The sequence below is a fragment of the Gulosibacter sediminis genome (assembly GCF_023370115.1).
Lineage (GTDB): Bacteria > Actinomycetota > Actinomycetes > Actinomycetales > Microbacteriaceae > Gulosibacter > Gulosibacter sediminis_A.
Genome location: NZ_CP097160.1, coordinates 1,722,555 through 1,780,225, shown reverse-complemented (window position 1 = coordinate 1,780,225; position 57,671 = coordinate 1,722,555). Strand labels below are relative to the sequence as shown.

Genomic DNA, 57,671 nt, shown 5'->3' with positions numbered 1-57,671 from the left:
CCGGCCGAGCTCGCGCGGGCGCTCGAGCAGTTCCGCTCCGGCGCTGCCCCCGTCTCGGTCGTCGTCGAGGCGCTGCGCGACACGCGGGTGCTGATTCCGCTCGTCGCCGAGCTTGGTGAGGCGGGCGTCAACGACGCCGGCCTCACCGTTGACAAGCACGCCGACCTCTCGATCGTCACCGTGCGGGCGCCCGACGGCCGCGGCATTGTGCCGATGTTTACCTCGGTCGCGGCGATGAAAACGTGGGACCCGGCCGCGCGCCCCGTGCCCGTAGGCTCGCGCCAGGCCGCGCTCGCGGTGGTCGACGAGGGCAGCGAGCTCATCATCCTCGACCCGGGCAGCGAAACCGAGACGGCCATTCGCCGACCGGCTGTCTGGGCGATCGCCCGCGACCTGCCGTACGAACTGCCGTGGCAGCACCAGCGCGTCATCGCCTTCGCGAACGAGGTGCTGCAGACGAACCCCGAACTCGCGAGCGTCGACCTCGTGCCGGGCGATCTCGATTCGCGGCTCACGGGGCCTGAGGTGCGCCTCGGCCTGTACTTCCACGCCGACGCCGACGCCGACACGGTGCAGCGGGTGCTCGCGCGGGTGCAACAGCGCGTGGCCGCGCAGCCCGAACTTGTCGAGCTCGTCGACACCCTCGAGATCGCGCCGCTGCGCGTAGAGGTGCATCCCGCGCCCGAAAAATCGATACCTTCGGGGGATGCACGGAGTCCGAAGGCAGGATTGTTCCGCCGCCTTCGCCGTCGGTAATCTCACCGAGTGACCCCGAACCCGACCCCGCCACAACTGCGCAGCAGCACCAACACTGAGGACCACGTGGAGCAGCCTGACGCCGCCATCGAAACCCCGGCCCACCCCGCAACGTTCGCCGGGCTGACGAGCGCGCAGGTCGAAGCGTCGCGTGCCGAACACGGCCGTAACGAGCTGCCGAGCACCTCGAGCCGCTCGCTCTGGGCGATCCTGCGCACGCACGTGTTCACGCTGTTTAACGGCATCGTCGTCGCGTCGTTCGCGCTGCTCGCGGTGCTCGGCCGGTGGCAGGATGCGGTGTTCGGCTTCTCGGCCGTTGCGAACTCGATCATCGGCATCTGGCAGGAGTATTCGGCGAAGCGCCAGCTCGACAACCTGCGCGTGCTCAACGCGCCGCACGCCCGCGCCATTCGCGACGGCGAACCTGCCGACCTCATGCGCGAGGACCTCGTCGTCGACGACCTCATCGTTGTGCGCGCGGGCGACCAGGTGCCGGCGGACGCCACCGTCATGACGAGCGCGGGCCTGCAACTCGACGAGTCGCTGCTCACGGGCGAAGAGGATGCGGTCGACAAGCGCCCCGGCGACGAGGTGCTTTCGGGCGCGATCGTCGTCGCCGGCTCGGGTACCGCCCGCGTCACGCGGGTCGGCGCGCACTCGTTCGCCGCGAAGCTCACCGCCGAGGCGAAGCGTTTCTCGCTCGTCAACTCCGAGATCCGCGCCGGCATCAACCGGGTGCTGCGGCTCGTCGCGATCCTGCTGCTGCCGGTGTTGCTCATCTCGATCAACGGCCAGGTGCAGGCGTTCGGCGGCTGGCAGCAGGCGTTCGAGTCGGGCGCGTGGCGCGACGCCGCGGTCGGTGCCGTCGCCGCCGCGATCGCGATGGTGCCGCTCGGCCTGCTGCTCATGACCTCGGTCGCGTTTGCGGCCGGCGCGCTCAAGCTCGGCAGCCGCAAGGTGCTCGTGCAGGAGCTGCACGCTGTCGAGGGGCTCGCGCGCGTCGACGTGCTCTGCTTCGACAAAACCGGCACGCTCACCGAGGGCGGCGTCGCATTCGATGCCGCGCATCCCGCGGCGGATGCACAGCCCGGCTGGCAGCACGCGCTCGCGACCATGGCGGCCGACGAGGGCGCGAACGACTCGGCCCGGAGCCTCGAGACCGAGTTCACGGCCGAGCTCGCGCTGCCGACCGTCGCCGAGATTCCCTTTACTTCGCAGCGCAAGTGGTCGGCGATCTCGCTCGCCGACGACGCGGCGGCCGGCACCTGGATCCTTGGCGCCCCCGACATCGTGCTGCGCCCTGAGGGCGACGCCGCGCTGCTCGCGCAGGTGGCCGAGCTCTCCGAGCGCGGCCAGCGCGTGCTCGCGCTGTGCTTCAGCGCCGGCGCCCTCGGCGACGACGAGGTGAGCGAGCAGACGCTCCGCGACGACCGCGTCGGCGTCGCCATCATCGCACTGCGCGAGCGGGTGCGTGAGGACGCAGCCGACACCGTGCGGTACTTCACCGAGGAGGGCGTCTCACTGCGCGTGATCTCGGGCGACGACCCGCGCACCGTCACGGCGGTCGCGCGCGGCGTCGGCCTCATCGGCGAGCACGAGTCGGGTATCGACGCCCGCACGCTGCCAGATGACCAGGAGCAGTTGGGGGAGCTCATGGAGACGCATCACGTGTTTGGCCGCGTCACGCCGACGCAAAAGCGGCAGATGGTACACGCGCTGCAGGCGCGCGGTCGCGTCGTCGCGATGACCGGCGACGGCGTGAACGACGTGCTCGCGCTCAAGGACGCCGACCTCGGCATCGCGATGGGCCACGGCTCGGGCGCCTCCCGCGCCGTCTCGCGCATGACGCTGCTCGACAACCAGTTCCAGGCAATGCCGAGCATCGTGCTCGAGGGGCGGCAGGCGATCGCGAACATCGAGCGCCTCGCGAAGCTCTACCTCTCGAAGACCTCGTGGGCCGTGCTCATCGCGCTCATCTTCGGCCTGCTTGCCTGGCCGTACCCGTTCGAGCCGCGGCAGATGGCGCTGCTCGATGGCATCTCGATCGGCTGGCCGGCCTTCGTGCTCGCGCTGCTGCCGAACTCGCGCCGCTACGTCTCGGGCTTCTTCCGGCGTGCCCTGCAATTCGCGGTGCCCTCGGGCATCGTCATCACGCTCTCGCTCATCGCGACCGCCCTGCTGCTGCAGCGGTTCCCACAGAGCCTCGAACAGCAGCAGACGGCGAGCGCGCTCGTGCTCGCGGTGACGAGCCTCTGGGTGCTCGGTCTCGTGTGCCGCCCGTTCCGCCCGCTGCTCGCCGCGGTGCTCCTCGGCAGCATCACGGTGCTCATCCTCTGCCTGTTCGTGCCGCTCACCGTGTGGTTCTTCGGCTTCGCGTGGCCCGACGCCCCCGTGCTCATCGGCATCGCGATCATCACCGTGCTCGGCTGCGTCGCGCTCGAGATCCACGGGCAGCTGCGCCTGCGCAGCGAGGCGCGCGAACTCGCGTAAGTTTCACTAATGCAAAGGCCCCGACGCGAATCGCAGTCGGGGCCTTGGTGTCGGCGTCTTAGGCGAAGACGGGGCCGGTGAGGTCTTCACCCGGGCCCTTGCCGATCGGGTCGGGCACCGGCGAGGCCTCGCGGAACGCGAGCTGGAGCGAGCGCAGGCCGTCGCGCAGCGGGCGCACGTGCTGGTCGCCGAGGAAGGCCATGGATGCGGTGAGCAGCCCCGCGAGCGCCTGGATGATCTTGCGCGCCTCGTCGAGGTCGATGGTCGGGTTTTCATCCTCGGCGAGGCCGAGGTTGACGGCGGCGGCGCTCATGAGGTGCACCGAGACGGTCGTGATGAGCTCGACCGCGGGCACGTCGGCGATGTCTCGAACCTGGCCATCCAGCTGCGCTTGCAAGTCCGCGTCGAGGGGCGTGCCCTCGGGGGTGACGGGCGAGGATGGCGTGGCTGAGTCGGTCACAGGGGGTTCCTTCCGCAGAAATCTGCTGATATGCTATTCGCTGGTGTCTGCCTAGCAGACTCTGAGACAAGAGGATTCGTCCCACCCGCGCATACCGCACAAGGTTACCGGGTTTACCACTGGCCCCGCTCGTGCCCATCGCGATGAGCACACCGCAGTTCGCTGCGTAGGGGAGTGGCCGCATGTGCGCGGTGTACGCCGGTGAGACGATCTGAAGTTTCACCCCACCCGTGAAGTCATTCACATGCGAGCAGAGGAGCCATCCATCAGCGAACCACGCACCAACGACCGGATTCGTGCCAACGAGGTCCGACTTGTCGGCCCCGGCGGCGAACAGGTCGGTGTCGTCAAGCTCGAGATCGCGCTGCGCCTTGCGCAGGAGGCCGATCTTGATCTTGTAGAGGTCTCTCCGAACAGCAACCCTCCCGTGGCCAAGATCATGGACTACGGCAAGTTCAAGTACGAGAACGCGCAGAAGGCGAAAGAAGCCCGACGCAACCAGGCGAACACGGTCCTCAAGGAGGTCCGTTTCCGCCTCAAGATCGACGACCACGACTACGAAACCAAGCTCAAGCGCGCCATTGGCTTCCTTGAGTCGGGTGACAAGGTTAAGGCTATGATCCAGTTCCGCGGCCGCGAGCAGTCGCGTCCGGAGCTCGGCGTCAAGCTGTTGCAGAAGTTCTCTGATGATGTCGCCGAGTTCGGCACGGCCGAAAACCGTCCCAAGCAGGACGGCCGGAACATGGTCATGATCGTCGCACCGGTCAAGAACAAGTCCGAAGCCAAGGCCGAGCAGAACGCTCGCCGCAATCAGCAGAAGCAGGCCGCTCGCGCCGCGAAGACCGCCGGGGAAGAGACGGGGTCGACCGACTCCGCCGACACCACGGCAACTGAAACCAAGGAGAACTGATGCCGAAGCAGAAGACCCACTCGGGGTCGAAGAAGCGCTTTAAGCTCACCGGAACCGGCAAGGTCCGTAAGCAGCAGGCTGGCATGCGCCACAACCTCGAGGTGAAGTCGGCCAAGCGCAAGGCTCGCCTCAACCGTGACCAGGTCCTCGCTCCGCAGGACGCGAAGGTCATCAAGAAGCTGCTGGGCAAGTAGCCCGCCCGTCCGTCTGAGATTTAGGAGAACACTGCAATGGCACGTGTGAAGCGGGCAGTAAACGCCCAGAAGAAGCGTCGTACCGTACTTGACCAGGCCTCGGGTTACCGCGGCCAGCGCTCGCGCCTTTACCGTAAGGCGAAGGAGCAGGTCATCCACTCGTTCGTCTACAACTACGACCACCGCAAGGACCGCAAGGGTGACTTCCGTCGCCTGTGGATCCAGCGCATCAACGCGGCGGCTCGTGCGAACGGCCTCACCTACAACCGGTTCATCCAGGGTCTGAACCTGGCCGGCATCGGTGTTGACCGTCGCATCCTCGCCGACCTCGCCGTCAACGAGCCCGCGACCTTCGCCGCGCTCGTCGAGGCAGCCAAGGCCGCCCTCCCGGCGAACACCTCGGCGCCGAAGAACGCCGCGTAGTCATTCGACTTCGCTGACGGGGCGGTCGACCTTCGTGGTCGGCCGCCCCGTTGTCATCCCCCTCACTTTCAGGAGCCCCGCATGATCGAGTCAGCCAAGAACCAGCGCGTCCGCGACGTCCGCAAGCTCGCGCAGAAGGCGCAGCGCACCGAACGCGGCGAGTTCGTGCTCGAAGGGCCGCAGGCGGTCCGCGAGGGGCTCCTGGCCCGCCCCGACCTCATCACCGAGCTCTTCGTGACGCCGACCGCGCTCGAGCGGCACGACGACATCGCCGCCCTCGCGCAGCGCACCGGCCACGAGGTCGTGTTCGTGAGCGAGGAGGCCGCCGATGCGATGAGCGACACCCGCACCCCGCAGGGCGTCGTCGCGGTCGCGAAGCAGTTCCCGACCGCGCTGAAGCGCATCTTCGAGGGCGAGCCGAAGCTCATCGCGATCCTCGAAGAGGTGCGCGACCCCGGCAACCTCGGCACGATCATCCGCGTTGCCGACTCTGCCGGCGCCGACGCGGTCATCCTCACCGGCCGCACTGTCGACCTCTACAACCCGAAGGTCGTGCGCTCGAGCACGGGCTCGATCTTCCACATCCCCATTGCCGTCGAGGCCGAGTTCGATGACGCGGTCGTGCGCGCGCGCCAGGCCGGGATGCGCGTGGTCGCGGCGGATGTGTCAGGGAACGACCTGCTCGCCGCGCGCGAGTCGCTCGCCGAGCCGACCGCGTGGGTGTTCGGCAACGAGGCGCGCGGGCTGACCGATGATCTGCTCGCGCAGGTCGACGACACGCTGGTCGTGCCAATCTACGGTCAGGCCGAATCGATGAATTTGGCCACGGCCGCGAGCGTCTGCCTCTATGAAAGTGCATTCGCGCAGCGGCTCGGCTGACAAATTGTGTCGATTACCGCGAAATCGATGACGCTTTCGCGGTAACAACTTTGTAACTGACCTCTCGGTTCCCACCCAGGTGTTGCTCAGACAAGTACTGTGGTCGCATGACGCCGGGGTCACCAACACACAGCAATGTCGAATCCCAGCCGCTCGTGCAAATGAACGGCGTGAATAAGTGGTTCGGTGAGAATCACGTCCTGAAAGACATCAACACGTCGGTGAATCGTGGCGAGGTGGTCGTCGTTATCGGCCCCTCGGGCTCGGGTAAATCGACGTTCTGTCGCACCATTAATCGCCTCGAGACAATACAAGAGGGCGAGATCCTCATCGATGGCGTCAAGCTGCCCGAAGAGGGCGCGGGGCTCGCGAAGCTGCGCAGCGACGTCGGCATGGTGTTCCAGTCGTTCAACCTGTTCGCGCATAAGAGCGTGCTCGAGAACGTGACGCTCGCGCAGATCAAGGTGCGCAAGACCTCGAAGGCCGAGGCCGAGAAGCGGGCGATGGAGCTGCTCACCCGCGTCGGCGTGCAGGACCACGCGCAGAAGATGCCCGCGCAGCTCTCGGGCGGCCAGCAGCAGCGCGTCGCGATCGCTCGCTCGCTCGCGATGAACCCGAAGCTGATCTTGCTCGACGAGCCGACGAGTGCGCTCGACCCCGAGATGATCAACGAGGTACTCGACGTCATGGTTTCGCTCGCCAAAGAAGGTATGACTATGGTGGTCGTCACGCACGAAATGGGCTTTGCGCGCAAGGCCGCCGATCGCGTGATCTTCATGGCCGATGGCGCAATTGTTGAAGAAGCCGCGCCGGAGCAATTCTTCACGGCACCGAAGTCCGATCGAGCGAAAGACTTTCTCTCCAAAATCCTGCGTTAACCATTGAGTTCAATAGCGAACGCACTGTAGCGCATTCTCAGACCCCGCCTCCAAACCTTTACCGAATCACGACACACAGACACGTGACCCAACAAAGGAGTAACAGTGAAGTTGAAGAAGGCATTTACGGCATTCGCCGGATTGGCGGCCGCCGCCCTCGTGCTCACCGGCTGCTCGGGCGGCGATAGCTCCGAGCCCGAGGTTGAGTCAGACGTCTCGTTTGAAGAGGGCACGACGATGGCCCAGCTCAACGCCGACCAGAGCATCACCATCGGTGTGAAGTTCGACCAGCCGCTGTTCGGCCTGCAGGGCCCCGACGGCACCCCCGAGGGCTTCGACATTGAAATCGGCAAGATCATCGCGGCGAAGCTCGGCATTCCGGCCGAGAACATCACCTGGACCGAAACGGTCTCGCAGAACCGCGAGCCGTTCATCCAGCAGGGTCAGGTCGACCTCGTCATCGCGACCTACACGATCAACGATGAGCGCAAGGAAGTCATCGACTTCGCCGGCCCGTACTACGTCGCCGGTCAGTCGTTCCTCGTGCCCGAGGGCAACCCGCTCGGCATCGACGGCAGCGACCCCGAGTCGATTGGCGACGCGACGGTGTGCACCGTGACGGGCTCGACCTCTGAGGACAACATCCGCGAGTACACCGACAACGTCGTGACGGTCGACAAGTACTCCGACTGCCTCGAGCCGATCCGCACCGGTGAGGCCGACGCGCTCACGACTGACAACGTGATCCTCGCGGGTCTCGTCGACCAGAATGAGGGCGAGTTCGAGGTCACCGAGGGCACGTTCACCGAGGAGCCCTATGGCATCGGCCTCGAGAAGGGCGACCAGGAGTTCCGCGACTTCATCAACGACACCCTCGAGGAGTCGTACAGCGACGGCGCATGGGAGGCTGCCTGGACCTCGACGGTCGGCGACATCCTCCCGACGCCGGAGCCCCCGGCCGTCGACCGCTACTAGGCGGACCACTACCGCTCGGTAGTTCCCAACTTGCGCGAGGCGGTGCCGAACACGGCACTGGCACCGCCTCGCGCATCCACTCTTCACCAACGCACGAACGGGACTCGATGGAAGCGATCATCTCGAACTTCGGCTACGTGCTCGAAGGCTTCGGCACCACGCTGTTGCTACTGATCTACGGTGGCCTCGGCGCCTCGATCATCGGCGTGGTTGTCGCCTTCATGCGGATCTCGCCGATTGGCGCGCTCCGCGTCACGGCGACCGCCTACACCGAGCTCGTGCGCAACACCCCGCTCACGTTGGTGTTCTTCCTCATCATCATCGTGCTGCCGGTGCTGCAACTCGGCGTGCCATCGTTTACCGGCGCGATCATCGCGCTGTCGGTCTACACCTCGCCATTCGTGGCCGAGGCGCTGCGCTCTGGCATCAACGGCGTTCCGCTCGGGCAGGCCGAGGCGGCCCGCTCGCTCGGCCTCAATTTCTCGCAGACGGTGTTCTCGATCATCATGCCGCAGGCACTGCGCATGGTCGTGCCGCCGCTCATCAACGTCTTTATCGCCCTGACGAAGAACTCCTCGGTCGCCTCGGGCTTCCGCGTGGTCGAACTCGTCGCGGTCTCGAAGGTGCTCGCGAACCAAAACGGTGACCAGGTGATTCCGCTGCTCATCGGCATCGCGCTCTTCTACCTCGTCATCACCATCCCACTCGGTCTCGTCGCCGGGTACATCGAGCGAAAGGTGGCGGTGCTGCGATGAGCGCCTCAGTTCTCTACGACGCCCCCGGCCCGAAGACCCGCCGAACCTCGAACATCATCTCGGCCATCGTCACGGCGGCGGTCGTGATCCTGCTCGGCTGGTTCATCTTCGCCCTCGGGCAACCGCGCACAACGGCGAACGGCGCCGAACTTGTCGGCCTGTGGGATGCCTCGCGTTGGGACATCTTCTTCGACCCCGACGACGCGGGCGAGCTGTGGGAGGGCCTGCTCTGGCGTGGCCTCGTGCTCGGCACCCTGCGCGCCGCCGGCCTCGCGGCCGTGCTCGCGCTCATCCTCGGCTTCCTCTTCGCACTCGGCCGCATGGCGAGGCACGCGTGGATCCGCATTCCCGTCACGATCGTGCTCGAGTTCTTCCGCGGAATGCCCGTGCTGCTGATGATGCTGTTCATCATGCTCGGCCTCTCGGTCGGGGCGTACCCCGCCGTCGTCGGCGCCCTCGCGATCTATAACGGCGCGATCATCGGTGAGGCCCTGCGCAGCGGTGTCGCGGCGCTGCCGCGCGGCCAGGCCGAAGCGTCGCTGTCGCTCGGCATGACGCGCATGCAGACGCGCTTCCTTATCGAGTTCCCGCAGGCGTTCCGACAGATGCTGCCGATCATCGTCGCGCAGCTCGTCGTGCTGCTCAAGGACACCTCGCTCGCCTACATCGTCGCGTACCCCGAACTGTTGCGCACCTCGACGACGATGAAGGATTACTACGGCTCGGGTAACTACTCGTTCTCATTCTTCTTCGTCACGCTCGTGATCTACCTCGCGGTGAACCTCACGCTGAGCTGGATTGCCCGCCGCCTCGCGCGCAACCGCTCGGGTCAGGCCGTCGGCGCGCGCCGACGCGGCAACAAGAGCCGCGGCGCCGCCCCGACGCCGCCTCCCGGCCAGATTGGCGTCGACACCTCGCTGCTCTCGATCGGGCAGCCCGATGGGATGACCGGGCGCAGCCGCCCCGACACCGGCAAGTAACCTGGCTGGCCGCTAGGATTGTCGGGTGAGTCAAGAACACCCGATTACTCCCGAAGCGGTCGGTGACGCCGAGCAGTCTGCGCTCGCCGCGATCGCCCAAGCAGCGGATGCGGCTGCGCTCAAGCAGGTGCGCGCCGAGCACCTCGGTGAGGCCTCCGCCCTCGCGAAGCTCAACGCTGCCATGCGCGATGTGCCGAACGACCAGAAGAAAGAGGCCGGCAAGCTTGTCGGTCAGGCCCGCGGCCGCGTGAACCAGGCGTTTGCGTCGCGCGAGGGCGAGCTCGCCGAGGCCGAGGCCGCGGCGCGACTCGAGGCCGAGCGCGTCGACGTCACCGCCTTCCACGCGCGCGAGCGCAACGGTGCCCGGCACCCGCTCACGATGCTCCGCGATCGCGTAAGCGAGATCTTCATGGGCATGGGCTGGGACGTCGTTGACGGCCCCGAGCTCGAGAGCGAGTGGTACAACTTCGACTCGCTCAACTTCGACGCTGACCACCCGGCCCGCGCGCTGCAGGACACCTTCTTCGTCGACCCGGTCGACCGCCACCTGCTCATGCGCACGCACACCTCGCCGCTGCAGATGCGCTCGATGCTCGAGCGCGGCGCGCCCCTGTACGTGCTCGCCCCGGGCCGCACCTACCGCACCGACGAGCTCGACGCGACGCACACCCCGGTGTTCACGCAGTTCGAGGGCATCGCGATCGACCGCGACCTCTCGATGGCACACCTGCGCGGCACGCTTGAGCACTTCGCGCGCCAGATGTTTGGCGACGAGGCGAAGATTCGCCTGCGCAACAACTATTTCCCCTTCACCGAGCCGAGCGCCGAGATGGACATCTGGCACCCGCTCGCGAAGGGCGGCCCGCGCTGGATCGAATGGGGCGGCTGCGGCATGGTGCACCCGAACGTGATCAAGGCGGCCGGGCTCGACCCCGAGGAGTTCCGTGGCTTCGCGTTCGGCATGGGCGTGGAGCGCACGCTGATGTTCCGCAATGAGCTCACCGATATGCACGACATCGTCGAGGGCGACGTCCGCTTCAGCGAACAGTTTGGAATGGTGATTTAGGGATGCGTATTCCCCTGTCTTGGCTGCGCGATTACGTCGACGTCGCGGCCGACGCGACGCCGCAGGATGTGCTCGACGCCTTCGTGCGCGTTGGTCTTGAGGACGAAGCGATTCACGGCGGCGAGCTCTCGGGCCCGATCGTCGTCGGCGAGGTGCTCGAGCGCGAGCCCGAGCCGCAGAAGAACGGCAAGACCATCAACTGGTGCCAGGTGCGCGTCGCGCCCGAGGGCGAGTCGGCGGCCGATGGCGGTGCCGACGTGCGCGGCATCGTCTGTGGTGCGCAGAACTTTGAGGTGGGTGACCGCGTCGTCGTCACGCTGCCGGGCGCGGTGTTGCCCGGCGACTTCCGCATCGCGGCACGCAAGACGTACGGTCACACCTCCGACGGCATGATGGCCTCGCAGCGCGAGCTCGGCCTCGGCGACGACCATGACGGCATCATCGTGCTCGGCAAGCTCGGGCTCGAGGGCGAGATCGGTTCGCCCGCTCTGCCGCTGTTCGGCCTCGACGACATCGCTGTCGAAGTCAACGTCACGCCCGACCGCGGCTACGCGATGTCGATGCGCGGCCTCGCGCGCGAGTTCTCGCACGCGACCGGCGCGGCGATCCGCGACCCGGCCCTGCGTCCCGAGCTCGACGCCATCGGCGCGCAGGCGCTCGCTGCATCGGCCGACGCGGTGCGGGTGCCGGTGACCGTCGCTGACGAGCTCGCCGTGCGCGAGCAGCCGCTCAGCGAAGTGTTCGCCGGCATCGTCGTCACGGGCGTCGACGGCACGCGACCCAGCCCGAGCTGGCTGTCGGGGCGCCTACGGCTTGCGGGCATCCGTTCGCTCGGCCTGCTCATCGACATCACCAACTACGTCATGCTCGAGCTCGGCCAGCCGATCCACGGCTACGACCTCGACCAGCTGCGCGGCGGCATCAACGTGCGCCGCGCGACGGCGGGGGAGCGCCTCACGACCCTCGACGGCCGCGACCGCGAGCTCTCCGACGAAGACATTCTCATCACCGACGACCGTGGCCCCATCGGCCTCGCCGGCGTCATGGGTGGTGCCGAGACCGAGCTGTCGAACGAGACGAAGAATGTGTTCATCGAGGCCGCGACGTTCGCGTCGGTCTCGATCGCGCGCACGGCTCGCCGGCACAAGCTGCCGTCCGAGGCATCGCGCCGCTTTGAGCGCGGCGTCGACGCTGCCGTGACCGCGAAGGCCGCGGCCCGCGTCGCCGAGCTGCTCGTCGAGCTTGCCGGCGGCACCGTCGAGGCCGCGGGCAGCGTGCTCGGCGAGGCCGCGCGCCGCGAGACGATCACCATGCCGGTCGAGCTGCCGGCGAAGCTCATGGGCGTCGACTACGACCGCAGCGAGGTCGTTGCTTCGCTCGAGGCCGTCGGCTGCGAGGTCGAGGGCGACGACGTGCTCACGGTGACGCCGCCGACATGGCGCGGCGATCTCACCGAACCAGTCACGCTCGTCGAGGAGGTCGGTCGCCTCGGCGGCTTCGACCGCATCCCGTCGATCGTGCCGCAGGCAACGAGCGGGCACGGCCCGAGCCGTGAGCAGGCGCTGCGCCGCCAGCTCTCCGACGTGCTCGCCGCCGCGGGCGCCGTCGAGGTGCTCTCGTACCCGTTCGTGACCGAAGAAGAGAACGTGCTGTTTGACTCGGCCGACGGCACCCCGGTGCCCTCGGTGAAGCTCGCGAACGCGATGGACGCGAAGACGGCATGGCTGCGCCGCAGCATCCTGCCCGGCCTCGCCGGCGTCGCGCACCGCAACGTGTCGCGCGGCCGCCCGAGCGTTGCCGTGTTCGAACTCGGCCGAGTGTTCCGCCCGGTCGCCGGCGTCGAGTACGGCGTCGCCGAGCTCCCGCCCGTCGCGCAGCGCCCGAGCGCCGAGAAGCTCGCCGAGCTCAACGCGGGCATCCCGCCACAGCCGTACTCGCTGTCGCTGCTGCTGGTCGGCGAGCGCACGGCGAAGCAGCCCGGCCTCGACGCCGTGGCCTACAGCTGGCACGATGCCCTCGAGTACCTCGACCGCGTTTCGCTCGCGACGGCCGCCGAGCTGCGCGTGCGCCAGGGATCGCACGGCGCGTTCCACCCCGGCCGCTGCGCCGAGGTGTTCGTGGTTGACGCCGCGGGCGAGGAACACGCGATCGGCTTCGCGGGCGAGCTGCACCCCGAGGTGGCCGAGGCCCACGACCTGCCGCGCGTGGTCGGCGCCGTCGAGCTCGATGTGGATGCGCTGCTCGCGCACTCCGAGCGCCACGTTTCGGCGGGCACGATCGTCGGCTTCCCGGCCGCGACGCAGGACCTCTCGTTGCTCGTCTCGCGCGAGGTGCCCGCGGCCGACGTGCGTGACGCGGTGCGCGAGGGCGCGGGCGAACTGCTCGAGGACATCCGCCTCGTCGACGACTACCGCGGTCGCGGGCTCGAAGAGACCGAGAAGTCGCTCACCTTCGCGCTGCGCTTCCGTGCCGACGACCGCACGCTGACCGCCGCCGAGGCCACGGAGGCCAAGGAGGCCGGCGCCGAGAAAGCGGCCGAGCGCTTCGGCGCGACGATCCGCGCGTAGCTTCTGCCAAGCAACAAAATGGGGGCCGGATGCTGATGCGTCCGGCCCCCATTTTCGTTGTCGCCGCGGAAATCTGGGACGAACGCCGAGATTTTGGGGGTTTGAACGGGCTGAGCCCGTTCAAACCCCCAAAATCTGCGAGTTCGTCCGACATACGGCGCGAGACCGCGCGCGAACCAGGCTCGAAGCGGGCCTAGGCGGCCTCGGCCTCGCGCAGTGCGGCCTCGAGGGCGACCCAGCCGAGCATCGCGCACTTCACGCGCATGACGTACTTGCCGACGCCCTCGAACGCGATCGCGTCGCCGAGCAGATCGGCCTCGTCATCGGTGAGGTGATCGCTGCCGCGCTTTCGGAGCATGCCGCGCAGCGCCTCGACGCCGGCGCGAGCCTGCGCCACGGGCTGGCCCACGAGCTGCTCGACCATGATCGAGGCGGAGGCCATCGAGATCGAGCAGCCGTCGCCGACCCAGCCAATCTCGGCGACCCGGTCGTCCTCGACGCGCACGCGCAGGCGAATCTCGTCGCCGCACGAGGGGTTCTTCTCGAAGTGTTCGGCGTCGAACGGCGCGATCTCGCCCTCGCCGGTGCGGCGACGCGAGGCGTCGAGAATGATGTCCTGATAGAGCGAGTCGAGCCCGCTCATCGGTCGGCACCGAAGTAGGCGCGCACGTCGCCGAGCGCCGCGATAAGCGCGTCGATGTCGTCGTTCGTGGTGGTGAAGTAGCTCGAGGCTCGCGTCGACGCGGTGACGCCGAGGCGACGATGCAGGGGCTGGGCGCAGTGGTGACCGCCGCGCACGGCGATGCCGCGGGCATCCAAGAACTGCGAGACGTCATGCGAGTGCACGCCGTCGACGATGAACGCGGCGAGGCCCGAGCGGGGCACCGAGGCGTCGTCGCCGATCACCGTGACGCCGTCGATGGCCGACAGCCGCTCGACCATGAGGGCGCCGAGCGACTCTTCGTGCTCGGCAACGGCGGCCATGCCGACGCCCTCGAGATAGCGGCAGGCCGCGGCGAGGCCGATGACCTGCGGCACGGCCTGCGTGCCCGCCTCGAAGCGGGTGGGCGGGTCCATAAACGTCGTCGACTCCATGGTGACGATCTCGATCATCGAGCCACCGGTGCGAGCCGGCGGCAGCTGCGCAAGGCGCTCGCGGCGGCCGTAGAGCACACCGAGGCCGTTCGGGCCCGTCATCTTGTGGCTCGAGAACGCGGCGAAGTCGACGCCGAGGGCGTGGAAGTCGACCGGGCGGTGCGGTACCGACTGGCACGCGTCGAGCACCGTGATGGCGCCGACCGAGGCCGCGAGTTCGACGAGCTGCTCGACCGGCGCAATCATGCCGGTCACGTTCGACACGTGAGCGAAGGCGATGACCTTCGTCGCCTCGGTCACGACGGCGCGGGCGTCGTCGATGGTCCAAGTGCCTCGTTCATTCGCGGGCACCCACTTCAGGGTGGCGCCGGTGGCGAGCGCGAGCTCCTGCCACGGCACGAGGTTCGCGTGGTGCTCCGCCTCGGTGATGACGATCTCGTCGCCGGGGCCGAGCCTCAGGGGAGCCGACTCGTCGCCGCCGCGACCCCGCGAGGCGGCCGCGATGCCGAGCGTCACGGTGTTGAGCGCATCCGTGGCCCCAGCCTGCCACGCAATTTCGTCGGCGTCGGCACCGATGAAGTGCGCGATCGTGTCTCGGGCATCCTCGAAGTCGCTGGTCGAGAGCGCGGCGAGCTCGTGCGCGCCGCGGTGCACGGCCGCGTTGCGGTGCTGAAGGAAGTCGCGTTCGGCATCGAGCACGGCGGTCGAGCGTTGCGCGGTCGCGCCGAAGTCGAGGTAGACGAGCTGTTCGCCATGCACCTGCTCGGCGAGAATCGGAAAGTCGCGGCGAAGCTCGCGGGCTCGGGCGTCGGTAATTACGGAGGAAGACATCGTTCCTAGCCTAGGCCGGGCCCCGCGTAGGATGGCCAACATGACGTTTTCGGTAGCGGTTGCTGGGGCTAGTGGGTACGGCGGCGGCGAGCTGCTGCGGTTGCTTGCGGGCCATCCCGAATTCGAGGTGCGCACTGTTACGGCGCACCAACAGGCCGGGCAGTCGTTGCGAACGGTGCACCCGCACCTCGCGAGCTACGGCGACCTCGAACTGCAGCCGACCGACGCGGCGCACCTGCGCGGCCACGACATTGTCTTTCTCGCGCTGCCGCACGGGAAGTCGGCGGCGCTCTCGGCCGAGCTCGAGGGCGAGGCGAAGCTGCTCGTCGACGCCGGGGCCGATCACCGCCTCGAACGCGAGCAGGACTGGACCGACTACTACCCGGGCGACTTCGCCGGCACCTGGACGTACGGCATGCCCGAGCTCGTGCTCGCCGACGGCGGCAAGCAGCGCGCGCAGCTTCCGGGCACCCAGCGCATCGCGGTGCCGGGCTGCAACGTCACCGCGGTGAGCCTCGCGCTCGCACCGGCAATCCGCGCGGGCCTGATTGAGCCGGATGCGCTCGCGGCAGTCCTCGCGGTCGGTCCCTCGGGCGCGGGGAAGAAGGCCTCCGTGGGCATGCTCGGCAGCGAGCTCATCGGCAATGTCGTGCCCTACAACGCGTTCGGCGGGCACCGCCACAACCCGGAGATCCGGCAGAACCTGCGCCGCGCATCCGGCGCCGAGGTGCGCCTCTCATTTACGCCCGTGCTCGTGCCCGCGGCCCGCGGCATTCTCGCGACCAGCTCGGGCACCCTCGTCGATGGCGTCGACCAGGCCCGCATCGACGAGGTCTACCGCGACGCGTACGGCGACGAGACCTTCATCGAGGTGCTCACCGATGGCCGCCTACCCCGCACGAATGACGTGCTCGGCTCGAACCGCACGCAGCTCGCCGTCGGTATCGACGAGCGCGCCGGCCGCCTCATCGCGATCAGTGCCATCGACAATCTCGGCAAGGGCACCGCCGGTGCCGCCATCCAGTCCGCGAACCTCGCCCTCGGCCTCGAGGAGTCGCTCGCACTTCCCCTGAACGGAGTCGCCCCGTGACCATCACTACCCCCAAGGGTTTCCGCGCCGCCGGCGTCGCCGCAGGTATTAAGAAGAGCGGCGGCCGCGACGTTGTGGTGGTCGTCAACGACGGACCGTCGGCCGCGGCCGCGGCCGTGTTCACGAGCAACCGTTGCGAGGCGCACCCCGTGACCTGGTCGCGGCGCATCCTCGAAGACGGCGTCGCCTCGGCGGTCGTCCTCAACTCGGGTGGCGCGAACTGCTTCACCGGCGCGTTCGGCGCCGAGACGACCGAGCTCACGGCGAACCGCGCCGCCGAACTGCTGCAGCTGCAGCCGAGCGACGTCATCGTCTGTTCCACGGGCCTGATCGGTTCGGGCGACGAGAAGTTCCGCCAGGGCGTGCTCACGGGTGTCAAACTCGCGGTCGCCGAGCTCGCCGACGACGAAACGGCCGCGCAGCATGCCGCCGACGGCATCCTCACCACCGACTCGGTGGCGAAAACCGCGCTGCGCGAGGGCACCGGCTACTCGATCGGCGCGATCGCGAAGGGTGCGGGCATGCTCGCCCCGGGCCTCGCAACGATGCTCGTCGTCATCACGACCGACGCCGACCTCGAGTCGGCGCAGCTCGACACGGCGCTGCGCGAGGCCACTCGCCTCAGCTTCGACCGCGTCGACTCCGACGGCGCCATGTCGACGAACGACACCGTCGCGCTGCTCGCTTCGGGCGCATCCGGCACCGCGGCCGACGAAGGCGAGTTCACGAGCCTGCTCGTCGACCTCTGCCAGGACCTCGCTCGCCAGCTCCAGGCCGACGCCGAGGGCGCGAGCCACGACATCACGATCACCACCACCGGCGCGGCCACGGAAGACGAGGCGGTCGCCGTCTCGCGCGCCGTCAGCCGCTCGAACCTCTTTAAGACCGCGATCTTCGGCAACGACCCAAACTGGGGCCGCGTGCTCGCCGCGATCGGCACGACCGACGCACAGTTCGTGCCGCAGCAGATCGACGTGTCGATGAACGGCGTCATGGTGTGCCGCGCCGGCACACCCGACGCGCCCGTCGACACCGTCGACCTCACGCCGCGCAAGACCGCGGTGCTCATCGACCTCCACGCCGGCGACGCAACCGCGAGCATCCTCACCAACGACCTCACGCACGACTACGTGCACGAAAACAGCGCCTACTCGTCGTAGGTCGAAAGGCAGCATGTCTGGCGACACCCACCCATGGCTCGCGGCCTCGACCGCGAAGGTCGAGACGCTCATCGAGGCCCTGCCCTGGATGCAGCAGTACCACGACGAGATCATCGTCGTGAAGTTCGGCGGCAACGCCATGGTCGAGTCCGAGCTCATTGAGGCGTTCGCGCAAGACATCGCGTTCCTGCGCTACGCGGGCATCAAGCCCGTCGTCGTGCACGGCGGCGGCCCGCACATCTCACGCATGCTCGACCGCTTCGGCATCGAGTCGGAGTTTCGCGCCGGGTATCGGTACACCTCCGCGGAGGCGATCGAAGTCGTGCGCATGGTGCTCGGTGGCCAGGTCGCCCGCGAGCTCGTCTCGGCGATCAACGATGTCGCGCCGGTCGCCACCGGCACGTCGGGGGAGGACGCCGGGCTGTTTCAGGCGCAGCGTAAGACCACGGATGCGTCGGGCAAGCCGATCGACCTCGGTCACGTCGGCGAGATTGTCGCGGTCAACCCCCAGGTCGTCTCGGCCGACATCGCGGCCGGCCGCATCCCCGTCGTCTCGACCATCGCGAGTGACATCGACGCGCCCCGCAAAGCGCTCAACATCAACGCCGACCGCGCGGCTGCCGCGCTCGCGGTGGCGCTCGGCGCCCGCAAGCTCGTCATGCTCACCGACGTCGAGGGTCTCTACCGCAACTGGCCCGACCGATCGTCACTCATTTCGTCGATCAGCGCCGAGGAGCTCCGCCCTATGGTGCCGAACCTCGAATCGGGCATGATCCCCAAGGTGCAGGCGTGCCTCGAAGCGGTCGACGGCGGTGTCTCGCGCGCAACCATCATCGACGGCCGGGTCGCTCACTCGACCCTGCTCGAAATCTTCACCACCGACGGCTTCGGCACCGAGGTCATGCCCTAGCGGCGCCTCGGTTCGACCACCACTTCGAAAGGCATCCCCATGATCCGCCACTTCCTTCGCGACGATGACATCACCGCCGCCGAGCAGAGCACGATTCTTGACCTCGCAGCGAAGCTGAAGGAAGACCGATTCCTGGCGCGACCCCTCGAGGGCCCGCAGTCGGTCGCGGTCATCTTCGACAAGAGCTCCACGCGCACGCGGGTCTCGTTCCACGTCGGTGTCTCGGAGCTCGGCGGCAGCCCGCTCATCTTCACCACCGCATCCAGCCAGCTTGGCGGCAAGGAAACCCCGTCCGACACCGCGCGGGTGCTCGAGCGCATGGTCGAAGCGATCGTCTGGCGCACCTACGCGCAGTCGGGCCTCGAGCAGATGGCCGACGGCGCGCGCGTGCCGATTGTCAACGCGCTCAGCGACGACTTCCACCCTTGCCAGTTGCTCGCCGACCTGCTCACGATTCGTGAGCACCGCGGCGCGACGCAGGGGCAGAAGCTCGTGTTCGTCGGCGACGGCGCGAGCAACATGGGCCACTCGTACCTCCTCGCCTGCGCGATCGCCGGCATGCATGTCGCGGTCGCGTCGCCCGAGGGCTACCTGCCTCGTGAGGATGTGGTGGCTCGTGCCCGCGAGCTCGCGGCAGAGCAGGGTGGCTCGGTCGAGGTCGGCACCGACGCGGCCGCGCTGGTGGCCGACGCCGATGTGGTCGTCACCGACACCTGGGTGTCGATGGGCCTCGAGGAGGAGCGCGCCGAGCGCGTCGCCGCCTTCGAGTCGTACCGCGTGACGCAGGAGCTCATGGGACACGCGAAGAGCGACGCGATCTTCCTCCACTGCCTGCCGGCCGACCGCGGTTATGAGGTCGACGCCGACGTGATCGACGGCCCGCAGTCGGCGATCTGGGACGAGGCCGAGAACCGGCTCCACGCACAGAAGGCGCTGCTCGTGTGGCTGCTCGCGCAGGCCCGCGGCGTCGAGCTACCGTAATCGCCGGCTGCGCCGAGCGAACTAGACTATTTCCAGACCTACAGCTGAAGGAGCAACATGACTGAGCGTATTGTGCTCGCGTACTCGGGAGGTCTCGACACCTCCGTCGCAATCCCGTGGATCAAGGAGCGCACCGGCCGCGAGGTCATCGCCCTCGCGATCGACGTCGGACAGGCAGGCGAAGACCTCGAGCAGATCCGCCAGCGCGCCATCGATTGCGGCGCCGTTGAGGCAGTGGTGGTCGACGCCCGCGACGAGTTCGCGAACGACTACCTCGTGCCCGCCCTCCAGGCGAACGCCATGTACCAGCGCCGCTACCCGCTCGTGTCGGCACTCTCGCGCCCGCTCATCGCCCGTCACCTCGCGCGCACCGCTCGCGAGCTCGGCGCGAACTCGATCGCGCACGGCTGCACCGGCATGGGCAACGACCAGGTGCGCTTCGAGGCCGCCGTCGCGGCGCTTGCGCCCGAACTCACCTCGATCGCGCCCATCCGTGACCTCTCGCTGACCCGCGACGTGGCCATCGAGTACGCCGGTGAGCACAATCTCCCGATCCGCCAGTCGAAGGCGTCGCCGTACTCGGTCGACCAGAACGTCTGGGGCCGCGCCGTTGAGACCGGCTTCCTCGAAGACCCGTGGAACGCGCCGATCGAAGACCTTTACGAGTACACGCAGGACCCGACGGTCGACCGTGCGCCGACCGAGGTCACCATCGCGTTTGAGTCGGGCACCCCGGTGTCGATCAACGGCGAGCGCCTGAGCATGCTGCAGATCGTCGAGAAGATGAACCAGCTCGCGGGCGAGCAGGGCGTCGGCCGCATCGACATGGTCGAGGACCGCCTCGTCGGCATCAAGTCGCGCGAGATCTACGAGGCCCCGGGTGCGATCGCGCTCATCGAGGCGCACACCCACCTCGAGGACTTGGCGCTCGAGCGCGACGTGGCGCGCTACAAGCGCAGCGTCGAGATCGAGTGGGGCAACCTCGTGTACGACGGCCTCTGGTTCGGTGGCCTCAAGCGCGCGCTTGATTCGTTCATCCAGCACACGCAGGAGAAGGTCACCGGCGAGGTGCGCCTGACCCTGCACCAGGGCCGCGCCGTCGTCACGGGCCGCCGTAGCGACCAGTCGCTCTACGACTACTCGCTAGCGACCTACGACACCGGCAACACCTTCAACCAGGATGCGGCGCGCGGCTTCATCGAGCTGCATTCGCTGCCCTCGAAGATCGCCGCCCGCCGCGACCAGCCCGAGCTGTAGGGCATGGCGGACGCAACCTCGCGAGCCGGCGAAGACGGCGCCCTCTGGGGCGGACGCTTCGCCGGCGGTCCGTCGCCTGAACTCGCACGGCTGTCGAAGTCGACGCAGTTCGACTGGAAGCTCGCGCACTACGACCTCGCTGGCTCGCGGGCGCACGCCAATGCGCTCGCAAAGGCGGGGTACCTCACCGAAGACGAGCGGCTTGGGATGCACGCCGCACTCGACGAGCTCGAGCAGCGCGTGAGCGATGGCCGGTTTGTCGCTGCGGAGGCCGATGAGGATGTGCACTCGGCGCTCGAGCGCGGGCTGATGGAGATTGCCGGGCACGAGCTAGGCGGCAAGCTTCGCGCCGGCCGGAGTCGCAACGACCAGATCGCGACCTTCGTGCGCATGTACATCCGCGACGAGTCGGCGACGCTGCGTGGGCTGCTGCGCGACCTCGTGAGCGCGATCGCCGGCCAGGCCGAGGCGAACCTCGACGTGATTATGCCGGGGCGCACGCACCTGCAGCACGCGCAGCCGGTGCTCTTGGCGCACCATCTGCTCGCGCACGCGTGGCCGCTCGTGCGCGACCTCGATCGCCTACACGACCTGGGGGAGCGGCTCGCCGACTCGCCCTACGGTTCGGGGGCGCTCGCCGGTTCGACGCTCGGGCTTGATGCCGAAGCGGTGGCCGCCGAGCTCGGCTTCCGCGCCGCGGTCGAGAACTCGATCGATGGCACGGCGTCGCGCGACCTCGTGAGCGAGGCCGCGTTCGTGCTCGCCCAGGTGGGGGTCGACGTCTCGCGCTTTGCCGAGGAGATCATCCTCTGGAATACGCGCGAGTTCGACTTCCTCACCCTCGACGACTCGTATTCGACGGGCTCGAGCATCATGCCGCAGAAGAAGAACCCCGACATCGCCGAGCTCGCGCGCGGCAAGTCGGGTCGACTCATCGGTAACCTCACTGGCCTGCTCGCGACGTTCAAGGCGATGCCGCTCGCGTACAACCGCGACCTGCAGGAGGACAAAGAGCCACTGTTCGATTCGTTCGAACAGCTCGAGGTGCTGCTGCCGGCATTTACCGGCATGGTCGCGACCATGGTCTTCCACGGTGAACGGATGCGTGAGCTCGCGCCGCAGGGATTCTCGCTCGCCACCGATGTGGCCGAGTGGCTCGTCAAGCGGCATGTGCCGTTCCGCGACGCACACGAGATCTCGGGCAGCCTCGTCAAGCTTGCTGAGTCGAAGGGCGTCGACCTCGATGGCCTCTCGGACGACGAGTTTGCCGGGGTCTCGGCGCACCTCACGCCCGAGGTGCGCGAGGTACTCACCATCGACGGCTCGGTCGCGTCGCGCGACGGCGTCAATGGCACCGCGCCGAGCTCGGTGCGTGACCAGCTCGCGAAGCTGCGCGAACGACTCGCGTAATTCCCGCATGCGAATGCCCCCGATCGTGCAGATCGGGGGCGTTCGTGTTGGTACGGTTGACGCTGTGACACAGCGTGATCTCTCCTGGCAGCGGAATGACCCGTCGTTCGACCACGTCCTCGATGAACTCGAGTGGCGCGGCTTTATTCACGTCTCCACCGATCTCGGTGAGCTTCGTGAGCGGATGGCCCAGGGGCCGATCACGTATTACTGCGGCTTCGACCCCACCGCGCCGAGCCTCCACCTCGGGCACCTCGTGCAGCTGCTGTTGCTGCGCCGACTGCAGCTTGCCGGCAACTTCCCGATCGGTGTCGTCGGTGGTTCGACCGGCCTCATCGGCGACCCGCGCCCGACGGCCGAGCGCACGCTGAACTCGCGCGAAACCGTGGCCGAATGGGTGAACGGCCTGCGCGACCAGATCGAGGGCTACCTCGACTTCGGCGGTGACTACGCCGCACGCATGGCGAACAACCTCGACTGGACCGCTGACCTGTCGGCCCTCGACTTCCTGCGCGACCTCGGCAAGCACTTCCGCGTCGGCGCGATGCTCAAGAAGGATGCGGTTTCGGCGCGACTCAACTCCGAGGCTGGCATCTCGTACACCGAGTTCAGCTACCAGATTCTGCAGGCATTTGACTTCCTCGAGCTCTACCGCCGGTACGGCCTCGAGCTGCAGACGGGCGGCTCCGACCAGTGGGGCAACCTCGTCGGTGGTGTCGATCTGATCCGCCGCGCCGAGGGCGCGAGCGTGCACGCGATGGGCACACCGCTCATCACCAACTCAGATGGCACGAAGTTCGGTAAGTCCGAGGGCAACGCCATCTGGATCAACGCCGAGCTCACCTCGCCGTACGCGTTCTACCAGTTCTGGCTCAACACCGACGACCGCGATGTCGCCGACCGCCTGAAGATCTTCACGTTCTTCACCCGGGATGAGATCGCCGAGTTCCAACGGCAGGTCGAAGAAGAGCCCTTCCGCCGCGCAGCGCAGAAGGCGCTCGCGTCGGCGGTGACCCGGCTCGTGCACGGTGACGAAGCCACCGATGCGGCCATCGATGCGTCAGAGGCGCTCTTTGGCAAGGGCGATCTCGCGGCACTTTCCGAGGATGTGCTCCATCAGGCCATCGCGGAGCTACCGAACGTCGAGGCACAGCTGGGGCAGGAAATCGCCGAGCTGCTCGTGGCAACCGGCGCGGAGGAATCGCTTTCGGGCGCCCGCCGTGCAATCAAGCAGGGTGGCGTCACCGTCAACAAGGCGAAGGTGACAGACGAACACCAGGTGCTGGGGGAGGGCGACCTCCTCGCCGGCGGCGGAGTCGTCATCCGACGCGGCAAGAAGACGCTCGTCGGAGCCATCGTTCGATAACCGTGCGAATGTGACGCGGGGGTGCGTGCAGCAAGGCTGCGCGCACCCCGCCTCGTTTTCCGAGGAAAGGGCGAGATCCGCGAAATACCAGGCGACACGCCCGGGCTGCAGGCGTGATTTGCGCGACCCCCCGGATCTCCGTAAAGTATTCACCTGTTGCCACCGCAGCGAAAGAAACACCATCTGGTGCTCATCGCAAAGGAGGCAACGGTCGCCGCCCAAGCGACAGAGTCTTTCAGACTCCGCGCTTGAGCCACTTGCGCGCCACGGCGAGCATGGGGTAAGGTAGACGACCTAACAACAACTTCACTACCATGAGGTTACGTCAGACATCGTCCGACACGCCGAGGTAGTAGAACCTAGAGCTCTCAGTAGCAACCACGCAAGCGCGGGGTGAAAATGAGAAGCGAACGGTCTTTGAGAACTCAACAGTGTGCACTAAATAAATTGTCATATGCCATTTTTTATATGGTTACCTCGTGACTGGCTAGCTTCGGCTGGTTGGTTTATTTGGTTCCTTTTTTAATATTTTGGATGATGATCGCCAGATTAATTTTGGTGTTTTGATTCTGGATTGAACTCATTTTTTACGGAGAGTTTGATCCTGGCTCAGGACGAACGCTGGCGGCGTGCTTAACACATGCAAGTCGAACGATGAAGCCCAGCTTGCTGGGTGGATTAGTGGCGAACGGGTGAGTAACACGTGAGCAACGTGCCCGAAACTCTGGAATAACTACCGGAAACGGTGGCTAATACTGGATATGTGCCAGGGAGGCATCTCCTCTGGTTGGAAAGATTTTTCGGTTTCGGATCGGCTCACGGCCTATCAGCTTGTTGGCGGGGTAAAGGCCCACCAAGGCGACGACGGGTAGCCGGCCTGAGAGGGTGACCGGCCACACTGGGACTGAGACACGGCCCAGACTCCTACGGGAGGCAGCAGTGGGGAATATTGCACAATGGGCGCAAGCCTGATGCAGCAACGCCGCGTGAGGGATGACGGCCTTCGGGTTGTAAACCTCTTTTAGTAGGGAAGAAGCGAAAGTGACGGTACCTGCAGAAAAAGCACCGGCTAACTACGTGCCAGCAGCCGCGGTAATACGTAGGGTGCAAGCGTTGTCCGGAATTATTGGGCGTAAAGAGCTCGTAGGCGGTTTGTCGCGTCTGCTGTGAAATCCCGAGGCTCAACCTCGGGCCTGCAGTGGGTACGGGCAGACTTGAGTGCGGTAGGGGAGATTGGAATTCCTGGTGTAGCGGTGGAATGCGCAGATATCAGGAGGAACACCGATGGCGAAGGCAGATCTCTGGGCCGTTACTGACGCTGAGGAGCGAAAGCATGGGGAGCGAACAGGATTAGATACCCTGGTAGTCCATGCCGTAAACGTTGGGCGCTAGATGTGGGGACCATTCCACGGTTTCTGTGTCGTAGCTAACGCATTAAGCGCCCCGCCTGGGGAGTACGGCCGCAAGGCTAAAACTCAAAGGAATTGACGGGGGCCCGCACAAGCGGCGGAGCATGCGGATTAATTCGATGCAACGCGAAGAACCTTACCAAGGCTTGACATATACCGGAAACTTCCAGAGATGGTTGCCCTGCTTGCAGTCGGTATACAGGTGGTGCATGGTTGTCGTCAGCTCGTGTCGTGAGATGTTCGGTTAAGTCCGGCAACGAGCGCAACCCTCGTCCTATGTTGCCAGCACGTTATGGTGGGAACTCATGGGATACTGCCGTGGTCAACACGGAGGAAGGTGGGGATGACGTCAAATCATCATGCCCCTTATGTCTTGGGCTTCACGCATGCTACAATGGCCGGTACAATGGGCTGCGATACCGCGAGGTGGAGCGAATCCCAAAAAGCCGGTCTCAGTTCGGATTGGGGTCTGCAACTCGACCCCATGAAGTCGGAGTCGCTAGTAATCGCAGATCAGCAACGCTGCGGTGAATACGTTCCCGGGCCTTGTACACACCGCCCGTCAAGTCATGAAAGTCGGTAACACCCGAAGCCGGTGGCCTAACCCTTGTGGAGGGAGCTGTCGAAGGTGGGATCGGTGATTAGGACTAAGTCGTAACAAGGTAGCCGTACCGGAAGGTGCGGCTGGATCACCTCCTTTCTAAGGAGCATTGACACGGTCACGATTCGTGTGGTCGTGGTGCCCAGTCTTGCCCGAGTGTGGTGAGTGGGTGCTCAAGGGTGGAACATATGACAAGTGTGTGGGTGAGATCGCACTCTAGTACCTAGCTTTTCGGAGTTGGTGGAACGGGGGTGGTGGAGCCGGCGCATGGTGTGCACGCTGTTGGGTCCTTGGGGACCGGTCAACTGCCAGGCCTTCGGGTTGGGTGGCGGTTTCCTGCAGGCCACTGCAGGCTGCTGGACGGATTGTCTGGTGGTGTGGGGTGGTGCTGATTGTATGTTGAGAACTACATAGTGGACGCGAGCATCTTATTAGCTGTCGCGTAGATCGCAGTCACGTGAGTGGGTGTGGTGTTGCGTGATGGTGTAATAGTTTCTAGATTTTTAGAGTTCAAATTTTTTGATTCTTATTCTTATGTATCGTACTTGGTGATTTTGAAGTTGCTAAGAGCGAACGGTGGATGCCTTGGCATCTGGAGCCGATGAAGGACGTAGTAATCTGCGATAAGCCTCGGGGAGCCGATAAACGGGCGTTGATCCGAGGATTTCCGAATGGGGAAACCTGGCCACATTTATTGTGGTTACTCGCACCTGAATATATAGGGTGTTGAGGGGGAACGCGGGGAAGTGAAACATCTCAGTACCCGCAGGAAGAGAAAACAATTGTGATTCCGTTAGTAGTGGCGAGCGAACGCGGATGAGGCTAAACCGGTTGTGTGTGATACCTGGTAGGGGTTGCATGATCGGGGTTGTGGGACTTGTTGTGTCGTGCTACCACGCGGCGAGTATGGCAATGCAGTGTAGGAGAACAGGTTTGAATGCCTGACCGTAGGGGGTGGGAGTCCCGTATCCGAAACAGTGTGTTGGTGCTGATGAGTATCCCAAGTAGCACGGAGCCCGTGAAACTTTGTGTGAATCTGTCGGGACCACCCGATAAGCCTAAATACTTCCAGATGACCGATAGCGGACGAGTACCGTGAGGGAAAGGTGAAAAGCACCCCGGGAGGGGAGTGAAATAGTTCCTGAAACCGTTTGCTTACAATCCGTCGGAGCCTTTCGGGGTGACGGCGTGCCTTTTGAAGAATGAGCCTGCGAGTTAGTGATGTGTGGCGAGGTTAACCCGTGTGGGGTAGCCGTAGCGAAAGCGAGTCTGAAGAGGGCGTTGAGTCGCATGTTCTAGACCCGAAGCGAAGTGATCTAGCCATGGCCAGGTTGAAGCGTCGGTAAGACGTCGTGGAGGACCGAACCCACCTAGGTTGAAAACTGGGGGGATGAGCTGTGGTTAGGGGTGAAAGGCCAATCAAACTTCGTGATAGCTGGTTCTCTCCGAAATGCATTTAGGTGCAGCGTTGCGTGTTTCTTGCTGGAGGTAGAGCTACTGGATGGCTAATGGGCCTTACCGGGTTACTGACGTCAGCCAAACTCCGAATGCCGGTAAGTGAGAGCGCAGCAGTGAGACAGTGGGGGATAAGCTTCATTGTCGAGAGGGAAACAACCCAGACCACCAATTAAGGTCCCTAAGCGTGTGCTAAGTGGAAAAGGATGTGGAGTTGCAGTGACAACCAGGAGGTTGGCTTAGAAGCAGCCACCCTTGAAAGAGTGCGTAATAGCTCACTGGTCAAGTGATTCCGCGCCGACAATGTAACGGGGCTCAAGCACACCACCGAAATTGTGGCAGTCCATTTGTTGGGCTGGGTAGGAGAGCGTCGTGTACTGGGTGAAGCGGCACGGGAACGTGGTCGTGGACGGTACACGAGTGAGAATGCAGGCATGAGTAGCGAAAGACGGGTGAGAAACCCGTCCTCCGAATAACCAAGGGTTCCAGGGTCAAGCTAATCTTCCCTGGGTAAGTCGGGACCTAAGGCGAGGCCGACAGGCGTAGTCGATGGACAACGGGTTGATATTCCCGTACCGGCGAAAGACCGTCCAATCCAATCCAGTGATGCTAAGAGCCTGAAGTTCCCTGCTGCGCCTTTGGTGTGGTGTGGGGATGGAGCGTTCGAACCTATGCTGGGGCGGGTAGCGTATTAACAGGTGTGACGCAGAAAGGTAGCCAATCCGGGTGAATGGTTGTATCCGGGCAAGGTTGTAGGGTTCGTGGTTGGTAAATCCGCCACGTGGATGCCTGAGAACTGACGCGGAAGCCGTAAAGGCGTAGTTGGTGATCCTCTGCTGCCAAGAAAAGCATCGACGCGAGGTCTGAGTTGCCCGTACCCCAAACCGACACAGGTGGTTAGGTAGAGAATACTAAGGAGTTCGAGAGAATCGTGGTGAAGGAACTCGGCAAAATGCCCCCGTAACTTCGGGAGAAGGGGGGCCATCCACTTATTAGGATTTACTCCGAAAGGGTGTGGTGGCCGCAGAGACTAGTGGGACGCGACTGTTTATCAAAAACACAGGTCCGTGCGAAGTTGCAAGACGATGTATACGGACTGACGCCTGCCCGGTGCTGGAAGGTTAAGAGGAAGTGTTAGCTTTGGCGAAGCACAGAATTTAAGCCCCAGTAAACGGCGGTGGTAACTATAACCATCCTAAGGTAGCGAAATTCCTTGTCGGGTAAGTTCCGACCTGCACGAATGGCGTAACGACTTCCCAGCTGTCTCCACCGCGAACTCGGCGAAATTGCAGTACGAGTAAAGATGCTCGTTACGCGCAGCAGGACGAAAAGACCCCGTGACCTTTACTATAGCTTGGTATTGGTGATTGGTGTGGCTTGTGTAGGATAGGTGGGAGACTGTGAAGCTGGCACGCTAGTGTTGGTGGAGTCGTTGTTGAAATACCACTCTGGTCACTCTGATTATCTAACTTCGGACCGTGATCCGGTTCAGGGACAGTGCCTGGTGGGTAGTTTAACTGGGGCGGTTGCCTCCCAAAGAGTAACGGAGGCGCCCAAAGGTTCCCTCAGTCTGGTTGGTAATCAGATTTCGAGTGTAAGTGCACAAGGGAGCTTGACTGTGACACTGACAGGTGGAGCAGGGACGAAAGTCGGGACTAGTGATCCGGCAGTGGCTTGTGGAAGCGCTGTCGCTCAACGGATAAAAGGTACCTCGGGGATAACAGGCTGATCTTGCCCAAGAGTCCATATCGACGGCATGGTTTGGCACCTCGATGTCGGCTCGTCGCATCCTGGGGCTGGAGTAGGTCCCAAGGGTTGGGCTGTTCGCCCATTAAAGCGGTACGCGAGCTGGGTTCAGAACGTCGTGAGACAGTTCGGTCTCTATCCGCTGCGCGCGTTGGAAGTTTGAGGAGATCTTTCTTTAGTACGAGAGGACCGAGAAGGACGAACCTCTGGTGTGTCAGTTGTTCTGCCAAGGGCATGGCTGATTGGCTACGTTCGGGACGGATAACCGCTGAAAGCATCTAAGCGGGAAGCCGGCTCCAAGATGAGACTTCCTACCCTTTGTTGGGGTGAGGTGTCCAGTAGATGACTGGGTTGATAGGCCGGATGTGGAAGCGCTGTAAGGTGTGGAGCTGACCGGTACTAATACGCCGAAGACTTCAATATTTTTTCTCACCAATGTATGTGCTTGTTGCTGTTGTGAGTTGTTCGCGTCCCTGTGTGGTTCTTGACATACGATGAGTGTGTTAGAAAGTGTTTCGGTGGTTTTAGCGAGATGGAAACGCCCGGTTACATTCCGAACCCGGAAGCTAAGCGTCTTTGCGCCGATGGTACTGCAAGGGGGACCTTGTGGGAGAGTAGGACACCGCCGAACTTAACGTAATGAAGAGGGGCCATTCCTTTTAGGAATGGCCCCTCTTTTCTTTTTCCCGCAACTTTGGGTTGTGGGTGTTCAGCGTGCGCTGACTGGCGCGCGCGTTAGACTTGCGCAGACAAATTCCACAGTGCACCGACGAGAGGATTGAGCATGGCAGATCAGCGAGGGCGCGACCGAGACCGGCATTCCTCCGGCGGAGCACGAGGCGGATACCGCCGCAACGACGACAACCGTGGCGGCGGTGGCTACCAGCGCCGCGACCGTAACGACGGTGAGCGCGGTGGCTACCAGAAGCGCGACGGTGACAACCGTGGTGGCTACCAGCGTCGCGATCGTAACGATGGTGAGCGCGGCGGCTACCAGCGTCGCGATCGTAACGACGGTGACTATCGCGGTTACCAGAAGCGCGACGGTGACAACCGTGGTGGTTACCAGCGTCGCGACCGTAACGATGGTGAGCGAGGTGGCTACCAACGACGTGATGGCGAGCGCGGGGGCTACCAGCGTCGCGATCGTAACGATGGTGACCGTGGCGGTTACCAGAAGCGGGACGGCGACAACCGCGGCGGCTACCAGCGTCGCGACCGCAATGACGGTGACCGCGGCTACCAGAAGCGCGACGGTGACAACCGTGGCGGTTACCAGCGTCGCGACCGTAACGATGGTGAGCGAGGTGGCTACCAACGACGTGATGGCGAGCGCGGGGGCTACCAGCGTCGCGATCGTAACGATGGTGAGCGCGGCGGCTACCAGAAGCGCGACGGCGACAACCGTGGTGGTTACCAGCGTCGTGACCGTAGCGATGGTGAGCGAGGTGGCTACCAGCGCCGTGACGGCGACAACCGTGGTGGTTACCAGCGTCGTGACCGTAATGACGGTGCGCGTGGCGGTTACCAGCATCGCGATCGTAACGATGGTGAGCGCGGCGGCTACCAGAAGCGTGACGGCGACAACCGTGGTGGTTACCAGCGACGTGACCGCAACGATGGTGAGCGCGGCGGCTACCAGAAGCGCGACGGCGACAACCGCGGCAGCTACCAGCGTCGTGACCGTAATGACGGTGACCGTGGTGGTTACCAGCGTCGTGACCGTAATGATGGTGACCGTGGTGGTTACCAGCGTCGCGACCGTAATGACGGTGCGCGTGGCGGTTACCAGCGTCGTGACCGTGACGACCGCCGTGGCGGCGAACGTCGCGATGGCGACCGGCCCCAGCGCCGCGGCGAGTGGCAGAAGCCCGAGGGCAGCGCACGCCTGCAGCCGTCGCGCCCCGAAGAACTCCGCGCCGTTCGTGCCGAGCACACCGACCCCGAGATTCCCGAGTCGGTTTCGCCGCGCGACCTCGACGATGTCGCGCGCATGGAGCTGAAGACCCTCGCGAAGGACACGGCCGACTTCGTCGCCGCGCACCTCGTGATGGCGTCGGCACTCATCGACACCGACCCGGAGTTGGCACACCAGCACGCGCTCAGCGCATCCCGCCGCGGCGGACGCATCGCGATGGTGCGCGAGACGCTCGCGATCACGGCCTACACCACCGGTGACTATGCGCTCGCGCTCCGCGAGCTGCGCACGTACCGCCGCATCTCTGGTCGCGACGACCAGATTGCGCTCATGGTGGACTCCGAGCGTGGCCTCGGCCGGCCCGACCGCGCCCTCGAGCTCGGTCGCTCGGTCGACGAGAGCAAGCTTGACACCAACGGCAAGGTGCAGCTCGCGATCGCAATGTCGGGCGCGCGCCTCGACCAGGGCAACGCGGAGCTCGCGCTTGCCGAACTCGAGATTCCGCAGCTCGACCGCACCAAGGCGTTCTCCTACAGCCCCGCGCTGTTCGGCGCCTACGCGGCGGTGCTCGCCGACCTCGGTCGCGACAAGGAGGCCGCCGTTTGGGAGAGTGCCGCCGAGCTCGCACAGAACGCCCTCGACGAGTCACAGGAGGGCTTCGAGACCGTCGAATTCGTGACCGAGCCGAACCCCGACTACATCCCGCCGGAGGAGCCGGAAGAGCTCGACGACGCCGAGGATGACGATGAGGCCGACGAGGGTGAGGCTGCGGTAGTCGAGGCTGAGGCCGAGGCTGCAGACGACACCGAAGCGGCGGATGAGCCGGCTACAGTTGAGATCGTGTCCCCAGCGGTTGAGGACGTCGAGTCCAAAGCTGTTGACGCATCCGACGACGTTGCAGTGGACGAGGCGCCGGAAGGCGACGCGGACGAAGCGACCGGCGCGGCCGTGCTCGACGACGATGAGTTCACCCGCGCATCCGTTTCGGAGCAGGTCGAGGCGGAGTTCGCCGAGATCCTCGCCGAAATCGATGAGGCGACTGAGGCAGAGGCCGAAGAGGCCGTCGTGGACGTCGCTGACGCCGTTGAGGTTGTGGACGCCGAGCAGACTGAGGCTGCGGACGAAGCTGACGACGCCGAGGACGCGGCCACTGTTGAAGCGCCGTCGGACGACGTGACTTCGAAACCGGCTGAAGCTGAAGTTGAGGCTGAGGCTGAGGTCGAGGAGACCGCCCAAGCCGTCGAAGAGACGCCGGCCACTGAGGCCGAGTCGGCTGAAGACAAGCCCGAAGCAACCGACGACGACGAGGACGACGAGCAGCTGTCGCTGTTCGACCTCTAGGAGCATCTCGATGGCACTGTTCGGTACCCGCACGACGTCGGCACCGCTCGACGGCGTTGACGTGATCCTCTCCGACCTCGACGGTGTGATCTATCGCGGCCCGCACGCGATCGACCACGCGGTCGACGCACTCAACGAGTACGCGACCCGGGGCATCCGCCTCGGCTACATCACGAACAACGCGAGCCGCACCGACATCGCGGTGGCCGAGCAGCTCGCCGGCTTCGGCCTCAACACACGCCCGAACGACGTCGTGACGAGCCCGCAGGCGGCCGTGCACCTGCTCAAGAACCACGCTGAACCGGGCGCGCTCGTGCTCGTGATCGGCGGCGAAGGCATCGTGCACGAGCTCGAGAAAGCCGGATTCCGGGCGACCCGCTCGGCCGACGACCAGCCGGATGCGGTGCTGCAGGGCTTCTCGCCGGAGGTCGGCTGGCAGCACCTCGCGGAGGCATCGTTCGCGCTGACGCGCGATATTCCGTGGATCGCGACGAACCAGGACTGGACGATACCGGTGGCTCGCGGCATCGCGCCGGGCAACGGCACGCTCGTGAGCGCCGTGCACACGGCCGTGCAGAAGCTGCCGATCGTCGCGGGCAAGCCCGAGACGCCGCTGTTCGAGGCGGCCGTCGAACGCTTCGCCGCGAAGGCGCCGATCATGATCGGCGACCGCCTCGACACCGACATCAAGGGCGCCTTCCGCTCGAACATGAAGTCGGTGCTCGTGCTCACCGGCATCGACGGGCCGAAGCAGCTCATCGCGGCCGGGCCCGACGAGCGCCCCGACTACATCGTCGGCGATCTGCGCGACCTTGACGCGCCGTATCCCGAGATCGTGGTCAACGCCCGGCCCGAGTACGTCGAGGCGAAGGTGGGCAGCGAGCGTGTCGTGCTCGACGGCATCGACCTGCAGGTGAAGTCGCGCGGCAAGCACAAGCTCGACCTGCTGCGCGCCGCGACGGCCGCGATCTGGAACTCCGACAAGCTCATCTACGCGCTGCGCGTGCCCGAATACCTCACGCAGGACTGGTCGAAGTGGTAGACCTCGAAGGCGTTCCGCTCGGCGAGCACGCGGCTGCCCTGCAGCAGCAGCTCGACGCGCTCAAGCGCGCCCTTGACGACCCGAACGCGCGGCTTGACCTCGACGGGCTCGACGATCTCGACGCGCAGGATGCGGCCGGCGAGGGCGATGACTGATCGCCTCGATCGGGCGCTCGCCGCGCGCGGGCTCGCGAAGAGCCGCACCGAGGCCGGCCGGCTGGTCGACGAGGGCGTCGTCTACGTCGACGGCATCGCCGCCACGAAGGCCTCGCAGCAGGTCGGTGACGGGGCGATCCTCGAGGTGCAGCGCGAGCACCGCTGGGTGTCGCGCGCCGCGCACAAGCTCCTCACCGCCCTCGAGGCCTTCGGCATCGACTGCACTGGGCGCGACGCGTTCGACGTCGGCGCATCCACGGGCGGCTTCACCCAGGTGCTGCTGCACCACGGCGCGCGTGAGGTGATCGCGCTCGACGTCGGGCACGACCAGCTCGACCCGCTCATCCGCGCCGACACTCGCGTGCGGGTCGTCGAGGGCGAGAATGCGCGTTACCTCACGGCCGAGCGGCTTGGGCAGCTCGCGCCCGGCGTGCATCCCGACCTCATCGTCGGCGACCTCTCGTTCATCTCGCTGCGGCACATCCTGCCCGCCCTGCGCGCGAGCGTGCCTGCGGCCCGCGACTACGTGCTGCTGTTCAAACCGCAGTTCGAGGTCGGCCGCGGGCACGTGCGCGGCGGCCTCGTCACCGACCCCGCGGTGGCGGCCGAGGCGGCGCTCGATGTGGTGCGCGACGCGGCCGAGCTCGGGCTCGGCGTCGCGGGCATCGCCCCCTCGCCGATCACCGGCATGCACGGCAACCACGAATACCTGCTCTGGCTGCGTGCCGACTTCGTTCCTGAACACGACCCCACCGAACGCATTCGTAGGATGGTTGGAGAGGGAGGCTTATGAGCAGCGAAGTTCGCAGAATCCTGGTGGTGGGCCACGTCGCCCGCGACGAGGCGATCGACGCGACCCTAGACACGCTGCGCTTCTTGGCGGCGCACGACATCGTGCCGGTGCTCGAGGAAGCGTTCGCTAGGGAACTCACCGAACACCAGCGTGAGGACCTGCCCGCGGAGGTCGAACGCCTCGGCATTGACTGCGAGGTCGCGGACTGCGAGCTCGTCGTCGTGCTCGGCGGCGATGGCACGATCCTGCTCGGCGTCGACCTCGCGCGCGAGGCAAACGTGCCCGTGCTCGGCGTGAACCTCGGCCACGTCGGCTTCCTGGCCGAGTCGGAGCGCGAGTCGCTGCCGCTCGTGCTGCAGCGCGCGATCGACCGCGGCTACGAGGTCGAGGAACGCATGGCGCTGCGCGTCGACGTGCGCCAGCCCGACGGCACGGTCGAAACCGGCTGGGCTCTCAACGAAGCCTCGATTGAAAAGGGAAATCGGCAGCGGATGCTCTCGGTCGGCATCGACGTCGACGGCGAGCCGCTCTCGAGCTTCGGCTGCGACGGCGTGCTGTTCTCGACCCCGACTGGGTCGACCGCGTACTCGTTCTCGGCGGGCGGGCCGATCGTGTGGCCTGCCGTCGAAGCGCTGCTGCTCGTGCCCGTTTCGGCGCACGCGCTGTTCACGAAACCCATCGTCGTCGCGCCCGACTCGGAGCTCGCCGTCGAGATTCACCCCGAGGGGCCGGATGCGATCATCTGGCTCGACGGCCGCCGCCGGCTCGACCTGCCCGCGGGCTCGCGCGTGACCGGCACGCGTTCGGAGCAACCGGTGCGCCTCGCGCGCCTGCACCCGGGGCCGTTCACGACGCGCCTCGTGAAGAAGTTCCAGCTGCCGACGGTGGGCTGGCGCGGCTAATGCTCGACGACATCGAGATCCGTTCGCTCGGCGTCATCGATCAGGCTCGGCTGCCACTGGGCCCGGGCTTCACCGCAATTACCGGTGAGACCGGCGCGGGCAAGACGATGGTGGTGACGGCGCTCGGCCTACTGCTTGGCGGCCGCGCCACGAGCGACGCGGTGCGCGCCAACGCCGAGAAGGCCGTCGTCGAGGGACACGCCGTCATCGACCCGAGCGGCCCCATCGCCGAGCTCGTCGCCGAAGCCGGCGGCGAGGCAGAACCCTTCACCGACGGTGACGCGACCCGCGCCGAGGTCGTGCTCGCGCGGCAGGTCGCGAAATCGGGCCGCTCGCGCGCCTGGCTCGGCGGCCGCGCCGTGCCGGCGAGCGTGCTTGCGAGCGCGGGGGAGCACCTCGTCGCCGTGCACGGGCAGTCCGAACAACTGCGGCTCACCCGTGAGGATGCGCAGCGCACCGCGCTCGACCGCTTCGGCGGCGCCGAGGTGGCGGATGCGCTCGACCGCGTCGCCCGCCTCCACGACGAGCTGCGCGAGCGGCAGCAGGAACTCGACGCCCTGCGCGCCTCGGCGGGTGAGCGCGAGGCCGAGCGCGAGGGCCTGCGCACGCTTTCGGATGCGGTCGACGCGATCGCGCCGCAGCCCGGCGAAGACAAGGAACTGCTCGGCCGCATCGAGCGGCTCAGCAACCGCGAGCAGCTGCGCAGCGACGTTGGTGGCGCGCACGAGCTGCTCTCGGGCGAGCATCCGGCCGGATCGCTGCGTGACCGCGCCCGCGAGGTGCGCACCGCGATCGACCGGGCGCTGCGGAGCGACTCGAGCCTCGAATCCGTCGCCGAGGCCGCAAACGACCTCGAGTACACGATCGACGATCTCGCAGCGCAGCTCGGCGGCTACCTCGCCGACCTCGACACCGACGGCGTGGGCGAGCTCGACTCGCTCAACGAGCGGCTCACGCTGCTCGAAGACCTCAAACGTCGCTACGACGGCGAGCTCGACGAGATCTCGGAACGTGCCGCCGACGCGGGGCGGCGCCTGCTCGAACTCACGAGCGACGACACGCGCATCCCGCAGCTCGCGGCAACGGTCGAGGCGCTCGCCACCGACCTCGACGAGGCCGCGACGCGGCTCAGCAACCTTCGCACCGCCGCGGCCGAGGAACTCGCCGAGCGCGCAACCGGCGAGCTCGCGGCCCTCGCCATGCCGAACGCGCGCCTGCACGTCGACGTGACGCCGGGGGAGCGCATCCGCCGCACCGGCCGCGACCAGGTGCAGTTTCTGCTCACGCCGCATCCGGGCGCGAAGCCGTCGCCACTCGCGGTCGGCGCATCCGGCGGTGAACTCAGCCGCGTCATGCTCGCGCTCGAGGTCGTGCTCGCGGCGGCGAGCCCCGTGCCGACCCTCGTGTTCGACGAGGTCGACGCCGGCGTCGGCGGCGCCGCGGCGCTCGAGATCGGTGCGCGGCTGCAGCGCCTCGCGGCAACGAGCCAGGTGATCGTGGTGACGCACCTCGCGCAGGTCGCCGCGTTCGCCGATCATCACGTGCGCATCGAGAAGGCGACGGAGGGGCAGGTCACGACCTCGTCCATCCGCGAGCTCGACGCGCCCGGGCGGGTCGAAGAGATGACTCGCCTGCTGTCAGGCCTGACCGAGTCGGAAACCGGCCGGGCACACGCTGAAGAACTGCTGCGCCGCGGAGCGCGTGAGGTAGGCTGAGAATCCGTGAACGACGCAACTGTGCACCCCGCCAAGTCCGAGACTCCGGTCAAGCAAATCTTCGTCACCGGAGGGGTTGTCTCCTCGCTCGGTAAGGGCCTCACGGCGGCGAGCCTGGGCAATCTGCTGACGGCCCGCGGCCTGCACGTCGTCATGCAGAAGCTCGACCCGTACCTCAACGTTGACCCGGGCACGATGAACCCGTTCCAGCACGGCGAGGTGTTCGTCACGAACGACGGCGCCGAGACCGACCTCGACATCGGGCACTACGAGCGCTTCCTCGACGTCAACCTCAGCGCGGCCGCGAACGTGACGACCGGCCAGGTGTACCAGACGGTCATCGCGAAGGAACGGCGCGGCGAGTTCCTCGGCGACACCGTGCAGGTCATTCCGCACATCACCGACGAGATCAAGCGCCGCATGCGCCTCCAGGCAGAAGAAGAGCCGCGGCCCGACGTGATCATCACCGAGGTCGGCGGCACGATCGGCGACATCGAGTCGCTGCCGTTCATCGAGTCGGCCCGCCAGATTCGCCACGAGCTCGGCCGCGACAACGTGTTCTTCGTGCACGTCTCGCTCGTGCCGTTCATGGGCGCGTCGGGCGAGCAGAAGACGAAGCCGACCCAGCACTCGGTCGCGTCGCTGCGCTCGTACGGTATTCAGCCGGATGCGCTCGTGCTGCGCAGCGACCGCCCCGTCACCGACTCGAACCGCTCGAAGATCGCGCTCATGTGCGACGTCAACGAGCGCGCGGTCGTGAACACGCCCGACCTGCCGTCGATCTACGAGATTCCCTCGACGCTGCACGAGCAGGGCCTCGACGACTACATCATCGAGCAGCTCAAGCTGCCGATCTCGGACACCTTCGACTTCGAGGGCTGGGAGCGACTGCTCGACGTCGTGCACAACCCGAAGCGCACCGTGACGATCGGTCTTGTTGGCAAGTACATCGACCTGCCCGACGCCTACCTGTCGGTGTCGGAGGCGCTCAAGGCCGGCGGCTTTGCGAACGATGCGCGGGTCGAATTGCGCTGGGTGCCCTCCGACGACTGTGAGACACCCGAGGGTGCGGCGGCCGCACTCTCCGACCTCGATGGCATCTGCGTGCCCGGCGGCTTCGGCGTGCGCGGCATCGAGGGCAAGCTTGGCGCCCTGCGCTTCGCGCGCGAGAACCGCATCCCGGCCCTCGGCCTCTGCCTCGGCCTGCAGTGCATGGTGATCGAGTACGCGCGCAATGTCGCCGGCATCGAGGGTGCCTCGTCGAGCGAGTTCGACCCCGAGACCCCGGCACCCGTCATCGCGACGATGGCCGAGCAGGTCGACATCATCGACGGCGGCGACCTCGGCGGCACCATGCGCCTCGGCGCGTACCCGGCCGTGCTGCAGGAGGGCTCGATCATCGCGGGCGTCTACGGCTCAACCGAGGTTGAAGAGCGTCACCGCCACCGCTACGAGGTGAACAACCAGTACCGCGAGCAGATCGCCGACGCGGGGCTCGTCTTCTCGGGCACCTCACCCGACGGCCACCTCGTCGAGTTCGTCGAACTGCCCGCCGACGTGCACCCGTACTACGTGGCGACCCAGGCGCACCCCGAACTCAAGTCGCGACCGAACCACGCGCATCCGCTGTTCGCCGGCCTCGTCAAGGCCGCCATCGAGCGTGAGGCCGCGAGCCGGCTCGTGGAAGTGGACGACGCCGAGTGACCCTGCGCGACGAGCCCGAGGTGCACGAACTGCGATCGCAGCGACTCGTGCACCGCGGCTGGGTGTGGAACTTGGTCGACGACGAGGTGCAGTACCGCGACGCCGTGATGCACCGCGAGTACATCGACCACACCTCGGCCGTCGCGGTGCTCGCGATCAACGACGACGACGAGGTGCTGCTCATTTCGCAGTACCGTCACCCCGTGCGCGCCCGCAACTGGGAGATCCCGGCCGGACTGCTCGACGGCGGCCCCGACGAGTCACCGCTCGTCGCCGCACAGCGCGAGCTCGCCGAGGAGGCGCAGCTCGAGGCGTCGCAGTGGTGGCTGCTGCACGACTTCTGGAACAGCCCGGGCGGCTCGAACGAGTCGATTCGCATCTTCCTCGCCCGCGGCCTCACCACCTCGCCGCTCGAGTTCGAGCGCACGCTCGAGGAGGCCGACATCGAGACGCGCTGGGTCGCGCTCGACGACGCCATCGACGCGGTGCTCGCGGGCGAGCTGCACAACCCCGCGCTGCTGCAGGCGCTGCTCGTCGCGAATGAGTCGCGCCGCCGCGGCTGGTCGACGCTGCGCGACGCCGCAACGCCCTGGCCGACCCGCTCGCCCGGGCCGGGGGTGACGCCGCGCGCCCTCGAGGGCGGACGGCGCGCGTGAACCGCTTCGCCGAACGGTACCTTCGGCACCTCACCATCGAGCGGGGGCTCTCGGCCAATTCGCTCGGCGCCTACCGCCGTGACCTCGACCGATACGTCGAGTTTCTCGCCGAGCAGGGCATCGACGACCCGGCGCAGGTGACGGCGAACGAGCCCCGCGAGTTCATGGCCTGGCTGCGCGACCCCGACGGCCTCAACCTGGCCGCCTCCTCGGCGGCCCGCATCGCCTCGAGCGTGCGTGGCTTCCACCGTTTCCTCGACGACGAGGGCGTCGTGCCGGAGGACGTCGCGAGCGAGCTCCAAACACCAAAGCTGCCGAAGCGACTCCCGAAGGCGCTCACGGTCGACGAGGTGCAGCGCCTCCTTGATGCCGCGGGCGGCGACACTCCCGAGCAGCTGCGCGACCGGGCGCTGCTTGAGGTGCTCTATGCCTCGGGCGCCCGCATTTCGGAGGCGGTCGGCCTCGCCGTCGACGACGTCATCGACCGCGACATGGTGCGGGTGCGGGGCAAGGGCGACAAGCATCGCGTCGTGCCGCTCGGCTCGTTCGCCCAGGATGCGCTCAACGCCTACCTCGTGCGGGCCCGGCCGGGGTTCGCGGCGAAGGGCAAGGGCTCGCCTGCACTGTTCCTCGGCGTGCGCGGCGGCCCGCTCTCACGCAATAGCGCGTGGAACATCTTGCAGCGCGTCGCCGAGCGCGCCGAACTCACGACGCATGTGTCGCCGCACACGCTGCGCCACTCGTTCGCGACGCACCTCATGCAGGGCGGGGCGGATGTGCGGGTCGTGCAGGAGCTGCTCGGCCACTCCTCGGTGTCGACGACGCAGATTTATACGAAGGTAACGGCCGACGCGCTGCGCGAGATGTACGCGCTCGCGCATCCTCGGGCGCGGTAGCGCGCGGTCGGTGCGCAATTCTCTACGCATCGGGAGTTCGAGGGAGGACGCCCTCATCGACCTCTGACGTCGGGAGAAACGACGGAGCCGACCCGGATCGTGGGCGGCTTCGGTCGGCTGGGGCGGGCGATTGTCCCTGTGGTGGAGGACGGCTCAGGCTCGCGTAGTCATCGGTGAATAGCATGGAAAGCGGAAAGACAGTCACCGAGAAGCCGATTCGCCGACTTAAGCGAATCTTCTATCCCCGCATTTTGCTCCGTCCCGGAAAGAAGCCGAAAGGGAACCCAAAATGAAGGCACTTGTGTACCAGGGCCCCGGTCAAAAAGTTTGGACCGACGTCCCCGACCCGCAAATCCAGCACCCCACCGACGTCATCGTCAAGATGGTAGCCACCACCATCTGCGGCACCGACCTCCACATTCTGAAGGGCGACGTGCCCGCGGTTGAACCGGGGCGCATCCTCGGCCATGAAGGCGTCGGCGTCGTAACCGAAGTCGGCAGCGGTGTTGCCGAGCTCAAGGTCGGCGACCGCGTCATTCTCTCCTGTGTGAGCGCCTGCGGTCACTGCAGCTACTGCAAACAGGGCCTCTACAGCCACTGCCTCGCCGACGAGGGGGCATCGGGCGTCGGCTGGATTTTCGGCCACCTCATCGACGGCACCCAGGCCGAGTACGTGCGAGTTCCCTTCGCCGACACGTCCACCTACAAGGTGCCCGAAGGGATGAGCGACAAGGAAGCGATCGTGCTCTCCGACATCCTCCCCACCGGGTTCGAGATCGGTGTGCGCAATGGACGCACGAAGCCCGGCGATGTCGTCGCGGTCGTCGGTGCCGGCCCCGTCGGGCTTGCTGCAGTTATGACGGCGCGGCTCTACGGCCCGTCGAAGATCATCGCGATCGACCTCGATGACAACCGTCTCGCGCGTGCGGCCATCTTTGGTGCATCCGACACCGTCAACTCGGGCGAGCCCGGTTGGGAAGACAAAGTGATCGCGCTTACCGATGGCCTCGGCGTCGATGTTTCGATCGAGGCCGTGGGTATCCCCGACACATTCGATGCTGCTCTCAACATCCTCCGCCCGGGCGGCACACTCGCGAATGCGGGCGTGCACGGGGCGCCGGTCGAACTGCCGCTGAACAAGATCTGGATCGACGACCTTGCCATCACCACCGGCCTCGTGAGCACGACCACGCTGCCGATGCTGCTCAAGCTGGTTGCGCAAAAACAGCTGCCCGCAGACAAATTCGTCACCCACGAGTTCGCCTTCGATGACTTCTTGACGGCGTACGAGGTGTTCGGCAATGCCGCGAAGGAAGACGCGCTCAAGGTGCTGATCCACTAATACATCGCAGCAGACTCGTCGCGAGCGCGGCCGCAATCGCGGCCGCGCTCGCTGCCTGTTCGGTGCGACGACACGCCGAACCTCAAGTTCAACCTGTACTTGAAGTGCAGTGGTTGCGAAGCGGCGAGGCAGCAAGGGCGTGCCCGGGGCGGTGCTTACTATTTGGAAACGCGTGATCAACATGTCGAAAAAGGAGGCGGCGACAGTGTCTGCAATGAACGAAGCCGACCTGCCCGAGCTGCCGGGCCTCGAGGTTCCGGCTGATCTGCTCAAGTCGAAGCCCAAGACCAAGCCGCGGCCGGTCACCGGCCCCGCGCCCGAACCCGCCGAAGGCAGTGCTCCCGGCCAGCCCCGCTCGGCCGAGGCCGTGTCGACCCGGCAGTACAACAAGTTTCCCGAGCCCGAGCCGCTGCCCGAGCACGGCCCCGCGCGCGTCATCGCGATGTGCAACCAGAAGGGTGGCGTCGGCAAGACGACGACCTCGATCAACCTCGCCGCATCGCTCGCGTCGTACGGTCGGCGCGTGCTCTGCATCGACTTCGACCCGCAGGGCGCACTCTCGGCCGGCCTCGGCATTTCGACGCACAACTCGCTGACGATCTACGACCTGCTCATCGGCCGCGAGTCCGACCCGCACGCCGCGATCGCGAAGACCCACTTCGAGGGCCTCGATGTGATCCCCGCGAACATCGACCTCTCGGCCGCCGAGGTGCACCTCGTCACCGAGGTGGCCCGCGAGCAGATCCTCGCGTCGATCATCCGCAAGGTCGCCGACGACTACGACCTCGTGCTCATCGACTGCCAGCCGTCGCTCGGCCTGCTCACCGTGAACGCGCTTACCGCGAGCCACGGCGTGATGATTCCCCTCGAATGCGAGTACTTCGCGCTGCGTGGCGTCGCCCTGCTCATCGAGACCATCGAGAAGGTGCGCTCGCGCCTCAACCCGGCGCTCGAGCTCGACGGCATCCTGCCGACCATGTTCGACGGCCGAACCCTGCACTCGCGCGAGGTGCTCGACCGTGTCTTTGAGGTGTTCGGCGACAAGGTATTCGACACCGTCATCGGCCGCACCGTGAAGTTCCCCGACGCGTCGATTGCCGGCGTACCGATCGTCGAGTTCGCGCCAGAACACGCGGCGGCGAAGGCCTACCGGCAGCTGGCCCGCGAGCTGGTGGCCCGCGGTGCAGCCGCCTAGCGAGGCACCCAAGGAGGGCGACTTTCGAGTCGCCCTCGACGTGTTTCAGGGGCCGTTCGACCTGCTGTTGCAGCTCATCGGCCGCCACGAGCTCGACATCACCGAGATCTCGCTGTCGCGGGTGACTGACGAGTTCATCGCCTATGTCGCTCAGCTCGAGCGGGCCGAGGAACTCGACCGCGCGAGCGAGTTCATCGTCGTCGCCGCGACGCTGCTCGACATGAAGCTCGTGAGCCTGTTGCCGCAGGGCGACTACGTCGACGCCGAAGACGTCGCGGTGCTCGAGGCCCGCGACCTGCTGTTCGCGCGGCTGCTGCAGTACCGTGCGTTCAAGGAGGCGGCCGAGTGGTTCCGCGGCCACTTCGAGACTGAGGCACGTCGCACCGCCCGCACGGTGCCGCTCGAGCAGAAGTTCATCGACCGCGTGCCCGATCTCGTGTGGACCCACTCGCTCGACGACTTCGCCGCGATCGCCGCGCTCGTCTTCGCGCCCCGCGAGATCCCCACGGTCGGCCTCGACCACCTGCACGCGCCGCTCGTGTCGATACGCGAACAGGCGAGCCTGCTCGTTGGGCGGCTCCGCGACGGCGGGCCGGCAACGTTCCGCGAGCTGGTGGCGGATGCGGATGTCGCGGGCGTCGTCGTCGCGCGCTTTCTCGCGGTGCTCGAGTTGTTCCGCCGGGCCGCCGTCGAACTGCACCAGGAGGTGCCGCTCGGGGAGCTCACGGTGAGCTGGAGCGGCGAAGATTGGAACGACGAAGACTTGAGCACGCTGGGGGCCGACTATGACCAATGACCAACCCATCGAGGTCGATCTCACGCGCGCCATCGAGGCGATGCTGTTCGTCAGCGACGAGCCGATTCCCGTCGTCGCGCTCGCGGCCGCCGTGTCGCAGCCGGTCAAGGCGGTGCAGCAGGCCCTGCACGAACTCGTCGCAGACTATGATGGAGAGTCTGGCGGCGCGCGCCGAGGCTTCGAGCTGCGCGAGGTCGGCGGGGGCTGGCGCATGTACGTGCGCTCGGACTTCGACGAGATCGTGGGCGACTTTGTGTCGGTGCGGCAGCCGTCGCGGCTGTCACAGGCGGCACTCGAGACCCTCACGGTGATCGCGTACCGCCAACCCGTGACGCGTTCGCAGGTCGCCCAGGTGCGAGCCGTGAACGTCGACTCCGTGGTGCGAACCCTCGTCAGCCGCGGCCTCATCACCGAATCGGGCGTCGAGCCGGTGACCGGGGCGACGCTCTACAGCACGACCGAGCTGCTGCTGCAGCACCTCGGCATTAACTCCCTCGAGGAGCTCCCCGAGATTTCCCCGTTGCTCGACGACGGGCAGGATGGATTCCATGAATAACTACGACCGTGATCGCGAGCGCCGAGGCGAGCGTGAGCGCAGCCGCCAGGAGCGCGAGCAGGAACGCGACGCCGTGCGTCGCGCGAAGCACGAGCGACCCCGCGGCGGTTATTCGCTCGCCGACTTCGACGACATCCCGTTCCAGCCGCAGCACCGGCCCGCGGCGGCCGCCGCGCCGCGCGAAGAGCTCTCGACCGAGGGCGTGCGCCTGCAGAAGGCGCTCGCGAATGCGGGCGTCGCCTCGCGCCGCGCATCCGAAAACCTCATCACGGCGGGCAAGGTGCGCGTCAACGGCCAGCGCGTGACCGAGCTCGGCACACGCATCGACCCCGAACACGACAAGGTCGTGGTGAACGGCACCCCGGTGCAGTTCGACCAGACCAAGCGCTACGTCATGCTCAACAAGCCCGTCGGCGTCGTCTCGACGATGCACGATGAGCAGGGGCGCCCCGACCTGCGCCAGTTCGCGAAGCAGTTCGACGAGCGGGTCTACAACGTCGGCCGGCTCGACGGCGAGACGAGCGGCCTGCTCATCCTCACCAACGATGGCGAACTCGCGCACGTGCTCGCGCATCCCTCGTTCGGCGTGACGAAGACCTATGTCGCGAAGGTGCGCGGCAAGTTCACCCCGGGCAAGCTCAAGCAGCTGCTCGATGGAATCGAGCTCGAGGACGGCTTCATCAAGGCCGACGCGGGCCACATCGTCGACCGCTCGGGCGGCGGCCGCACGACCCTCGTCGAGATCACCCTGCACTCGGGCCGCAACCGCATCGTGCGCCGCATGTTCGACGCCGTCGGCCACCCCGTGCAGGAGCTCGTGCGTCGCAGTTTCGGCCCGCTCCAGCTCGGCACGCTCAAGGCCGGCGAGCTGCGCGAACTCTCGCGCGACGAGCTCGGCAAGTTGCTGCGCCTCGCGAAGCGGGCGGCCCGCCAATGACCCCAACTCGTACGAACTCACCGGTGCTCGTCGTCGGCACCGGCCTGCTCGGCTCGTCGGTCGGCCTCGGCCTGAGCGCCAAGGGCGTGGATGTGCTGCTGTCGGACGCCTCGCCCGTCGCGCTCGGCCTCGCCGCCGACTACGGCGCGGGTCGCGTCGCGCCCGCGAAGAACGCCGCGGAGGCGTCGCCGGCCGACACCCCGCAGATCGTCGTCGTGTGTGTGCCGCCGGATGTTGCTGGGCACGTCGTGATGCAGCAGCTCGAGGCCTGGCCGAACGCGATCGTCACCGATGTGACGAGCGTGAAGACCGCGCCGCTCGAGCACGTGCGCGAGCGCGGCGGCGACCTGAGCCGCTACCTCGGCTCGCACCCCATGGCTGGCCGCGAAACGGGTGGACCACTCGCTGGGCGCATGAACCTCTTCGTCGGTCGCCCATGGGTGATCGCGCCGCACGAGCAAACCACCGTGTTTGCGCTGCAGGAGATCGAGGGCCTCGCGCTCGACCTCGGCGGCACCGTGGTGTCGCTCAGCGCCGAAGAGCACGACAATGCGGTTGCACTGATCTCGCACGTGCCGCAGCTCGTCTCGAGCATCATGGCCGGGCAGATTCTGCGCGACGAGACCGACGCGGCCGCGCTCGCGGGCGGTGGCCTGCGCGATGTGACGCGCATCGCGGCGAGCGACCCCACGCTCTGGAACCAGATTCTCGCGGCGAATGGGCCGCGCGTTGCCAAGATCCTGCGCCAGGTCGCGGCCGACGCGGGTGAACTTGCCGAGGCGCTCAACGACGTTTCGGTGCCTGGCGCGCGCAAGGCCGTGGCCGAGCACATGCGGGCTGGTAACGAGGGCGTCGCCAAGATCCCCGGCAAGCACGGTAGCCGCCGCACCTTCGCTCGGCTCACGGTGCTCGTGGACGACCGCCCGGGCCAGCTCGCGCAGCTGTTCCACGATATTGGCGAGGCAGAGATCAACGTCGAGGAGCTAGTCCTCGAGCATTCGCCGGGGGCGAACCTTGGCCTGGTGCAGATCGAGGTGCTGCCCGAGGTGCACACTCGACTCACGGAAGAACTTGAAGCGCGCGGATGGAGGCTAGCGGAGTGACGGCAACGGTAGTAGCAATCGACGGGCCCGCGGGCTCCGGCAAGTCGACGGTATCGCGCGAGGTCGCACGCCGCCTCGGCTGGCAGCTGCTCGACACCGGTTCGGTGTACCGGGCCATCACGTGGTTCGGGCTGCAGCGCGGCGCCGACCTCGACGACGCCCGGGCCATCATCGCGCTCATGCCCGCGTTTCTCGATGCCTGGCGCCTCTCGCTCGACCCCGACGAGTCGTGGGTGCGCGTGGGCGATGACGACATCACGGGCGACATCCGCACCACCGAGATCTCGGCGAATGTGTCGAAGGTCGCGCGCATCATCCCCGTGCGGGAGGCCGTCAACGAGCGGTTCCGCGAGTTGCTCTTCGGGTCGGCTGCGGCGGGCATCGTCGCGGAGGGCCGCGACATTACGACCGTGGTCGCCCCCGATGCGAATGTGCGCATTCTGCTCACCGCCGACGAGACCGAGCGCATCCGGCGTCGCCAGGCCGAGCTCGCGGGCGACGACGCGGCGGCCGTCGCCGCAACCGTGGCCGCGCGCGACGCACGCGACTCGCAGGTCGTGAACTTTACTTCGGCAGCCGACGGCGTCACCGTCATCGACTCCACTCATCTTGACCTTGACGCGGTGATCGACGCCGTGCTCGAGTTGATCCGCGAAAGGAGCGGCTCGTGAGCGACACCACCCCGTACGAACCCGAATTCATCGAGGGCGATGACCTCTTCGAGGAGGGCTACGAGGGCGACCTCGGCGAGCGCCTCGAAGAAATCGAGGACGACGTTGCCGAGCAGCGCGCCGAGGTGCTTCGCCGCGCGCTCGACGAATACGACCTCGACGATGATGACCTCGAGGTACTCGAGGGTGACTTCGCCGATGACGGCACCTTCCTCATGCCGGCGCTGCCCGTACTCGCGGTCGTCGGCCGCCCGAACGTCGGCAAGTCGGCGCTCGTCAACCGAATCCTCGGCCGCCGCGAAGCCGTGGTTGAGGACGTGCCGGGCGTCACCCGCGACCGCGTGAGCTACCGCGCCGAATGGGGCGGCCGCCACTTCACTCTCGTCGACACCGGCGGCTGGGAACCCGACGCGCGCGGCATCGACCGGTCGGTTGCCGAGCAGGCCGAGATCGCCATCGAACTCGCCGACGCGGTGCTGTTCGTCGTCGACTCGAACGTCGGCCCCACCTCGAGCGACGAGCACGTCGTGAAGATGCTCCGCAAGAGCGACCGCCCCGTGCTGCTGCTCGCCAACAAGGTCGATGACCTGGTGCAAGAGCCGAACGCGGCCACGCTCTGGGGCCTCGGCCTCGGCGAGCCCTGGCCGGTCTCGGCGCTGCACGGTCGCGGCGTCGCCGACATGCTCGACGAGGCCATGCGCATCCTGCCCGAGGTGTCGAAGGTCGCGAAGCAGGAGGTCGGTGGGCCCCGTCGCGTTGCGATCGTCGGCCGCCCGAACGTCGGCAAGTCGAGCCTGCTCAACAAGGCCGCGGGGGAGGAGCGCGTCGTCGTCAACGACCTCGCCGGCACCACCCGTGACCCCGTCGACTCGCTCGTCGAGATCGGCGGTCGGGTCTGGCGCTTCGTCGACACCGCGGGTATCCGCAAGCGCGTGCACCTACAACAGGGCGCCGACTTCTACGCCTCGCTGCGCACCGCGACGGCGATTGACAAGGCCGAAGTGGCAGTCGTCGTGTTCGACGTGACCGAGCCGCTCGGCGTGCAGGATGTGCGCATCGTCGACATGGTGCTGCAGTCGGGCCGCGCGCTCGTGCTCGCCTTCAACAAGTGGGACGAACTCGATGACGAGCGCCGCTGGCAGCTGGAACGCGAGATCGAGCAGGACCTCAAGCACGTCGCCTGGGCACCCCGCGTCAACATCTCGGCGAAGACCGGCCGGCACCTCGAAAAGCTCGTACCGGCCCTGACCGTCGCGCTCGAGTCGTGGGACACCCGCATCCCCACCGGCAAGCTCAACGCGTTCCTCACCGAGCTCACGCAGGAGCTGCCGCACCCGCTGCGCGGCGGCAAGCAGCCGCGCGTGCTGTTCGCGACGCAGGCGCAGACGCGCCCGCCCACGTTTGTGCTGTTCACGACGGGGTTCCTCGACCCCGGCTACCGGCGATACATTCAACGCCGGCTACGCGAGGTGTTCGGCTTCGTGGGCACGCCCATTCAAATCAATATGCGGGTGCGAGAACGTCGCAAGCGCAAGTAGGGCGTCAGGTACCCTAAAAGGGCCCATCTTGCGCGCTCCCGCGCCCAATAGGACCCAATGGAGGACGTCCCACTATGACCGAAGTGCACCTGGCTGAGCAGCGTCTCTGGTTTGACCGCCTCGACGCCGCGGAACAGCTGATTCCGCTCATCTCGAAGCTGTATCGAGAGCGGAATATCGTCACCTCGATCCACGGCCGCCGACTCATCAACCTCTCGGCGATCGACGTCATCAAGGCGCACCGCTTTGGCCGCCGCCACACCTCGGGTGGGGCCCTTGACCTCAGCACCACCCGCCAACTGCTCGAGGCTCTGAGCCGCATGAACCTGCACATCGCCTCGGTCGACCTCGGCGCGCTCGGCGTCGCGTTCCAGCAGGCTGGCTCGGGCGACGCGGATGCGTTCCTCGCCGAGCAGCTGCGCGACGTGAAGCCCGCGATCGAGGGCGACGGCGGCACCGACGTCGTGCTGTACGGCTTCGGCCGCATTGGCCGCATCCTCGCGCGCATCCTCATCGACCAGGCGACGACGGGCCCCGGCCTGCGCCTGCGCGCCATTGTGGTGCGCAAGAACGGTGACGATGACCTCGAGAAGCGCGCCTCGCTGCTGCGCCGTGACTCGGTGCACGGCCCGTTCAACGGCACGATCAAGGTCGACCGCGACAACAACACGATTGTGGCCAACGGCACGCAGATTCAGGTCATCTACTCGAACGACCCGAGCACCGTCGACTACACGCAGTTCGGCATCAACGATGCGATCGTCGTCGACAACACCGGCCGTTGGCGCGACGAGGAGGGGCTCGGCCAGCACCTCCAGGCGAAGGGTGTGGCTCGCGTGCTGCTCACGGCACCGGGCAAGGGCAACATTCGCAACGTCGTGTTCGGCATCAACGACAAGGACATTCGCGACGACGAGCAGATCCTCTCGGCCGCGTCCTGCACCACGAATGGCATCACCCCGGTGCTGCACGCGCTCGACAAGAAGTTCGGCGTGAACCACGGCCATGTCGAGACGGTGCACTCGTTCACGAACGACCAGAACCTCATCGACAACTTCCACAAGGGCTCGCGCCGCGGCCGCGCCGCGACGCTGAACATGGTGCTCACCGAGACCGGCGCCGCGAAGGCCGTTGCGAAGGCGCTGCCCGAGTTCGCCGGCAAGCTCACCGGTAACGCGATCCGCGTTCCCACACCCGACGTTTCGATGGCCGTGCTCAACCTCGAGCTCGAGACCGAGGTCACGAAGGAGCAGGTCAACGACTACCTGCGCCAGGTGTCGCTGCACTCCGACCTGCGTCAGCAGATCGACTACATCGAGTCGAAGGATGTCGTGTCGACCGACTTCGTCGGTCACGACCGTGCCGGCATCGTCGATGGTCTCGCGACCATCGCGAACGGGAAGAACCTCGTGCTCTACGTCTGGTACGACAACGAGTTCGGCTACTCGAAGCAGGTCGTGCGGGTGATCGAGGCGCTCGGTAACGTGCACCCGGCCGTTGTGCCCGTGCGCCGCGACGTGCTCGAGGTCTAGGCACCGCGAACTTGCTGCTGTCAATGGTGGCACCCGCCCGGGTACGCTTGGGCGAGTGTCACCGTTGACAGTTTCCAGAATTCAACTCGACGACGAGCGTGCGCTCACCGCCGTCGCCGAGTTCCGTGGCGCCTACGATCTCGCGCAGTTCGGCGGCAGCGTCGTGCAGACCGCGGCGCAACTGCGGGCGGAGATCGTCGACAGCGAGTTCAAACGCCAGGTGTTTTGGGCGGCGTGGGAGGGCGATCGCGTCGTCGGCGAGGCGAGCGTCGACTTCCCGCTGCAAGAGAACCTCGACCTGGTCTACGTCGAGTTGCAGGTCGCCCACGATGCCAGGGGCCGCGGCATCGGCACGCGCCTGCTCGACGAGGCGCTCTTGCCGGCGATTCGAGACGGGGGTCGCGCGCGTGTCGAGGCTTACGGCGAGTTCTGGCTCGACGAAGACGTCGACGACCCGGCGCATCCGGCGAATCGGATCATGCGGAGGCTCGGCGTCGAACGCAAGAACGTCGCGGTCTGCCGCACCGCGCCGCTACCGCTGGACGCCGGGCTCGAGGCCGAACTACAGGCCGAAGTCGACGCGCGCAGTGCCGGCTACACGACGCTGATCTGGGCCAACCGAGTGCCCGATGAGTATCTCGAGCAGTACGGCAAGCTGCTCACGCAACTCGAACTCGATGAACCCGACGAGGAAGTCGTGGGAGAGATTGCTGAGTACACGCCCGAGCGCATCCGCGAGGGCGAGGCACGCAGCACCGCCTCGGGGTACTTCAGCATCATCGCGGTGTCGCAAGCACCCGATGGCAGCCTCGCGGCGCACTCCGAGGTCGAGGTGCGCAGCGAGGCGGGCGCCGACCTCGCGTTTCAACGGAACACGCTCGTGTTCGAGGCACACCGGGGCCGCCGTCTTGGTCTTGCGCTCAAGCTCGCGACGCATCGCGCCATCGCGACGCAATTCCCCGCGGTGCGCCGCATCGCGACGTGGAACTCGCACGTGAACCCGTGGATGATCGAGGTCAATGAGCGGATGGGGTACCGACCGCGGTACCGCGAGGTCATCTACCAAACGGCGTGACGCGCCGACGTGTAGCGTCGAGCGGGTGACCACTCTCGACGCCGCCACCGACGCCATGAACGAGTGGCGTATCCACGCCTTCGCTGAGCTCGCGCCATTCACCCTCCCCGAGGGCGAGCGGATGCACTCCGCCGGCAGCCTCGTCGGCGTCGCGAGCGAGCTGCGGCCCGAGCCCGATGCATCCTGGTCGATCTTCAACCCGCCCGTGGCCAACGAACTCGTGGTGCGCGGCGCCGATACTTCGGGGGAGGATCCGGCCTCGCCCGCGATTGGCGACCTCGCCGATTTGATTGATGACTGGGCGGCAGGGGCGCCGGCGGGCGTGCCGCTGCAGCTCGAGTTGCCGGTGGCGCTGCGGGGTGCTCCGGCGGTGCTGGCGGCCCGCGGCTTCGCGCCCGTGAGCACGTTCGCGGTGCGCCGCGTCGAGGGCGAGCCCCGGCCCTCGGCCTGGACGTCGAAGCCGGGCCGGAAGCTGCGCGAGGTGACCGCCGACGATCGGGCCGGTGTCGCTGGCCTCCTCGAGGAACTCCACGCGGCCGACGCCGACGCCGCGACCGGCGCGTGGGCGCATCCGCAGCTGCGCGAACACCTGCTCGACTATGCGAGCAAGGTCGTCGACGTGCCGGTGCTCGCGGTCGTCGCCGAATACTTTGGCCTACTCGCGGGCGTCGCGAACTTCGCCGCCCCCGGCACCGTCGCGCCGCGCACCAGTCGCGAGCGAGAGCTCTACGTGCAGTTCACTGCCGTCACGCGACGCCTCCGTGCGGGTGGCGTCGGTGCGGCGCTCGTTGGCGAACTCGATGCCCGTGCCCGCGCGGCCGGTGCCGAGCTGCTCGCCGTCGATTTCGGCGCGCTCAACCCCGAATCGGCGCCGTTCTGGCTCCGGCAGGGCTTTCGCCCGCTGACGACGATGTGGCGGCGTCGATAACTTTGAGCAGCCGTGCCCGCAGCTCTTGCGAGCGGCTCGCGAACGCGCGTTGTTGGCGCACGTAGTCGGCCTTACCCGTGGGCGTTTCGATCGCGATCGGTTCGACGCCGTAGTCGCGCACGTCGTAGGGTGACGCCGCCATGTCGAGCCAGCGGATCTCGCGGGCGAGGGCAAACGCATCGAGGAGGAGTTCACCGGGCACGAGCGGGCCAAGCTTGATGCACCACTTGTAGACGTCCATGTTCGCGTGCAGGCAGCCCGGCTGGTCGAGCTCGCACTGGCGTTCCCGCGTCGGTTCGAGCAGGTTACGGGGCCGAGCCTCGGGCGTGAAAAAGCGGTAGGCGTCGTAGTGGCTGCAGGTGATGCGGTGCGACTCGACCACCGCATCCGTGCCACGCTGCCCGAGCCGCAACGGAATCGGATGCCGGTGCTCGTCGTCGCGGTAGACCATTGCCCACTCGTGCAAGCCGAAGCAGCCGAACTGGCCTTCGCGGCCGGCAATGGCTGCAGTGAGGGCGCGGATGCGCTCGACGAGGTCGCCCTTGGCCGCGAGGAAAGCTGCGGCATCGACCTCGACCCGGTCTGACGCATCCCGCCGGTACCAGCGGCGCTCGGCGAACGCCTCGGCGCCCTCGAGCGCGACACCGATGCCGGGGTGCCAGCGGCGGAGCACGGCCGGCTTGTACGAGTAGTACGTGAACAGGAAGTCGTCGATCGCGTGTTTGCGGCCGGCCTCGTGGGCGGCACGATAGTCAGCGGTGAGCGCGTCGGCGCGCTCGCGGTGTGCCGCCTCGCGCGCCTGCCAGGTGGTCTGCAACATGACCAGACAAGATTACCGGTATGACCACATCTCAGCTGCCCGCCGCCATTCTGTTTGACCTCGACGGCACCCTTGTCGACTCCGAGCCGCTGTGGGGTGCCTCGGAGCGCGCCATGGCCGATCGGCACGGCTCGCGGTGGACGGAAGCCGACGCGCGCTCCACGATCGGGAAGCCGCTCGTGGTCACCATTGCGGAGATGCGCGCGCTAGGCTTGCCCCTCACGGCCGATGAGGCGCTCAACGAATTGCTCGATGTGATGGTCGGGCACCACAATCACGGTGTCGAGTGGATGCCCGGGGTGGAGACGCTGCTTGCGACGCTCGGCGAGGCGAAGGTGCCCGCCGCGGTCGTTTCGGCGAGCTTCCGCCGCGTGATCGATGCGGTGCTCGCGGCAGCGCCCGAGGGAGCATTTCAGCACTCGGTTGCGGGCGACGAGGTGCACGCGAACAAGCCAGAGCCGGAGCCGTACCTCACCGCCGCGGAGCGCCTCGGCGTGGCGATCGAAGACTCACTCGTGATCGAGGACTCGGTGAGCGGCGCGACCTCGGGCGTCACCGCGGGCGCGCACGTGCTGGTCGTGCCGAGCAACCTCGAACAGCTCGACGAGTTTGAGCGACTCGGGGTTTCCCTCACCGACTCTCTCGAGCGCATCGGCGTCGACGAACTCGCCCGCCTGCACAGTGGCGAGCGCTTGCGATTGGGCATCGCGTGACCCTGCGCCACACCCGCATCGAATCGCAACTCGGCTGCCTCGTGCTCGTCGCCGAGGGCGAGGCGCTGCGCGGCTGCTACTTCAGCGACCAGCGATATCTGCCCGACGCGGCCGAGTTTGGCGTCGAAGTCGATGCTGAGGACGACGCGCTCTTCACCTATGTCAGTGATGAACTGGCCCGATATTTCGCGGGCGAGGTGCGCGAGTTTACGGTGCCGCTCGCGCCGCGTGGCGACGAGTTCTCGCAGCGGTGCTGGGCGCTGCTGCGGGAGATTCCTTACGGTGAGACGACGAGCTACGGCGAGCTGGCGGAGGCGCTTGGCAACCGCCACTTTGCGCAGCGAGTTGGGCAGGCGGTCGGCCACAATCCGATCGGCGTGATCATTCCCTGCCATCGGGTGCTTGGCGCCGATGGCTCGCTCACCGGCTACGCGGGCGGCCTCGAACGAAAACGCTGGCTGCTCGAGCTCGAAGAACCCGAAGCAGCCAGCGCATCGCGGCTATTTTGATTTAGCTGTTGAGCTGGGCGTCGACCCGCTGGTAGATGGCGTCGACGTCGCCCGAGATGAGCGTCTCGCGGAACTCGTCGTCCATGAGACCGCGGGCGACCTTGGCGAGCAGCTCGAGGTGGGTGCTGCCGGCCTCGGCGGCGGGTACGAGGATCGCCAGCGCGGTCGAGACGAGCTCGCCGTCGGTCCAGGTCACCGGCTGGGTGCCGCGGACGATGAGGATCGCGGCTTCGGTGACAGCGGGCGACTTCACGTGGGGGATCGACACACCCTGCGCGAGGGCCGTGGTGCTCTGCGCCTCGCGCTCGAGCATGCCAGCGACCACCGCATCCGGGTCAGTCGTCATGCCGAGCTGCTGCGCCGTCGCCGCGACCTGCTGGAGGAGGCCGTCGCGGCCCGAGGCCTCGACGTCGACCCGCACGTGCTCGGGGGCAAAGATGCGCGTGGCGGTCGCGGTACCGGTCGCCGCTCCGGGCGCGGAGGTGGCGGCGGGAGCGGGCGTGAGCGGAGCATCCGTCGGCGCTGCGGCCGGGGTCTCAACCGACTCGGCGTGCGCGCCGGCTTCTGCAGCTTCAGCGCGCCGAGCGCTCGCGGTGCGGTAGAGGCCAAAGATGACCGCGCCGACGACCGAGCCGATGAGGATCGCGGCGACCCAGAGCAGCGGGTTCGTGACGACGGGCAGCACGAGGAAACCACCGTGCGGGGCGGGCGAACCGGCGCCCCACAGGAGCGAGAGGATCGCGGCGATCGAGCTCGAGAGCATGAGGATCGGGATGACGACAAGCGGGTTACGCGCGGCGAAGGGGATCGCGCCCTCGGTGATGTGCGTGGCGCCGAGGATGTAGTTGACGTAACCGGCGCGACGTTCGGCGGGCTGGAAGCCCTTCGGAAAGAAGGTCGCGGCGATCGCGGTGACGAGCGGCGGGGCGATGCAGGCGGCCGAGACGGCGGCCATGAAGGTGATGTTGCCGTCGCCGAGCAGCGCGACACCGGTGACGTAGGCGGCCTTGTTCACGGGGCCACCCATGTCGAACGCACACATGATGCCGAGGATGAGGCCGAGCAGCAGCGGGTTCGCATCCTGGAACGACGAGAGCCAGCTCTCGAGGCTCGTCGAGATGCTCGCCATCGGGGTGGCGATCCACAGCGTGATGAGGCCGAAGACGAAGGTGCCGATGACGGGGAAGAGGAAGATGGCCTTGAGGCCGTTGAGCGACTTCGGCATCCACTTGAGCGCCGCGTCGAGCAGCAGCATGCCGTAGCCCGAGAGGAAGCCGGTGACGATACCGCCGAGGAAGCCGGTGCCGTAGGTGGAGGCGATGAGGCCGGTAATAAAGCCGACGACGAGGCCTGGCCGTTTCGCGATGGCGTCGGAGATGAAGGCCGACAGCACGGGCACCATGAGGCCCATCGCGATGCCGCCGATCTCCTTGAGGTTCGCGGCGAACTGGTTGAACTGGTCGCTCTCGGGGTCGGCCGAGTAGATGCCCCAGAGGAATGACACCGCGATGAGCACACCGCCGGCAACGACGAACGGCAGCATGTGCGAGACGCCGTTCATGAGGCTCTTGTAGATGTCGCGACCGACGCGGCGCCAGCCGGTGCCGGTGGTCTCGATCGACTTGACGTCGAGGAGATCGGCGTCGAGGGCCGACTCGGACTCGCCTTCGCCAGCGGCGGCCTTCTCGCCCGCCGCGGCCTTCGCGAGAGCCTGGTCGATGAGCTGGTCGGCCTTGTGGATGCCGGCGGCGACCGACACGTTCACGAGCGGCTTGCCAACGAATCGTTCGGCCTGGACGTCCTTGTCGGCGGCGACGATGACCGCGGTGGCGCGGCGGATGTCGTCGGCAGTGAGGGCGTGCTCGACGCCGGCCTGGCCGTGGGTTTCGACCTTCACCTCGATGCCGCGCGCCTTGGCGGCCTGGATGATGGCTTCCTCAGCCATGAACGTATGTGCCACACCGGTGGGGCACCCGGTTGCGGCGATGATGTACTGGTCGGTCATCTCTCCGTCTCCTTAGTTGACAGGGGTTGTTGCGGGAGGAGCTGCGGGCTCCGAAAGTGCGGTGCTGGCGAGCGTGGACTCGGTCGCGAAGTCGCGCACGGTGATGCGGCTCGCGAACTCGTCACGCACGGGGAAGAGCGTGGTGGGGGAGGCAACCGCGCTCGAGGCCCACAGCGCGGCGTTGCGCAGGCTCTCGGAGTCAAAGTTGCCGTCGGCAAGGAAGCCGGCGAGCAGCGCGTCACCCGCGCCGACAGTGTTGACGACGGGGATGTCGTGGGCTCGGGCGACCCAGGCGCCATCGGCCGTGACGAGCATCGAGCCGTCGCCGCCGAGGCTGGCGAGCACGGCACCGGCGCCGAGTTCGCGGGCGTGGTCGGCGGCCTCGCGCACCTCGCCGAGGCTGCGCAGGGGACGCCCCGTGAGCTCGGCGAGCTCGTCGACGTTGGGCTTGATGAGGTCGGGGCCGGCGCTGACCGACTGGTTCAGCGGCTCACCCGAGGTGTCGAGCGCGATGCGTACGTGGGGCGCGCGGGCCCGCACCGACTCGATGAGCCGGCCATACACATCCGCTGCGGAGCCCGAGGGCAGGCTGCCGCAGAGTGCGATGATGCTGGCACTCTTGGCAGCGAGCTCGACGGCGGCGCTGAGGCTGCCCCACTCGGCATCGTCGAGCGGGGTGCCGGGCTCGTTGATCTTGGTGGATTCGCCGGGAGAGATGAGCGTGATGTTCGTGCGCACCTCGCGGGCGATGGGGATGATCTCGTGGCCGAGTCCGCCTGCGGTGAACTGCGTGGCCATGAACTCAGCGGTGTTGCCGCCCGCCGGCACGATGGCCCGGGTGGCAATACCCGCGCGGTGCAGGGCCCAGGCGACGTTGACGCCCTTGCCACTGGCTTCGCGGGTTGAGGTGGTCGCCCGGTTCACGGCGCCGAGCGCGAAGCTCGAGACGGTGACCGTCCAGTCAATCGCCGGCGCTGGCGTGACGGTGACGATGTGGTGCGCGGTGTTCTCGCTCACGTGCCCCTCCGATGCTTGTTTGGGTTTAATTGGAATTATTGGAGATTGTTGGGCTTTTGGCAAGTGGCTTGCGCGGATATCTTTGGATTGTGTTGGATTCGCAACCGAATGAGGAGTTGGCATGACCGGAGTACCCACCCTGCCCGCCGCTATCTGCTGGGACATGGACGGCACGCTGATCGATTCTGAGTACGCCTGGGAGGTGTGCGAGCAGGAGCTCGCGCGCGAGGCCGGGGTGACCTGGACTTCGGCGCAGGCACGCGAGGTATTTGGTACCCCGCTCATCAACACGGCGCGCGAGCTGGTTGCGGCCGGCGTGCGCGGCGACCCCGAGGTGATCGCGCAGGTGCTCACCGAGCGGGTTGCCGCGCATCACGCGGAGGGGCCGGACTGGCTGCCCGGCTCGCGTGAGTTGTTGCGCCTGGTGGCGGGTGCTGGGGTGCCGTGCGCGCTCGTGTCGTCGAGCTATCGTCCGCTCATCGACCCCGTGCTCGCGGTTGCGCCAATTGCGTTTGCCGCATCCGTCGCCGGTGACGAGGTGGCGCATGCCAAGCCACATCCCGAGCCGTACCTGACCGCCGCCAGCGCGCTCGGCGTCGAGCCCGCGCGGTGCGTCGTGGTTGAGGACTCGGTGAGCGGTGCGACCGCGGGGCGCGATGCGGGGATGCGCGTGATCGCCGTGCCGTCGGATGCTGCTGATCGCGAGGCGTTCGAGGCGCTCGGCGTCGAGGTGGTTGCGAGCCTGGCCGAGATCGACCTCGAGCTGCTTACGCGATAACGAGTTCCACGCCAGCAGCGTCGAGTTCACGGTGCATCTCCGCGGGCACGTCGCGGTCGGTGATGATGATGTCGATGTCGGCGAGCTCGGCGTGGCGCACGCCGCGCACGAGCCCGAACTTCGAGTGGTCGGTGAGCACGATGCGCTGCTCGGCGCAGGCGAGCATCGCGTGCTTGACGGCGGCCTCGTCGGGGTTCGGCGTCGTGAGCCCGCGCTCGGGGTGGATGCCGTTCGTGCCGAGGAAGGCGACGCCGACGTTGATGCCGCCGAACGCGCGCACCGTGCGGTCGCCGACCGCGGCCGAGGTGACCGCGCGCATCATGCCGCCGACGAGTTCGACGCGCACCTGCGGCTGGCGTAGGAGTGTCGTCGCAAGCGGCAGTGCGTTGA

The 57,671-nt window shown here is 66.8% G+C and carries 50 protein-coding genes and 3 rRNA genes (2 of these 53 cut by a window edge); 45 read left to right on the top strand and 8 right to left on the bottom strand.

Annotated elements, in window-relative coordinates:
- Together M3M28_RS08245 and M3M28_RS08240 are read left to right on the top strand one after the other, a co-directional pair.
- Positions 1-756: the 3' portion of an SseB family protein gene (locus M3M28_RS08245; RefSeq protein ID WP_249386004.1), read on the top strand. Its footprint begins 111 nt before the window's first position; 756 of the gene's 867 nt are visible here — the last part of the coding sequence; its start codon lies beyond the left edge, outside the window; it ends in the stop codon at positions 754-756.
- A gap of 9 nt (positions 757-765) precedes the next feature.
- Positions 766-3,246 (top strand): HAD-IC family P-type ATPase, encoded by a 2,481-nt coding sequence (locus M3M28_RS08240; protein WP_249386003.1) that lies wholly within the window; start codon positions 766-768, stop codon positions 3,244-3,246.
- A 58-nt stretch (positions 3,247-3,304) separates the two neighbouring features.
- Here M3M28_RS08240 and M3M28_RS08235 read toward each other — a convergent pair whose 3' ends face one another.
- Positions 3,305-3,706 (bottom strand): DUF1844 domain-containing protein, encoded by a 402-nt coding sequence (locus M3M28_RS08235; RefSeq protein ID WP_431193836.1) that lies wholly within the window; start codon positions 3,704-3,706, stop codon positions 3,305-3,307.
- A gap of 244 nt (positions 3,707-3,950) precedes the next feature.
- Between M3M28_RS08235 and infC the strand changes: the two genes are divergently transcribed.
- The 10 genes from infC (at position 3,951) to pheT (ending at position 13,333) form a co-directional block, all read left to right on the top strand.
- Positions 3,951-4,616, top strand: coding sequence for a translation initiation factor IF-3 (infC, locus tag M3M28_RS08230; protein ID WP_249386002.1), 666 nt, complete (start codon positions 3,951-3,953; stop codon positions 4,614-4,616).
- A complete protein-coding gene (gene rpmI / locus M3M28_RS08225) occupies positions 4,616-4,810 on the top strand; it encodes a 50S ribosomal protein L35 (RefSeq protein WP_125107256.1) in 195 nt (64 codons plus the stop codon). Before infC ends, rpmI begins: the two co-directional genes overlap by 1 nt.
- Positions 4,811-4,846: 36 nt before the next feature.
- Positions 4,847-5,233 (top strand): 50S ribosomal protein L20, encoded by a 387-nt coding sequence (gene rplT, locus M3M28_RS08220; RefSeq protein ID WP_249386001.1) that lies wholly within the window; start codon positions 4,847-4,849, stop codon positions 5,231-5,233.
- Positions 5,234-5,314: 81 nt separating this feature from the next.
- A complete protein-coding gene (locus tag M3M28_RS08215) occupies positions 5,315-6,112 on the top strand; it encodes a TrmH family RNA methyltransferase (RefSeq protein WP_249386000.1) in 798 nt (265 codons plus the stop codon).
- 107 nt (positions 6,113-6,219) lie between these two features.
- Positions 6,220-6,990, top strand: a complete 771-nt coding sequence (locus M3M28_RS08210; protein WP_283255699.1) for an amino acid ABC transporter ATP-binding protein — start codon at positions 6,220-6,222, stop codon at positions 6,988-6,990.
- Between the two features lie 111 nt (positions 6,991-7,101).
- Positions 7,102-7,965, top strand: coding sequence for a glutamate ABC transporter substrate-binding protein (locus tag M3M28_RS08205; RefSeq protein ID WP_249388024.1), 864 nt, complete (start codon positions 7,102-7,104; stop codon positions 7,963-7,965).
- 107 nt (positions 7,966-8,072) lie between these two features.
- The gene (locus M3M28_RS08200) at positions 8,073-8,720 is read left to right on the top strand and encodes an amino acid ABC transporter permease (protein ID WP_249385998.1); all 648 of its coding nucleotides are present in this window, start codon (positions 8,073-8,075) and stop codon (positions 8,718-8,720) included.
- Positions 8,717-9,700, top strand: coding sequence for an amino acid ABC transporter permease (locus M3M28_RS08195; RefSeq protein WP_249385997.1), 984 nt, complete (start codon positions 8,717-8,719; stop codon positions 9,698-9,700). The genes M3M28_RS08200 and M3M28_RS08195 overlap by 4 nt, the downstream gene beginning before the upstream one ends.
- A 25-nt stretch (positions 9,701-9,725) precedes the next feature.
- Positions 9,726-10,766, top strand: coding sequence for a phenylalanine--tRNA ligase subunit alpha (gene pheS, locus M3M28_RS08190; RefSeq protein ID WP_249385996.1), 1,041 nt, complete (start codon positions 9,726-9,728; stop codon positions 10,764-10,766).
- Between the two features lie 2 nt (positions 10,767-10,768).
- The gene (gene pheT, locus M3M28_RS08185; RefSeq protein WP_249385995.1) at positions 10,769-13,333 is read left to right on the top strand and encodes a phenylalanine--tRNA ligase subunit beta; all 2,565 of its coding nucleotides are present in this window, start codon (positions 10,769-10,771) and stop codon (positions 13,331-13,333) included.
- 193 nt (positions 13,334-13,526) lie between these two features.
- Here pheT and sufU read toward each other — a convergent pair whose 3' ends face one another.
- Both sufU and M3M28_RS08175 read right to left on the bottom strand, forming a co-directional pair.
- Entirely contained in the window at positions 13,527-13,976 is a 450-nt protein-coding gene (gene sufU, locus M3M28_RS08180; RefSeq protein WP_249385994.1) for a Fe-S cluster assembly sulfur transfer protein SufU, read from the bottom strand.
- The gene (locus M3M28_RS08175) at positions 13,973-15,259 is read right to left on the bottom strand and encodes a SufS family cysteine desulfurase (protein WP_249385993.1); all 1,287 of its coding nucleotides are present in this window, start codon (positions 15,257-15,259) and stop codon (positions 13,973-13,975) included. Before M3M28_RS08175 ends, sufU begins: the two co-directional genes overlap by 4 nt.
- Positions 15,260-15,299: 40 nt before the next feature.
- On the opposite strand from M3M28_RS08175, the gene argC reads away from it, so the two are divergent.
- From argC to rrf, 10 genes are all read left to right on the top strand, one after another.
- Positions 15,300-16,349: an N-acetyl-gamma-glutamyl-phosphate reductase gene (gene argC, locus M3M28_RS08170; protein ID WP_249385992.1), complete on the top strand. Its 1,050-nt coding sequence runs from the start codon at positions 15,300-15,302 to the stop codon at positions 16,347-16,349.
- Entirely contained in the window at positions 16,346-17,509 is a 1,164-nt protein-coding gene (gene argJ, locus M3M28_RS08165; protein WP_249385991.1) for a bifunctional glutamate N-acetyltransferase/amino-acid acetyltransferase ArgJ, read from the top strand. Before argC ends, argJ begins: the two co-directional genes overlap by 4 nt.
- Positions 17,510-17,522: 13 nt before the next feature.
- Complete coding sequence (argB, locus tag M3M28_RS08160; protein ID WP_249385990.1) at positions 17,523-18,419, top strand: acetylglutamate kinase; 897 nt, start codon at positions 17,523-17,525, stop codon at positions 18,417-18,419.
- A gap of 39 nt (positions 18,420-18,458) precedes the next feature.
- Complete coding sequence (gene argF / locus M3M28_RS08155; protein ID WP_249385989.1) at positions 18,459-19,400, top strand: ornithine carbamoyltransferase; 942 nt, start codon at positions 18,459-18,461, stop codon at positions 19,398-19,400.
- Between the two features lie 57 nt (positions 19,401-19,457).
- Positions 19,458-20,657: an argininosuccinate synthase gene (locus tag M3M28_RS08150; RefSeq protein WP_249385988.1), complete on the top strand. Its 1,200-nt coding sequence runs from the start codon at positions 19,458-19,460 to the stop codon at positions 20,655-20,657.
- Between the two features lie 3 nt (positions 20,658-20,660).
- Entirely contained in the window at positions 20,661-22,067 is a 1,407-nt protein-coding gene (argH, locus tag M3M28_RS08145) for an argininosuccinate lyase (RefSeq protein ID WP_249385987.1), read from the top strand.
- A gap of 64 nt (positions 22,068-22,131) precedes the next feature.
- A complete protein-coding gene (gene tyrS, locus M3M28_RS08140; RefSeq protein ID WP_249385986.1) occupies positions 22,132-23,433 on the top strand; it encodes a tyrosine--tRNA ligase in 1,302 nt (433 codons plus the stop codon).
- A 586-nt stretch (positions 23,434-24,019) separates the two neighbouring features.
- Positions 24,020-25,542, top strand: a 16S ribosomal RNA gene (locus M3M28_RS08135).
- 454 nt (positions 25,543-25,996) lie between these two features.
- Positions 25,997-29,067: ribosomal RNA gene (locus tag M3M28_RS08130) — 23S ribosomal RNA — on the top strand.
- A 91-nt stretch (positions 29,068-29,158) separates the two neighbouring features.
- Positions 29,159-29,275: ribosomal RNA gene (rrf, locus tag M3M28_RS08125) — 5S ribosomal RNA — on the top strand.
- The 16S, 23S and 5S rRNA genes sit together here, the layout of an rRNA operon.
- A 78-nt stretch (positions 29,276-29,353) precedes the next feature.
- Here rrf and M3M28_RS08120 read toward each other — a convergent pair.
- On the bottom strand, positions 29,354-30,688 hold the full coding sequence (locus M3M28_RS08120) for a hypothetical protein (protein WP_249385985.1): 1,335 nt from the start codon (positions 30,686-30,688) through the stop codon (positions 29,354-29,356).
- Here M3M28_RS08120 and M3M28_RS08115 point away from each other — a divergent pair.
- From M3M28_RS08115 to M3M28_RS08020, 20 genes are all read left to right on the top strand, one after another.
- Entirely contained in the window at positions 30,638-31,903 is a 1,266-nt protein-coding gene (locus M3M28_RS08115) for a hypothetical protein (protein ID WP_249385984.1), read from the top strand. The two genes, M3M28_RS08120 and M3M28_RS08115, sit on opposite strands and share 51 nt — an antisense overlap.
- A 10-nt stretch (positions 31,904-31,913) precedes the next feature.
- Complete coding sequence (locus tag M3M28_RS08110) at positions 31,914-32,945, top strand: HAD-IIA family hydrolase (RefSeq protein WP_249385983.1); 1,032 nt, start codon at positions 31,914-31,916, stop codon at positions 32,943-32,945.
- The gene (locus M3M28_RS08105; RefSeq protein WP_249385982.1) at positions 32,939-33,100 is read left to right on the top strand and encodes a hypothetical protein; all 162 of its coding nucleotides are present in this window, start codon (positions 32,939-32,941) and stop codon (positions 33,098-33,100) included. The genes M3M28_RS08110 and M3M28_RS08105 overlap by 7 nt, the downstream gene beginning before the upstream one ends.
- Complete coding sequence (locus M3M28_RS08100; RefSeq protein ID WP_249385981.1) at positions 33,093-33,893, top strand: TlyA family RNA methyltransferase; 801 nt, start codon at positions 33,093-33,095, stop codon at positions 33,891-33,893. The genes M3M28_RS08105 and M3M28_RS08100 overlap by 8 nt, the downstream gene beginning before the upstream one ends.
- Positions 33,890-34,795 carry an NAD kinase gene (locus tag M3M28_RS08095; RefSeq protein WP_249385980.1) on the top strand — a complete coding sequence of 302 codons (906 nt, stop codon included), beginning with the start codon at positions 33,890-33,892 and terminating at the stop codon, positions 34,793-34,795. The genes M3M28_RS08100 and M3M28_RS08095 overlap by 4 nt, the downstream gene beginning before the upstream one ends.
- The gene (gene recN / locus M3M28_RS08090; protein ID WP_249385979.1) at positions 34,795-36,510 is read left to right on the top strand and encodes a DNA repair protein RecN; all 1,716 of its coding nucleotides are present in this window, start codon (positions 34,795-34,797) and stop codon (positions 36,508-36,510) included. Before M3M28_RS08095 ends, recN begins: the two co-directional genes overlap by 1 nt.
- Positions 36,511-36,516: 6 nt before the next feature.
- Entirely contained in the window at positions 36,517-38,214 is a 1,698-nt protein-coding gene (locus M3M28_RS08085) for a CTP synthase (RefSeq protein ID WP_249385978.1), read from the top strand.
- Entirely contained in the window at positions 38,211-38,870 is a 660-nt protein-coding gene (locus M3M28_RS08080) for an NUDIX domain-containing protein (protein ID WP_249385977.1), read from the top strand. The genes M3M28_RS08085 and M3M28_RS08080 overlap by 4 nt, the downstream gene beginning before the upstream one ends.
- Entirely contained in the window at positions 38,867-39,766 is a 900-nt protein-coding gene (gene xerD, locus M3M28_RS08075; RefSeq protein ID WP_249385976.1) for a site-specific tyrosine recombinase XerD, read from the top strand. Before M3M28_RS08080 ends, xerD begins: the two co-directional genes overlap by 4 nt.
- Positions 39,767-40,055: 289 nt before the next feature.
- The gene (locus M3M28_RS08070) at positions 40,056-41,108 is read left to right on the top strand and encodes a zinc-dependent alcohol dehydrogenase family protein (protein ID WP_249385975.1); all 1,053 of its coding nucleotides are present in this window, start codon (positions 40,056-40,058) and stop codon (positions 41,106-41,108) included.
- Positions 41,109-41,322: 214 nt separating this feature from the next.
- A complete protein-coding gene (locus M3M28_RS08065) occupies positions 41,323-42,303 on the top strand; it encodes an AAA family ATPase (protein WP_249388023.1) in 981 nt (326 codons plus the stop codon).
- Positions 42,290-43,099 (top strand): segregation and condensation protein A, encoded by an 810-nt coding sequence (locus tag M3M28_RS08060; protein WP_249385974.1) that lies wholly within the window; start codon positions 42,290-42,292, stop codon positions 43,097-43,099. Before M3M28_RS08065 ends, M3M28_RS08060 begins: the two co-directional genes overlap by 14 nt.
- Complete coding sequence (scpB, locus tag M3M28_RS08055; RefSeq protein ID WP_249385973.1) at positions 43,089-43,655, top strand: SMC-Scp complex subunit ScpB; 567 nt, start codon at positions 43,089-43,091, stop codon at positions 43,653-43,655. Before M3M28_RS08060 ends, scpB begins: the two co-directional genes overlap by 11 nt.
- Positions 43,648-44,592, top strand: a complete 945-nt coding sequence (locus M3M28_RS08050) for a pseudouridine synthase (RefSeq protein WP_249385972.1) — start codon at positions 43,648-43,650, stop codon at positions 44,590-44,592. Before scpB ends, M3M28_RS08050 begins: the two co-directional genes overlap by 8 nt.
- Positions 44,589-45,695 (top strand): prephenate dehydrogenase, encoded by a 1,107-nt coding sequence (locus M3M28_RS08045; RefSeq protein ID WP_249385971.1) that lies wholly within the window; start codon positions 44,589-44,591, stop codon positions 45,693-45,695. The genes M3M28_RS08050 and M3M28_RS08045 overlap by 4 nt, the downstream gene beginning before the upstream one ends.
- Complete coding sequence (cmk, locus tag M3M28_RS08040; protein ID WP_249385970.1) at positions 45,692-46,366, top strand: (d)CMP kinase; 675 nt, start codon at positions 45,692-45,694, stop codon at positions 46,364-46,366. Before M3M28_RS08045 ends, cmk begins: the two co-directional genes overlap by 4 nt.
- 92 nt (positions 46,367-46,458) lie before the next feature.
- Positions 46,459-47,904, top strand: coding sequence for a ribosome biogenesis GTPase Der (der, locus tag M3M28_RS08035; protein WP_431193869.1), 1,446 nt, complete (start codon positions 46,459-46,461; stop codon positions 47,902-47,904).
- Between the two features lie 74 nt (positions 47,905-47,978).
- The gene (locus M3M28_RS08030; protein WP_249385969.1) at positions 47,979-49,436 is read left to right on the top strand and encodes a glyceraldehyde-3-phosphate dehydrogenase; all 1,458 of its coding nucleotides are present in this window, start codon (positions 47,979-47,981) and stop codon (positions 49,434-49,436) included.
- A gap of 55 nt (positions 49,437-49,491) precedes the next feature.
- Positions 49,492-50,511, top strand: coding sequence for a GNAT family N-acetyltransferase (locus M3M28_RS08025; protein ID WP_249385968.1), 1,020 nt, complete (start codon positions 49,492-49,494; stop codon positions 50,509-50,511).
- Between the two features lie 25 nt (positions 50,512-50,536).
- Complete coding sequence (locus tag M3M28_RS08020; RefSeq protein WP_249385967.1) at positions 50,537-51,439, top strand: GNAT family N-acetyltransferase; 903 nt, start codon at positions 50,537-50,539, stop codon at positions 51,437-51,439.
- Here the strand turns inward: M3M28_RS08020 and M3M28_RS08015 are convergent.
- Positions 51,366-52,259, bottom strand: coding sequence for a 3-methyladenine DNA glycosylase (locus M3M28_RS08015; RefSeq protein ID WP_249385966.1), 894 nt, complete (start codon positions 52,257-52,259; stop codon positions 51,366-51,368). The genes M3M28_RS08020 and M3M28_RS08015 overlap by 74 nt on opposite strands.
- Positions 52,260-52,279: 20 nt before the next feature.
- On the opposite strand from M3M28_RS08015, the gene M3M28_RS08010 reads away from it, so the two are divergent.
- Positions 52,280-52,972, top strand: a complete 693-nt coding sequence (locus M3M28_RS08010; protein WP_249385965.1) for an HAD family hydrolase — start codon at positions 52,280-52,282, stop codon at positions 52,970-52,972.
- On the top strand, positions 52,969-53,481 hold the full coding sequence (locus M3M28_RS08005; protein ID WP_249385964.1) for a methylated-DNA--[protein]-cysteine S-methyltransferase: 513 nt from the start codon (positions 52,969-52,971) through the stop codon (positions 53,479-53,481). Before M3M28_RS08010 ends, M3M28_RS08005 begins: the two co-directional genes overlap by 4 nt.
- Position 53,482: 1 nt before the next feature.
- On the opposite strand, the gene M3M28_RS08000 is transcribed toward M3M28_RS08005, so the two are convergent.
- Both M3M28_RS08000 and M3M28_RS07995 read right to left on the bottom strand, forming a co-directional pair.
- On the bottom strand, positions 53,483-55,486 hold the full coding sequence (locus M3M28_RS08000; protein ID WP_249385963.1) for a fructose-specific PTS transporter subunit EIIC: 2,004 nt from the start codon (positions 55,484-55,486) through the stop codon (positions 53,483-53,485).
- Between the two features lie 12 nt (positions 55,487-55,498).
- Positions 55,499-56,503 (bottom strand): 1-phosphofructokinase family hexose kinase, encoded by a 1,005-nt coding sequence (locus M3M28_RS07995; RefSeq protein ID WP_249385962.1) that lies wholly within the window; start codon positions 56,501-56,503, stop codon positions 55,499-55,501.
- A 121-nt stretch (positions 56,504-56,624) separates the two neighbouring features.
- Between M3M28_RS07995 and M3M28_RS07990 the strand changes: the two genes are divergently transcribed.
- A complete protein-coding gene (locus M3M28_RS07990; protein ID WP_249385961.1) occupies positions 56,625-57,281 on the top strand; it encodes an HAD family hydrolase in 657 nt (218 codons plus the stop codon).
- Here the strand turns inward: M3M28_RS07990 and M3M28_RS07985 are convergent.
- Positions 57,271-57,671, bottom strand: the 3' portion of a protein-coding gene (locus M3M28_RS07985; protein ID WP_249385960.1) for a DeoR/GlpR family DNA-binding transcription regulator. 370 nt of this gene lie beyond the right edge of the window; the window shows 401 of its 771 coding nt (coding positions 371-771); its start codon lies off the right edge, out of view — the gene reads right to left on this strand; it ends in the stop codon at positions 57,271-57,273. The genes M3M28_RS07990 and M3M28_RS07985 overlap by 11 nt on opposite strands.

Excerpts from the sequence above, each read along its gene's own strand:
- M3M28_RS08030 (WP_249385969.1), top strand. The coding sequence starts at position 47,979 with ATGACCGAAGTGCACCTGGCTGAGCAGCGTCTCTGGTTTGACCGCCTC.
- M3M28_RS08200 (WP_249385998.1), top strand. The coding sequence starts at position 8,073 with ATGGAAGCGATCATCTCGAACTTCGGCTACGTGCTCGAAGGCTTCGGC.
- M3M28_RS08015 (WP_249385966.1), bottom strand. The coding sequence starts at position 52,259 with ATGTTGCAGACCACCTGGCAGGCGCGCGAGGCGGCACACCGCGAGCGC.
- argB (WP_249385990.1), top strand. The coding sequence starts at position 17,523 with ATGTCTGGCGACACCCACCCATGGCTCGCGGCCTCGACCGCGAAGGTC.
- M3M28_RS08215 (WP_249386000.1), top strand. The coding sequence starts at position 5,315 with ATGATCGAGTCAGCCAAGAACCAGCGCGTCCGCGACGTCCGCAAGCTC.
- argH (WP_249385987.1), top strand. The coding sequence starts at position 20,661 with ATGGCGGACGCAACCTCGCGAGCCGGCGAAGACGGCGCCCTCTGGGGC.
- rplT (WP_249386001.1), top strand. The coding sequence starts at position 4,847 with ATGGCACGTGTGAAGCGGGCAGTAAACGCCCAGAAGAAGCGTCGTACC.
- M3M28_RS08110 (WP_249385983.1), top strand. The coding sequence starts at position 31,914 with ATGGCACTGTTCGGTACCCGCACGACGTCGGCACCGCTCGACGGCGTT.
- M3M28_RS08210 (WP_283255699.1), top strand. The coding sequence starts at position 6,220 with ATGACGCCGGGGTCACCAACACACAGCAATGTCGAATCCCAGCCGCTC.
- scpB (WP_249385973.1), top strand. The coding sequence starts at position 43,089 with ATGACCAATGACCAACCCATCGAGGTCGATCTCACGCGCGCCATCGAG.
- M3M28_RS08195 (WP_249385997.1), top strand. The coding sequence starts at position 8,717 with ATGAGCGCCTCAGTTCTCTACGACGCCCCCGGCCCGAAGACCCGCCGA.
- sufU (WP_249385994.1), bottom strand. The coding sequence starts at position 13,976 with ATGAGCGGGCTCGACTCGCTCTATCAGGACATCATTCTCGACGCCTCG.
- M3M28_RS07990 (WP_249385961.1), top strand. The coding sequence starts at position 56,625 with ATGACCGGAGTACCCACCCTGCCCGCCGCTATCTGCTGGGACATGGAC.
- M3M28_RS08010 (WP_249385965.1), top strand. The coding sequence starts at position 52,280 with ATGACCACATCTCAGCTGCCCGCCGCCATTCTGTTTGACCTCGACGGC.
- M3M28_RS08000 (WP_249385963.1), bottom strand. The coding sequence starts at position 55,486 with ATGACCGACCAGTACATCATCGCCGCAACCGGGTGCCCCACCGGTGTG.
- M3M28_RS08045 (WP_249385971.1), top strand. The coding sequence starts at position 44,589 with ATGACCCCAACTCGTACGAACTCACCGGTGCTCGTCGTCGGCACCGGC.
- M3M28_RS08175 (WP_249385993.1), bottom strand. The coding sequence starts at position 15,259 with ATGTCTTCCTCCGTAATTACCGACGCCCGAGCCCGCGAGCTTCGCCGC.
- M3M28_RS08065 (WP_249388023.1), top strand. The coding sequence starts at position 41,323 with ATGAACGAAGCCGACCTGCCCGAGCTGCCGGGCCTCGAGGTTCCGGCT.
- M3M28_RS08050 (WP_249385972.1), top strand. The coding sequence starts at position 43,648 with ATGAATAACTACGACCGTGATCGCGAGCGCCGAGGCGAGCGTGAGCGC.
- M3M28_RS08070 (WP_249385975.1), top strand. The coding sequence starts at position 40,056 with ATGAAGGCACTTGTGTACCAGGGCCCCGGTCAAAAAGTTTGGACCGAC.
- infC (WP_249386002.1), top strand. The coding sequence starts at position 3,951 with ATGCGAGCAGAGGAGCCATCCATCAGCGAACCACGCACCAACGACCGG.
- M3M28_RS08095 (WP_249385980.1), top strand. The coding sequence starts at position 33,890 with ATGAGCAGCGAAGTTCGCAGAATCCTGGTGGTGGGCCACGTCGCCCGC.
- recN (WP_249385979.1), top strand. The coding sequence starts at position 34,795 with ATGCTCGACGACATCGAGATCCGTTCGCTCGGCGTCATCGATCAGGCT.
- rpmI (WP_125107256.1), top strand. The coding sequence starts at position 4,616 with ATGCCGAAGCAGAAGACCCACTCGGGGTCGAAGAAGCGCTTTAAGCTC.
- M3M28_RS08100 (WP_249385981.1), top strand. The coding sequence starts at position 33,093 with ATGACTGATCGCCTCGATCGGGCGCTCGCCGCGCGCGGGCTCGCGAAG.
- M3M28_RS08115 (WP_249385984.1), top strand. The coding sequence starts at position 30,638 with ATGGAGCTGAAGACCCTCGCGAAGGACACGGCCGACTTCGTCGCCGCG.
- argC (WP_249385992.1), top strand. The coding sequence starts at position 15,300 with ATGACGTTTTCGGTAGCGGTTGCTGGGGCTAGTGGGTACGGCGGCGGC.
- pheT (WP_249385995.1), top strand. The coding sequence starts at position 10,769 with ATGCGTATTCCCCTGTCTTGGCTGCGCGATTACGTCGACGTCGCGGCC.
- argF (WP_249385989.1), top strand. The coding sequence starts at position 18,459 with ATGATCCGCCACTTCCTTCGCGACGATGACATCACCGCCGCCGAGCAG.
- M3M28_RS08150 (WP_249385988.1), top strand. The coding sequence starts at position 19,458 with ATGACTGAGCGTATTGTGCTCGCGTACTCGGGAGGTCTCGACACCTCC.